This is a genomic window from Marisediminitalea oceani (genome assembly GCF_003731635.1).
GTDB classification, from domain to species: domain Bacteria; phylum Pseudomonadota; class Gammaproteobacteria; order Enterobacterales; family Alteromonadaceae; genus Alteromonas; species Alteromonas oceani.
In genome coordinates this window covers 1-57,671 of record NZ_RCUA01000005.1, presented here as the reverse complement: position 1 = coordinate 57,671, position 57,671 = coordinate 1, and the positions used below count along the sequence as shown (strand labels likewise).

The following is a 57,671-nucleotide window of genomic DNA, read 5'->3' as shown; positions in this document are numbered from 1 at the left end:
TCTTTGGTTTCACTGGGCCTGGTTGCCGCTCTTAGCGGTTGTCAGCCAGCCAGCGAACCACCACAGGAAACCACCGAAACAACGCCGATGTATACTGCCGAAGATGCGGCAATGTTTGTTGAATCAGCCCAGCGTGAAATGGAAAAGATGCAGGTACCGGCAGCCAAGGCCGCGTGGTTATATGCAACCAATATCAATGAAGATACGGCCACGGTGAACGCCTATATTTCTGAACTCTATGCAAACCGTGCATCTGAGCTGGCCAAGCAGGCAGCAGAGTTTAATGATGTGGAAGTAGATGCAGATCTGCGCCGTAAACTGGATCTCATGCGCACTTCCCTGACTATGCCACCTCCGGCAAGCCCGATGAAATCTGAGCGTCTGGCGCAAATAAGCTCTGAGCTCGATGGCATGTACGGTAAAGGCAAGTACTGCCGTTCAGAGGGAGACTGTATCGGCCTGGTCGATATGAGTGCAGAAATGGCGACTTCCCGCGAAGCCGATCTGCTGCTGGAATACTGGCAAGGCTGGCGCGAAGTGTCTGTCCCTATGAAAGACTTGTATGCCGAACAGGTGGTTATCGCTAATGAAGGTGCGGCAGAACTGGGCTTTGCTAATGTCAGCGAGTTATGGCGCAGCAAATATGATATGCCTGCCGATGACTTCCCGGTTGAACTGGACCGCTTATGGGGTCAGGTGAAGCCCTTGTATGATGCCCTGCACTGCCATGTCCGTGCTGAGCTCGGCGATTACTACGGTGAAGATATTGTGCCGCAGGATAAGCCTATTCCGGCTCATTTGCTGGGCAATATGTGGGCGCAGAGCTGGGGCAATATTTACGATTTAGTAAAACCCGATGAGCCGATGGAAGTGCCTGACGTTACCGGTGCATTGCGCGATCAGGGCTACGATGAAATTAAAATGGTTAAACAGGCTGAATCGTTCTTCTCCTCACTGGGCTTTGAACAATTACCAGAAACATTCTGGGAACGCTCTCAGTTCAGCAAACCTGCCGATCGCGATGTGCAATGCCATGCTTCGGCCTGGAATGTTGACGATAAAGACGATTTACGCATTAAGATGTGTATCCAGATTACCGGCGAAGAGTTTAACGTAATTCACCACGAACTGGGCCACAACTATTACCAGCGCGCCTACAACCAGGAACCACTGCTGTATCGCGGTTCAGCAAACGATGGTTTCCATGAAGCCATTGGCGATACCATTGCCCTGTCCATTACGCCAAAGTACTTAAAAGAAATTGGTCTGATTGATGAAATCCCCGATCCTTCCAATGACGTCGGCATGCTGTTACAAACAGCGCTGGATAAAATAGCCTTTATTCCGTTTGGTTTAATGGTTGATCAATGGCGCTGGAAAGTCATGGCCGGCGAAGTCGGTCCGGATGATTACAACGAACTATGGTGGAATTTACGCGAGAAATATCAGGGTGTAATGGCGCCGGTAGCTCGTGATACTAACGCCTTTGATCCTGGCGCTAAATATCATGTTCCGGCCAATGTGCCGTACACCCGTTATTTCCTTGCCCACATACTGCAATTCCAGTTCCATAAGGCGTTGTGTGATGTGGCAGGCGATGAAGGTCCGTTAAACCGCTGCTCTATTTATGGCAGTGAGGAAGCGGGTGAAGCCCTTAATGCCATGCTGGAAATGGGACAGAGTAAACCCTGGCAGGAAGCACTACAAACGCTAACCGGCACGGATAAAATGGACGCAAGCACCATTGTTAATTACTTCCAGCCACTTAAAACCTGGCTCGATGAGCAAAATAAAGACCGTCAGTGTGGCTGGTAAGCCCTTAGCCTGATAAAGGCTGACAAATATTCACTGACTTAAAAAAGCCACCTTCCAAAGAAGGTGGTTTTGCATTCTTCTTGAACAAGGCTTTAATTAATTTAAATCGGAGAAAGAAAGGTTGTGTGCCCTTCTTCAGTGTTGTCATTGTCACTGACAGACATAACAAACCAGAAGAATCATCATGGATGAGGATTCAGTCAATGCGGCACATGGATGTGCCGTCATTGATGGTCTGGTTTGTTCTGTCAGGGACGATGACGTTTTTCACTGATAAGGGCTGCGGGGAGTCCAGAGGGTGTCGCACAACACCCTCTGGTCGCTGTCGGCGACTCCGACAACAATCTATAAACATCTTACATTGCCAGGCATGACACCAATGCAGGCAAGAGCCTTCCAAGACGTGTAATCATGTTTTCATGCATTTAGTTTCATTTATTTGCACGCAAAATTACGCCGTACAGGATGACTTTCGGCGCCACTTCCCGATTACCAACCGAACCGGAAAATTACTGATCAGCGTACCGGCAAGGATTAGCAATAACGCAATGGTTAGCCCTGGCGTCCATTGCTCGTTAAATAACGGCACAGCCAGAACACTGGCAAAAACCGGTACTAACGCCATCAGGCCGCCCATTCGGGTCGCGCCAATTAAGTGTACCGCCCGACCATACAGGACCATCTGAATAGTAGTTGCCATTACGCCCTGATAAAAAGCCTGTAACCCCAGCATTTGCCAGGAAGCTTCGCTGAGATTATGTGGTAGCCACAATACATAAACGGGCGTAAACAACAGCGTCGTTACCGTGATGATCCCCAGCGTGGCGTGCCATGGGGCAAACTGCCAGCGCCGCAATAAAACGGTAAACACGCCCCAGCACATACAGGCAACAATAAAGCTCATATCACCAAACCAAAAGCGATTATCAACCAGCAGCGTCTCGATTAACAATGCAGCTATACCCAGACTGCTTACCGCGATCCCCAGCCAGGACGATAATTTATGCCGCTCGCCAGCAACAAAATAAGCAAATACCGCAATCATAATGGGCATCAGGCCTGGTAGTAACAGCGCCGCATGGGTAGCCGGTGCATGAGCGAAACCGGTAAACACCGATAAGGCGTACGCGAGCCCGCCAATACTACCCAACACCGCCATACGCCATTGGCAGATCACGTTACGATGTCGCCAGATAAACGGAGAAAACAATACAAACGCGGTACCAAAGCGCACCATAATCAAATCCGGGGTGGCCAGAGCTGCTAAGGCCCCGGCCTTGGACACCAAAATAAATCCGGTCCAAATCATCACTGCACACAGCGCATACGCCAGTCCGGCCATAGGCATTGCTGTTATCGGTTGTGATGGCGAATGTGCACCAGTGTCACTCATGTGTTGTGATCCCCGTTGATTTTATGAGTGATGAGTATAAGCTACCCAAACATTCATTTATAATGAATATTGAAGAACAACTCTTTCATTATTTATGAAAGAGTCATCGCCTTAACCTGGAAGTACTGATGGATATTGCCGACCTTACCGTTTTTAAAGCCGTCATTGAGCATGACAGTGTTAGCCGTGCGGCCGAGTCACTGCATCGCGTGCCTTCAAACGTGACAGCACGGATCAAAAAACTCGAACAGGAACTCAATGTGGAGCTGTTCCTGCGCACCAATAATCGCCTCACCGTTACCTCTGCAGGACTTCGGCTACTCGACTACGCCAATCAGATATTGCAGTTACACAAAAGTGCCATAGCGGAGTTAACCCAGAAAGAGCCTTCGGGTTTACTGCGCCTGGGCTCTATGGAAAGCAGTGCCGCATCGCGCTTACCCGACATACTATCGGCTTTTCACCAGCATTATCATGCTGTGCAGGTAGAATTGATTACCCGGGCATCCATGCCACTGATTGAAAAAGTGATAGATGGCGAGCTGGATGTGGTCATGGCTGCCGATCCACCCGATGATCCCCGTTTGCATTGCGTGGCCTGTTTTGATGAAGAATTAGTGCTTATTATGCCGGCTGACTGGCCGGACATAGATGAGCTACCGACCTCGCTGACCATGGTTGGCTATCAGAAAGGCTGCTCCTATCGCCACCGCCTGGAAACCTGGTTTAAAAAGCACGGGCATACTTGCGAAAAGGTCATAGAGATCCCCAGCCACTTTACCATGATTGGCTGTGTCATCGCCGGAATGGGAATTGGCATGGTGCCCCGTTCATTGTTGACGCTGCATCAGACCAGCGGGCTTAAAATAGCTCCAGTAGATAGCGACATTGCAAATGCCCCTACCTATCTGGTATCCCGTAAAGATAATCCATCCAGCGCCATTCAAGCGTTTATCAGCTGCAGCATGGAAGTTGCCGCAACTGTATGACGGTTATTTTTTTGCTATGCTTGACTCTGGAGCTAACTCCAGGGTTTAAACTACCAGTATGAAGACTAAACATTACAAAATTGGCCAATTGGCATCACTCACCGGGCTGACTGTCGACACCGTACGCTTTTATGAAAACAAAGGGTTGGTACAGGCATCACAGCGTTCGGATGCCGGTTACCGGTTATTTTCTGCTGACGATTTAGCCCGCCTGCAATTTATTAAGCGGGCCAAGGCCGTTGGCTTTACCCTTGATGAAATCAGCGAGCTTCTGGAACTGCGTCTGCATCCCGACGATCACACCTGTGAAGAGGTAAAGCAGGTCACGGCACGCAAAGTGAGGGAGTTAGATGAAAAGATTGCTGAGCTGGAGAAAATTCGTATGTCATTAAAAACACTGCATACTGCCTGTTGCGGCGGTCCTGAGAGTGCTGAGCACTGCTCTATCCTGCAGGCACTGGATTCCATGGAGGCATCATGAGCGATATTGCCCTGTTAGCACAAAACTTTTTATTACTGTTTATGGAGTCAGCGCCGTGGTTATTGCTCGGGCTACTGGTTGCCGGCCTGATGCATGAACTGGTCCCCATCAGCATGTTACAAAAACACATGGGCAGTGCCAGTACCGGCGCAGTTGGTAAAGCGGCAGTCATTGGCGCTCCCCTGCCTCTTTGTTCATGTGGGGTTATTCCTGCAGCGGTGGGCTTACGCCGCAGCGGCGCCTCCAAACCCGCGACTGTCTCATTTTTGGTCTCCACGCCGGAAACCGGGGTAGACTCAGTGTCTGTTTCCTACGCGTTGCTTGGCCCGCTGTTCGCTATAGTGCGTCCATTTTGCGCCATTGTCAGCGCTATCTACGCCGGAATGATGGTGAAATGGTTCGATAAAGAAGCACCAGCGACCACCCATGAGGCCCCTGCCACACCGGCCGAAGCCCCCCAAAACTGCTGTAGCAGTAAAGCAAAAGTAGCAGAAACAACGACATCCTGTTGCAGCAGCAAGCCTGCTGAGCCGGTAAGCACTGCATCCTGCTGCAGCACTGATAAAGCAAAGGCAACACCAGCAAGTACATCTTCTTGCTGCGACAGCGAAGACAGCTCAGCCTCACCTGCAAATAAACCTGGCTTTACAGACAAAGTCGCCGCTATCTGGCAATTTTCCAGTGGCAAACTACTTATTGATATTACCGTCTGGTTGTTGATTGGCCTGGCGCTGGCCGCAGCAATTCAAACCTGGGTACCCACCGACTTTCTTACCAGTTGGGGCGACGGTCTGGTGGCCATGCTGGTTATGGCAGTGATTGGTATTCCTATGTACATCTGTGCCACGGCATCTACGCCTATTGCGGTAGGCTTTTTAAGTGCTGGATTATCTCCTGGTGCCGTATTGGTTTTTTTACTGGCTGGCCCGGCCACGAATATTTCAACCATGGGGATGATTGCCAAGGAGATGGGTAAACGAACTCTCATTCTGTATATCACCAGTGTAATGAGCGCAAGTATAGTGCTGGGCTATGGTTTAAACCTGCTGGTCGATCAGTTTTCCCTGCAGTCGTGGATTGCGCTTGGTCAGTCAACCCACGAACATGGAGAGATCTCACCAATCTATGCACTGTGTGCTGTTCTCCTCGGTGGTTTAATGATTAGAAATGGCTGGCAGGCACTGCAACAAAAAATGACTAAGTCTTCCCAGGCCAGCTGTTGTCACTAATTACTACTAACTGGCAAGGCCCTTGCAACATCCATGGTTTTCTACACAAATAAGGTGAAAACCATGGATATTCTACGCATTTTATTGTCAATTTTACTGCCACCGCTGGGCGTGTTTCTGCAAGTCGGTATTGGCGCGCAATTCTGGATCAATATTTTACTGACGCTGCTGGGCTATATCCCGGGCATTGTGCACGCGGTTTATATTATTGCTAAGCGCTAGCCGCCTTAAGCCGGTTAAAATATTCCCGGTTGGTTGGCAACTGCGCCAACAGCTTATCGCCATTGTGCAAAAACTCCCGGCGCACCCTTTCAATTAGTGGTTTGCGCAGACTGGTAATGCCACCCGGCTGCCAGTCATGGGAGCGAAACCCCATGCCATACAATACGTATTGTTTACTGGCAGAGGAGAAAAGCTCCTGGCGCAGATTGGTTTCTAACAAGCCAGGCGGCTGACTTTGCCATAACTGCAAAGCATCCCGGAGGCTGTCTGTCCAGGAAGCAGGATCGGCATGGGCCTGCCAATAGGGGCTGTCGCGGCGCTCACTTAATACATAATGCAGTTTGATGAAGTCAATGATCTCGCCCCACCGTGCGTCCGTCATTTCATTGTAGCGTTTACGTAGCACTGCCATGGCAGCCCGGCTGCGCGGCAGTTGGTCGGCTATCCACTCCGCCGACTTTTCAATCAGTACCAGTGCCGTGGCTTCCAGCGGTTCAACAAAACCAGCGGATACCCCGATTGCAACGCAGTTATGTTCCCAGAATCGCGCCCGGTGGCCGGGATCAAAGCGGATGGTTCGCGGCATAATCGCTTTCTGGCTCAAAGACTCATCACTGCTGATATAAGCTCTTAATGCGTCCTCAGCCTGAGTCTCGGTAGTTAGCTCGCTGGCAAAAACATGGCCGATACCGCGGCGCGACTGTAACGCGATATCCCACACCCACCCGTGAGGTCTTGCCGTAGCAACCGTACACGAGGCTATTGGCGTTTGGTCACTGGCATGGTTCACCTGGGCTGCCACTGCCGTGTCGTTAAATAAAATGTGCCGTTTAGAAACAAAGGGAACGTTGTAATGCTGGCCGATTAAGCGCGCACTAAATCCACTGCAATCAATAAATAAGTCACCGGCCAACGGCTCGCCTTCTGCCAGTTCGATAGCCGCTATTGCGCCATCGGGATGACTCTGGATCCCGGCAACATGGGCGCTTTTATACTGTACGCCGAGTTGCTCAGTGCAATGACGATGAAGGAGCGCGACAAATTTATCGGCGCTTAAATGGTAGCCGTAATTAAAATTGTAAGCGTATTCGGGTAATTGGGGCATTTTCGGCGCCTGATAGCGCTCACAGGCCATGCCCTGAGCACAGACCCAGGATTCAAAGTCGCCCGGGCAGCCTTCATCGTGCCAGGCCTCAACCAGATTAACCGCACCAAACCCCGCAGGTGCCGTAAAGGGATGGTAATACTTATCCTCACCGCCCTGCTGCCAGCCAACAAACTTTGAAGCCTGCTTAAAACTAGCCTCACATTCACTGAGGAACTGCTTTTCGGCAATGCCCAGCAACCGCAGCGTGTCGCGCATAGTAGGCCAGGTTCCCTCACCCACGCCAAGGTTTTTAACGTCAGGCGATTCCACCAGAATGACTTCAGTGTGACTGTTCTCGCCAACCAGAGGGTTCTTGGCCGCAATAATGCCAGCGGTAAGCCAACCGGCGGTACCACCGCCTACAACCACAACCCGGGTGATATTCTTTTGCATGCCTGGCCCTTACTTAACCTGCTTGCCGGCCGGACAATACCGGGCAATAAAGTCGGCATGAGCGGGTAACTGGCCCAGCGCATTATTAACCGATTGCTTGAAAGCACTGAGTTGCTGTTTTAAACCGTCGGTGGGAAGCATTCGACTGGCCCCGTGATGCTGCGCTGGCATCAGGCCCTGGCCCATCATTACCTGCACCCAGGAATCGACTCTGAACAGCGCCACATCGTCGGGCCACACGTAGCCGTTTTGCGCAAAGATAGCCATTCGGTGGGCTAAGGGTTCCGGAATATCCATAGTGCGGTAATGATCCCAGAAATCACTGTCGGTACGTTTCGTCAGGTTGTAGTGCAAAATAATAAAATCGCGGATGGTCTCCATCTCTTTTTGCGTTTCTCGATTATATTGCTCAGCCAGCAGTTCGTGGTCATTGCTAAACGGAAATAGCTTCATCAGGCGGATAAGCGCGGTGGTAACCAGGTGAATACTGGTAGATTCCAGCGGCTCTAAAAAGCCACTGGCCAATCCAACCGCGATACAGTTCTTATGCCAGGCTTTCTCCCGTCGGCCGGTCTTAAATTTAAGGTAACGGGGTTCGGTTAGCATTTCACCGTCGAGGTTTTGCTTAAGGGTTGCCAGTGCATCCTCGTCACTTAAATAGCGACTGCTGTAAACAATACCATTACCGACCCGCGACTGTAGCGGAATACGCCACTGCCAACCGGCTTTATGGGCCGTGGCGATAGTGTATGGTTTGGGCGCTTCGGTAGACTGGGTTTGAATGGCAATCGCCCGATCGGCAGCCAGCCAGTGGCTCCAGTCTTCATATCCGACACCAAGATGTTCGCCTATTAATAGCCCCCTAAAACCGGTGCAATCAATAAACACATCCCCTTCGATCGCAATACCCGTATCCAGCGTCAGGCGGGTTAGGTTACCACTTTGAGGATCGGTATCTACCGACTGAATTTTACCCTCACAACGGGTAACACCGGCAGCTTCTGATTTCTTTCTAAGGTAAGCAGCATAAGCCGTAGCGTCGAGGTGGTAGGCAAAGTTAAGCGGCCGATTACCAATCTTAGTGGCAAACTTATTGGCTTTGGCAGCTTTTAATTCCAGGCAATAGTCTTCCAGACTATCCTGCTGACCATTAGCCACGGCTTCCATCCAGAATTCATGAAATTCGGCCATCCATGAACGCTGACCTATTTCGCCGAAAGAGTGAATATAACTGTCACCGTCGTTTGCCCAGTTATCAAACTGAATCCCCAGCTTAAAGGTGGCGTTTGTCGCAGCCATAAACTCTTGTTCGTTGATGCCCATCAGCTGATGAAAATTGCACATGGTAGGAATGGTTGCTTCCCCTACTCCCACGGTGCCAATCTGATCAGACTCAACTAACGTGATATCCAGCACGTTACCTAAACGGGTCACTAAACTAAACGCGGTTAACCATCCGGCAGTGCCGCCGCCGGCTACAACAACACGGGTTTTCTTTTGCGCCATTAATTTAAGCCTATTTATCGATTAAGGTTATTCAGTAACATTGCGCGTAAACGGCGCGCCGATAATTCATCCATCTGTGCCAGCGGACCATGACATTCTACCGGCAAATGCTCGATGACTTTTTCGCCCTCTCCAAACACATAATAGTCAAACAATGCACGCCAGGCGGCTTTTTCCTCGGCCGGTTTATCGCGCAGGGTGAGCATGCCATGCATGAGCAGGTCCATGGGGTTGCCCAGATAAGGTTTGGCTGTCATCCACCAGAAATTAACCATAACGTTAAAGCGGTCAAACGCCCTGACCTCATGCCACCACATACTGGGGTAATACAGTCCGTCACCGGGTTCCAGATCAGCGATCCAGGCATTTTCCAGCGCGGTTTTCAGGCGTGGGAATTTTTCAAAGTCGGGCTCATCAAGATTAGCGGTGGTAACCACCTGCCCGCCAGGCGTTGGCGACAGCGGACCGGGGTATAAATTGTCTACCTGCTCTGGCGAAAACAGCGTAAAGCGGCGTTTACCTAATACACAACAGGCAACATTTTTGGGTTGATCAAAATGCGCCGCCGCCACCGATTCCGTACCGATCCAGATTTTAGGTACCGGCTGGTTATTGATGAATTCCGGATGCGAAAAATTGAGCGTATTGGCTTTACTTAATTCAGGCAGGCCCTGATCAAATCGCAAGGAGTTGATATACAGGTATTCGTGTTCATCGTCACTGAAACCGGCTTTGATTTGTGCCAGCACGTCAGAGAGACGCGTTTTTTCGCTGCTATAGTTAAAGCCCGTGCAGGTGTCGTTGTAACCAAAACGCGATTTAATGTGTGCTGGCGCTCGATAGGCCAGCAACGGCCGACCGGTATCGTTTTCAGTAAGCTGCGCCATGACCTGTTCAACAGACTGTTTGCCAGCTTGTACCAGCGGCCAGTTGTTCACCAGCCCTTTAAGTATCACCGGTTTATTTAACGCAAAAAGATCGTCAAAAGGAATGTTGTCGGGTGAAATGCCCTCTAACACAAGTACCTGATTGGCCGTCATGGTAATGCGTCCTTAAATAATTACAGTACTGCCGACTTAGCGTTCTTTAGCTCGATAAGACGCTGAAAATTGCCCATTGAAGACAGAATAAAAAATAATGAGCTAAGGATACCGTACTGATTGAGCTTAGCGAGTTGATCCCCCTCAAGGGCGCTGAGCTTTTGCTGATTAATGGTGTAATAGTTGTTCAGATTAACCTGTTCAACATTACTTAATTTAATCTGAATTGACACCGGCTCCAATAAATCCAGCTCATTAATTAAGGTAAATAAGGTGTGGTTGTACTGTGCGCCGGTTTCAATGGTTTGCAGCGCCTTTTTGACATACTGCAGGTACTGGGACTCGCCCCCCATTGGCATAAACACGGCTTCGCCTTCGTTACTGTTTACCCGGGCATCGTCCATATCGAGGCAGATTTTAGGATCCGTGGGTTCGCCATTGTCGTTTTTGCTGTAGCCAATGCTAAACGGACCACGAGCCAGTAATGCCGGCACATAACGGGTTGTCCATCCGCTCGCGGATAAAAACAGGTTTTCATTTTTTTCCAGCCCCAGAATAGCATGCAACTGCAAGGACTCAGTCTCTTCGCCGCGATAAATGAGGATGGGGAATTCTTTTTGTAACTCAGTGATTTCAGATGCATAGATCTGGCAACGGTTGACGTTATCACTGGTGCTGTTGGTGTCACTAACACTGATCTTGATATCAGCGTGATCAACGTTGTTTAAAACGGCAATGTTAGACATAGGAAAATTCGCTAAATAGCTAAGAAGAAACGGTTAGTCTGCATCCTACCCTTAGCTGTGATGACAGGCAAATGCTGACTTGAATACAACAGGGAAATGCCTGACCGGCACGGGTGCGCCGGTCAGGTTTTTACATCACTTAGAACGTGTAACGCGCGTTCAGAACGTAGCGTCTGTCCAGTTCCTGGATAAAGAAGGTGTTGTTATAGCTGCGTCCATACTGGCGCTGGCCTTCTTCAGTCAGGTTGATGATATCCATGCTTACTGTCAGATCTTCGCTGAACTCGTAGCTAACGTTAACATCCACTTGCTCGTACTCGTCGATAAACAGCGGGTTACGAACAGAAGATACGCCGCGGTTAACTTCGCTCAGGAACGAGTCACGCCAGTTGTAAGCAACACGTGCTGACAAGCCGTCTTTCTCGTAGATCAGAACGATGTTAGCACTGTCAGACAGGCCTTCCAGAGCGAACTGGTCAACTGCCGGATCGGCGCCTACGTCGTAACCGATATCACCGTCTACGATGGTGAAGTTAGCCTGATAACCAAAGCCTGACTCACCGAAGAAGTGCTGCCATGCTAACTCGTAACCAGAGATACGAGCGCTTTGGTTGTTCACTGGCTGAGTTACCTCAAACAGCATGTTTGGATCGCCCGCTACCGGACCAACACTGTAGTTTGCAAATACGTCATCTGCGAACGCCTGACCTTCCTCGAAGTCATCTGCACCACCCGGGAATGCATCCGGGTTAGACAGCAGTGCTGTCATGGTGAAGTAGTTACGCTCGGTAACTTCGATACCACGCGCTTCAAGTTCTGCAATCGCATCACCAGAAACGGTACCAGCCTGACCTGAAGTTGGGTCAAGTAAGCCAAACAGGTTTTGTGATACCTGCTGAGTACCTACGAAGTTATCTACGTCTTTGCGGTAGTAACCCACAGACACCATGCTCGACTCACCGTAGTAGTATTCCAGTGACAGGTCGAAGTTGTTTGACTCCAGCGGATCCAGCGCTGCGTTACCGCGGCTACCAGAACCCTGACCACCCAGGTAAGTTGGGCGGCTAGGCGCGCCAATGCTGGTCGCAGTGTACATCTGGTTGTAAGCAGGACGAGCCAGGGTCATGCTGTAAGAGAAACGGGCTTTCAAATCATCGGTCAGGTTAACTGACAAATCGATGTTCGGCAGCAGTGCCTCATAAGAGTGCTTCTCTGACAGTGCATCGGTACCGCTACCCAGCTGGATACGGAAATCGTTATCTGATAACCAGATGATTTGCTCAGGTACTGATTGCAGAGAGATAGACTCAACGTCTGTCTTCTCGTAACGCAGACCGACTACCAGGTTAGCTTCGAAGCCACCGATTTCGCCGTCCATTGTTGCCATACCGTAAAGTGACATGATGTCTTCTTTAACAGTATTGTTGTCAGACGCTACAGCTGGCAGGTCGCCTGGAGTGAAACCGTATGCAGGAGCAACAGCTTCTAACAGGTGTACTGCGTTACCAACGAACGATACGCTACCCAGAGGGATAGTAGTCGCGCCAGCTGGAACAGCCATACCATCAGCACCGGCAACACCGCTCATGTCATGATCTTCAAACGCACAGGCAGTACAACCGATTTCCAGCAGACCTTCAGGGATATTACCTACATCAGATACACCCCAGCCACCCAGCTGTGCTTCAGTTTCGTAACGAACCTGGTTCATTTCAGTGCTCATGTAGCCCACACCGAAATCAAGTTTGATATCTGAACCCTGATCCCAGGTACCGTCTAAACGGAACTGAGCAACGTCAGAAGTTTGGTCAGAAGAAATCGCACGGGTAACCTGAGGACCAACGTCCGGCAGATCGAAGATACCGTTGTCGTTACCTTTCTGAGAATCGTCAACCACGATGCTCGCCTGAGGCATGCGCTGACCGAAGTCAACTGTTTGCCAGCCAGCCGTCGCGCCCGCTACGTTGAAACGAATTACGTTTTTACCGTATGGACCAGCACCGCCACTCTTAGCTTCGGCAACTGACGCATCAAAACGCATGTTCAGTGAATCGTTTGCCCACCAGTCAACGTTGAAGCCGAATGATGACAACTCATCCTTCGCACCCATTACCAGGTTCTGGAAGAAGAAGTCTTTACCGCCATCGATGTCTTCAGTAAAGCGGATTGGGGTAGCAACAACAGGGTTACCGTCAAATTCCATATCGGTAAACTGACGTGCGAACCAGATACCGTCAACAACTGAAGTTGACTGAATTTCGTTGCTCGCGTAAGTCGCATCTGCAGTGATAGTCATATCATCGCTTGGTGCGTACTGAACAGTCAGCATACCGTTGATACGTTCACGGTTGTCGTGGTTAACACCTAAACCCAGGTTAGAAGGCATTGCAACCAGTTGGCCCTGTGTAGGAGCATTGGTAACGTTAGCCCCCTGAACCAGACCAAAAGTACCTGGTGAGTTAACATCCCAGTTATATAACTGATAGTTTTCAACACTCATGTGACGGCTACCAGAGTCACGCTCCTGGTAAGAACCGAATACTGACACACCAAAGTTAGCGTCTTCGTTAACCCAGTTAGCCACACCACTCATTTCAGGTGTTACGCCGTCACCACTTTCGTCTTTAACGGCTTTAACACCAACAGAAGCGCGGTTATCACCCTGTGCCAGTGGCTTTAAAGTATTGATATTGATTGTTGCACCGATACCACCTGAAGGTACCGCTGCGCGACCTGTTTTATAAACTTCAATGCCGCTAACACCTTCAGATGCCAGGTTAGAGAAGTCGAATGAACGAGTTGTACCAGAAGCGCCCTGGTCAAGCGGGTTACCTGTAATTGAGGCAACGTTAGCGGCTGGCATCTGACGACCGTTCAGAGTAATCAGGTTGAAGTTACCACCAAAACCACGAACGGTTACTTCAGAACCTTCACCGTTTACACGGTTGATGGATACACCAGTGATACGCTGTAGCGATTCAGCCAGGTTAGTATCCGGGAATTTACCCATGTCTTCAGCAGAGATGGCGTCAACAACACCAGTAGACTGACGCTTTACGTTCATTGATTGTGACAGACTGCCACGAACGCCGCGTACTTCGATCTTTTCAACTGTTTCCGCTTGTTGTGCCTGAACGCCTGTGGCGACCATCACATATAGTGCCCCGGATACAGCAGTTGCTAGCTTGCTTTTATAAAACATAATTTGGTTTCCAATGAGATTAACACTTTTTTATTTATATGCGCCGTTGGCCTTAACCATCTGTCATCTGATACCCAACCGATTAACCGATAATTAAGTGCAGGCTGACCTGCTGTTGCCTTGACGCAGTGCTAAATTCAATACAGTTCTCTCAATCCGTATTGAACCGTTACAACGGGAAATCAGGTTAACCGTTTGTAACGCCCCATATGTATAGTTACATTTTCGTAACAATGCAAGCTTTTTGTAAAGCGACTTAACTAATTGATAAGATTTTAACACTTTTACTCTGTTTGGTGCGATCTTTGCCTTACATTAAGGCAGCAAAAAACTCATGAAACAATCTCATTCTAATCGATTTTATAAACAAACCATATGAATAATCAGCATTAATTTGCTGTATATTAAACGGGTGTTTTACTGTTAAATGCGGATACAGAAGCTGTTAAAGTAAGCCAGAAATATATTTTTTTATTTTATTTCAGCAATTTAACTTTATTTTATATGGTTTAGCCATGGCGATTATTTGTGTAATGCTGGATTTTGTGTCTCACTTATTATCAATTAGTGCAAAGCAACAGCAAAATACCGGAAAAGCCTTTTAAGAATTTAAAAAGCAGGTATATTAACAAAACATTTTGCAACGGTGATTTAACATATCGATAACGGAAGCATTTGTTGCCTAATACAATAATAATCAAACTGAGCGAATCAGTAGAGAAATGTGTTAATAAAAATGAAACAAACAGACCCCCTACAAAACGGCACACCTCTCGCTCTGATGACCGACAGGCAATTTTTTCACTGTCTGAAAGAACATGGTCCGATGACGCGAGCCGCCATAGCCAAGAAAACCGGTATTTCCCGGCCGACGATTTCCGAATCGGCGCAGCGACTGGAAAAAAGCGGCCTGGTGGTGGAAACCAGCCGAAAAACCAAAAATAAACAGGGCCGCGCTGGTGTTATTTACGAAATAAACGCCGCTAAAGGGCTGACCCTGGCTATTGCTATTGATGTAAAACAGATCCAGCTTCGCCTTACCGACCTGTCTTTGAAAGTGATTCGTGATCAGTGCTTTTATATCGACCCTGCCTGGCAGCAGGCAGAACTGGCAGAGGCGATTTTGCGCTTTATCCGCCTGGCCGTGCAGGACCAGTCTTCGCCGTTGCTCGCCATCGGCGTTTCCGTAGCGGTACCGGTTAATTCACAAACCGGTGAAATCCTGGCATTGCCCTACTCCAAGTTCAGTATCATTCATGGCATTAATTTCAAAGCACTGCTTGAGGAGCATTTTGCCTGTCCAGTTACCCTCGACAACGACGTTAACTGGGCAACGCTGGCCGAAAAAAGCCTCGGCATAGCTAAAAACGTCTCTGATTTTGTCTTCATTTACTTTGGTGAAGGGATTGGGGCCGGTATTTATCTGGATAACCATCTGATCAGAGGCTCAACCGGCATCTCCGGCGAAATTGGGCACATCATGGTGAATAATAAAGAGAACCTGCAGGACTTTGTGTCTAACCACCATCTTCAGCAGGCCCTGGAAGAAGGCGTGGATTTAAGCGGCCATCCGGCCATTTCACAAATTGGCAGTACGCTGGCAACCATTGCGGCGGTCATCAACCCTAAAATGTTTGTTCTGGGTGGGCCAATGACAAAATACCCGCAGTTTATTCCGGCTATCATCAAGCAAATCCAGCCACAGCTGTTTAATAAGGTCAGCTTTATACCCAGTAACGCGCCTAACTACGCGCCATTAAATGGCGTTCAGGCAGGCACTTATGAACTGGCTTTAAGTTCCTTTGGCCTGCCCTCACCGCCAGAGGCGGAATAGCCCCCTAAAATACGGCGCTCAGCAGGAGCGCCAGTATAAAGGCTATTGTGCCTAATAGCGTTTCCATCACGGTCCAGGTTTTTAAGGTGGTTTTCTCATCCATTTGCAATAACCGTGATACCAGCCAAAAGCCCGAATCGTTAAAGTGTGACAGTACCGTAGCGCCACCGGCAATAGCAATAACGATACAGCATAAATCCACCGCACTGAGGCCCGGAACCTGTGTTACTACCGGCGCAATCAACGCCGCGGTGGTTGTTAAGGCGACCGTGGCCGAACCCTGTGCTACCCGCAAACATACAGATATCACAAACGCCGCAACGATTACTGGCAGGCCATTATCTACCAGTAGTTGCGCAAACGCATCGCCTATCCCCGCAGCACGCAACACGCCACCGAACATACCGCCCGCCCCGGTGACCAGAATAACGGCGCTTAAAGGTCCAAGCGCGTCGTTGCATAGGCCTTCATATTGCTTGCGGGTGAATTGTTTACGGAATAACCCAAACGCCATGAGCAGAGTTAATAACAGTGCTACCGGCGTTTTGCCAAGCAAACGCAGACCACTTAAGAAAGACGACTCTTGCGGTAACATACCTGCCACCTGCAAAGTATTCACCACCGTATCAAGGCAAATAAGACCAAACGGCAACAAGAGCACCGCGATAACCCGGGTAAAAGAGGGTTGCCACTGACGGCTTTTATTGGATTCGCTATCGGTAAACCATGCGGGCAGGTCTATATTAAATCGTTTACCAGCATACATTGCATAAAGGTAACTGCCTGCAAACCAGGTTGGAATAGCAATCACCGTTCCTACTATGAGTAACAGCCCGATATTCGCCCCCAGTAAATCAGCCGCTGCTACAGGCCCCGGATGGGGTGGCACAAAAGCATGCATCACCGCAAACGCCCCGGCGGCAGGTAGTACGGTTAACAGGGTTGATTGCTGTAAGCGCCTGGCCACACTCAGCAGAATGGGCATCATCACAATAAGCCCGGCATCAAAGAAGATCGGAAAACCAAACAGCAACGACGTAATGCCTAAGGCCAGCGGTGCTCGCTCGAGGCCAAACAGACTAATCATACGCTGGGCCAGCACATCTGCCCCGCCGCTGCTTTCAAGTAACTTACCAATCATGCCGCCAAGACCAACCAGCAGAGCCACCGCAGCCAGCGTATTGCCGAAACCCTGCATCATAACAGGCAGCACATCAGCAGCGCCGATACCGGTAATCAAAGCGGTGATCAGACTCACTATAATTAACGCAATAAGCGCATGCACCCGGGCTACAATAATCAGTCCCATCAGCAACAGAACCATGGTCAGTCCGGTTAACAGTAAAACAATATTGTCAGTTTGATTGCTCGCAATATCCATGAAATCTCGTTGTATTCTCTATTTAACTATTCACACAGCCGCCAAGCCGAGCTAAAATGTTACGCATAACATTTAGCAGAACATTTTTTTAACAAGAACGCAAGCAGACTCTATGACAGCCATCGATAAAAATCCCGCTCCCTGTTGCATTATAGTTATGGGCGTCAGCGGCAGTGGTAAAAGTACGGTTGGTGAACGTCTCGCTGAGGCTGCCAGCGCCGCCTTTATTGACGGTGACGACCTGCATCCGCCGGCAAATATAGCTAAAATGTCGCGGGGTGAAGCACTCAATGATGAAGACCGCGCGCCCTGGCTAAAACAGATTGCCGCGACTGCCGAGCAGCATGTTACAGCAGGAAAAACGGTAGTGATTGTTTGTTCTGCACTGAAAAAGCAGTACCGGGATATATTTCGTAAGCATATCAGCCGCGTAAACTTTGTCTTTCTGGATGGCCAGTTTGAGCTTATTAAACGCCGGATGGAAGCGCGTCAGGCACATTTTATGAAAGCCGAAATGCTGGTAAGTCAGTTTAATACTCTGGAACGGCCCGCTGCTGACGAACAGGATGTATACACCGTGGATATTGAGTTACCTATTGAAGAGTTGGTTGCTGACATTCAGCATCACCTGTCGCTCATTTCACCGGATTAACTCAACGATTCTCCCTCGGTATAAGAAAAGCCCAGATCAAAAAGCTTATCAGAGGGTACTTTGCCGTTGATCACATCAATAAGCAGGCGTGCGCTTTTAATCCCTATGGCCTGACGGGGGGTCACCACACTGGTGAGTTTAGGTTGCATGGTAAGGCCGATATCCAGTCCGTTATAGCCCATCACAGCAAGATCATCCGGTACCCGAATACCTTCATTTTTACAATACTGCATAGCCCCTACGGCCAAATCGTCATTTGTACAAAATATGCCATCCACCCTGTCAAAGGTATCCAGCGCCTGCTGTAGCAGTTTCATGCCCTGCGAAAAACTCGACTGAAACGGTGTGGCCACGGTTTGCGGGGTAAGTCCGGCTTCCCACATAGCCTGCTCGTAACCTTGCTGACGAAGCATGGTTCGCCGGTCCAGGCGGGCTGCCAGATAAACAATGTGCTGTTTATTGCGGGCAATCATCCGGGTTACCGCATTAAAAGCGGCCGCTTTGTGGTCGAGCCCTACTACCATATCAATTGGGGCTTCCGGCAATTCCATGCACTCCACTACCGGAATGCCGGCCTGCTTTAACATCGTACGCGTACGGTCGGTATGTTCGGTTTCGCACAGGATCAGGCCATCCACCTGATAAGACAGCAACATTTCAATCTTGCGTTCTTCTACCTTGGGATCGTAGCCTGAGTGAGCCAGTAGTATGTCGAAAGATTCTGCATTGGTAATGGTCTCAATGCCATCCACCAGAGCAGAAAACACCTGATTAGATAATGATGGGATCACCACACCAATGGTGCGGCTCAGCGCTCTGGACATCAACGCCGGCGCGCGATTATGGATATAGCCGGAATGTTTCACCGCCTGAGCAATTTTTTCGCGCGTGGCAGGCGCCACTTTTTCTGGTGAACGAAAATAACGGGAAACCGTCATTTTAGTAATGCCCAGTTGATCGGCAATATCTTGTAGGGAGGCGCGATTGGTCATAAATGTTAACAGGCGTAATTGATCATCAAACACCTATGTTACACGTAACATTTTGTTGAGGGAATACGAATCTGTGACTTAAGGGATTAAGAGCAGTGCGTTAAAACTGTGCACAACCCGATTCAGCCAGGTGCAAGCCGGTAAGCTAATCACTACACCGGCTTTATTATGGCGACCAGAAGTCCGTAATCAGTCAGCTTCGCTAATTTGCTGTAGTCGTGTTGCGCTATTATTACACCAAAAGCAATTGTCTGCAGGCTTACGTTCAATCGCCTGGGTAAAGGCCTGCTTCGCCTGAACATACTGCCCGCTAACAAAATACGCTTCACCCAGACTGTCCCATAAATTACCGTCGTCGCTGTAAAGTTCGACATTCAGCAGCAACAGGGCTATTGCGTCTTTATACCGTTTGTTATCCATTAACCGCAAACCGGCACGATTCAGAATGCGCTTGTTATCAATCTTGCTGGCAAAAGTTTTCTGTAACACTGCCTTTTTGTGCTCAGGGTTACCGGTTGTGCTTAGTGATAATCCTACAATTTGACTGGTGATGCCGGTCTCAAACGCTGGTAACGGTTCCTTTTCAAAAAGGTACTGCTCGATGTAATAAGGCAAGGCCATAGTACTTTCCACCAATGCATTAGAGGCAAACAGGATTAGTATCTGTTCGTCAGGCAACCAGCGAAAATCAAAGTAGTAAGTACCATTTGAACCATTGTGACCAATAAAAGTAGTTTCCCGTGGGGTTGGCATGAATGCCCAGCCATAACCATAGTGGCTGGTGCCCTCCTCGTTTTCTGCCACATGGGGTTCAAAGAGCTGATCGCGGTATTTTGCAGCCAACACCGATTCACTCTGCAGCGCCTGTGCCCACAGATACATATCATTCATGGTGGACAGCATGCCGCCATTCCCTTTCAGTGGCCAGGCGATAGCCTCGTCCTCAAAGTACTTATCCCGGGTACTGCCCGTCTCTACTTCGCCAAACAAATAGCCTGCTGCCGCAGGGAGTTGTGCCAGTACCGGATTCAGATAACCGGTATGGTGCATACCGGCTGGCTCAAACAAAGCCTTCTGAAGGTACTCTTCGTAAGACATCCCGCTAACCAGCTCAATGATCCGCGCCAGAATACTGTAACCGGCATTTGAATAGGCATAGCCTTCACCCGGCGCAAAATAAAGCGGTAAAGCAAATAACCGGCTAAAGAACTCGTCGGTAGGAACGTGAGTGAAATCCCTCGCTCCAATACCATTGGCAATACCGGCTGAATGGGTAAGAAGCTGATGCAGGGTGATAACTTGTTTATCTTCGGGCAGGCTGTTAAAAAACCGGCTAATTGGCATTGTAGTGCTCAGCTTGCCCTGTTGAACAAGATGCATGACTGCCGCGGCGGTAAATTGCTTGGTTACCGAGCCGGTATCAAACAGGGTATCGGCGGTTATAGGTGTACTCCCCTGCCGCTCTGTTTTTCCGTAACCTTTATTTAAACGGAGCTTACCGTCTTCAGCAATTAATACGGCGCCGCTGAAACCGTTGGCCTCAGCAGACGTTAAATACTTATCAAGCTTATTAAAGTCGGCTGCTTCGGTGGCCAACACCATGGGGCTGGTAACTATCGCCAGGGCAAGCAGGACTATTTTGTGTAAACGCATCACCAACTCCGTTTCAGGTGCTTTTAAATATAGTCGCAGACGCAGCCCAAAAAGTTTTATTGTTGCTGCTGTTGTTTAATCGTCTGCCACTGAGATACAAAACAGTCGTATAGTGTCTGGTCAAAGAGGTAAAAATCAATCTTAAGTGCGGATGCAAATTGTAAACAAGCGTTAATAGCCACACTTGCCGCTTCCTTATGAGGGTAGCCATAAACACCACAGGATATAGCCGGGAAAGCCACCGATTGGCAGCCGTTGTGAACGGCCAGCCGGCAACTTTGCTGATAGGCACTAGCCAGGGTTTGGGCGGGATGTGGATCCTGATGGTAGATAGGCCCTACCGTATGAATAACAAATTTAGCCGCCAGTTTACCCGCTGGAGTTATTCGCGCTTCTCCCGGTGGACAGCGCACGCCATCTTTTACCGCTACCGCCTGGCAGGCTTTTAACAGCTCAGGTCCTGCAGCCCGGTGAATGGCACCATCAACGCCTCCGCCGCCCAGCATGGCCGGGTTAGCCGCATTAACGATAGCATCGGTGGTTGCACTGGTGATATCACCCAACACAAAGCGAATGGCCATTAGCGTTTACCGTTCAGGGAATAAGCTCTTTACTATACCACTGCCCCTGGTGTTTTTCAAAACACTGCCGTTGCTGCGGGTTACCGCGCAGATTAAGGTAGTCCACACTTTCTACCAGTAGGGTTAGCACGCAGAAATGATCGGGCAAGACATCCGTGTTGGCACTGTGATCAATCAGAGACTTTTTCGGGGCTGTGCGCTCGCTGCCGGGTTCGCCCCATAAAAACTGTTGCCGGGCCGCCACTGACAAACGCTCCCAATGTTGCTGGCATAACGCTCTGTCACCGTTCGGCGTATCCACCCTGCAGTTTACCGTCATTCGGTATTGTTCACGGGTTTTGGCGAAATACCAACAAACCGCCGCGTGAGGGTTGCCCTTAAGCTCAGCAACTTTCTTGTTGCGGGTGTCGGTAACCACCCACATCAGGGACTGGTTCTCATCTACCCCGCGACACACCACAGTGCGATTGTGCGGCAGGCCGCTGCTATCAACCGTCGCCAGCTGAAAATAGCGGCTTTCCGGCATATCCCGGGTTTTGTCGAGACTTTTTAACAGTAACGCGCTCCAGTCAGACATGGCGTTTAACTATTCGGCTTAATGCCAGAAAACAGGCGATAAAAATTCGCTGTAGTGGCTTTTGCCAGTTCATCCACACTGATGCCGCGAAGTTCAGCAATAAATTCAGCAACTTCTACCACATAGCCGGGCTGATTGGGTTTACCGCGGTGGGGTACCGGTGCCAGCCAGGGAGAATCGGTTTCAATCAGTAACCGTTCAAGCGGAATAGCCTTGGTTACTGCCTGTAATTCTTCCGCAGACTTAAAGGTAACAATGCCGGAAATGGAGATATAAAAGCCCATTTCCATGGCCGCCTCGGCCATGGGTAAATCTTCGGTAAAGCAATGCAGCACACCAACAGTGTGTTCGGCTTTGTACTGCTTTAACAGCGCGATGGTATCCTCGCGGGCATCGCGGGTATGAATAATCAGCGGCTTGTTGGTTTCATTAGCCACTTTGATATGGTCGATAAACGACTGGATCTGCACCTCACGGGTATCTTCGCTGTAATAGTAATCCAGTCCTGTTTCGCCAATCGCAATCACCTTATCGCTACTGGCAGCTGCCAGTAAGGTGTCGTAATCGCAGGCATCTTCCTGATGCAAGGGATGCACGCCACAGGACACCGAGACATCATCAAAATGACTGACCGTACTGAGCATCTGCGGGTAATCTTTTACCGATACCGATACACAGAGGAAATGCTCTACCCCGCGCTGGCGGGCAAAAGCCAGCGTTTGCGCCAACTCTTCGGTATTTTGTTTCAGGCGGTCGAGATGACAATGAGAATCTACAAACAAAAAAAGCTCCTTAGGCTTGTTTTAGTAATGAAAAAATCTGACTCAACAGCAGCACTTTATTAACGCCGGGATGACGCACCCGGACAGCATAAGCGATACAGTGCTGATAACGTTGCAAGTCTTCTTTACGCTGTGTTTTGCAGTATTGATCATGATAATACTGCTGGCACCAGTAAATCACCTGTTCTGCGTGGTCCTGCCACTTCGACGCCACTTCTGTCACGTCCTGGTTATTACCCAGCAATCCTTCCAAACCGGTCAGAAAATCACGGTAACTTAGCGCGCTCTCGTCGGTTAACGCCCGGGCAACACGAAGTGGCGCATTTCCGTAAGCGTTGAGTAGTGCCTGATCAACCTCATCATGGCCCTGACCTGCCAGCCAGCTAAGACTTTGCTCCGCGGATGGTGTGGCAATGACGTGCTTTTCACAGCGGCTTAAAATAGTCGGTAATAATCCGGCTACCCGGTGCGTTAATAACAACAGGTAAGTGTTGTCGGTGGGCTCTTCCAGCGTTTTAAGTAAAGCATTAGAGGCCGCTTCGGTCATCCGCTCGGCTGCCGGAATGATCAACACTTTGTGACGGCCAATCTGCGCCGTGGTATTTAACTTACCAATAGCTTCACGGATGGCATCAACGCCTAGCTGTTTATCGCTTTCCAGCACGTAACGGTCGGGATGGGTACCTGCCTCAATCAGTTTGCAACTCTGGCATTCACCGCAGGGGCCGTCACTCCTCGGGTGCAAACACAGTATGGCCTGCATCAGGGCATCAGCTAACTCACGCTTGCCCACGCCCTGCGGGCCACTCAGCAAAATGCCATGGTGTAGTGTACTGGTCTGAAAGCGCTGTACCAGCTGCTGATATCGCTCGGCTAACCAGGGTAACGCTAGCATGAAAGATACTGCTCCAGCGTGCGTTGAACATCCCGATGCACATCGGCCATAGGCTGCATGGCATCAATGGTGATTATGCTGCTATCTGCCGCAGCCAGTTGCAGATAACGGGCCCGGGTACGCTCAAAAAAGCCCAGGCCGGCTAACTCAATGCGGTCCAGCTCACCACGCCCGCGGGCTCGTTCTAATCCCACAGCCGGCTCAACATCCAGATACAGAGTGAGGTCGGGTTTAAACCCTTTTAACGTAATGTCACTGAGCGCCGACAGCGTGGCTTGTGCAATTTCGCGGCCGCCGCCCTGATAGGCCTGCGAGGATAAATCATGACGATCGCCAATCACCCAGCTGCCTGCATCCATAGCCGGTTTGATCACGTTAGCCAACAGTTGCGCCCGCGCGGCATACATCAGCATCAGCTCGGTTTCCTCAACCACATTTTCCTGCCAGATTTGCTTTACGCAGTTGCGAATGGCCTCGGCCATGGGCGTGCCGCCGGGTTCCCGGGTTGTCACGGTAGTAAAGCCTTTTGACTTAACCGCTTGCTCTACCAGTGCAATCACTGAACTCTTGCCGGCCCCTTCCAGGCCTTCAACGACGATAAACTTACCTGACATCTATGGTTGTCCGTCCTTTCGGTTTAGCTGGAACTCTCGTACCGCTTGATTATGTTGTTCTAATGTATTGGAAAACTGGTGGCTGCCATCACCACGAGCCACAAAATAGAGCTCCGACGTCAGTGCCGGCTGCAGGGCAGCATCAATGGCGACCCGGCCAATCATAGCAATAGGCCCTGGAGGCAACCCTTTATGTACGTAGGTATTATAAGGGGTATCTTCGCGTAAATGCTTGCGGGTCAGATTTCCGTCAAACCGTTCGCCGAGGCCGTAAATGACCGTTGGATCGGTTTGCAACCGCATGTTCTGCTCAAGCCGATTAACAAATACTCCGGCAATACGGGCCCGCTCCGATGCAAGCGCCGTTTCTTTTTCGATAATCGACGCCATGGTTAACACTTCCACCGGCGCCTCATAGGGCAAACCTGGTTCGCGTTTAGCCCAGTTCTCCAGCAGATACTCCTGCATGGCATCAGACGCTCGTTCAAGAATCTCACTGGCTGGTGTCTGATTGGTAAAGTGATAGGTATCCGCCAACAGCAGGCCTTCAAGACTATGTAATGGCTCAGCGCTGTAGGGCTGCCATTGTGCAATAAGGCGCTGTACAAGCGCTTCCTCATTATCAGTGAGGTCAGCTTTAAGGCGCGGATGTGCCTTAAGCGTTGTCAGCCATTGCTGGTAGGTTTGCCCTTCAATCAGGCTGATATCAAACTGTACTTCCTCGCCATGGGAAAGTAGTTCAAAGGCACCCGCCAGTGTTAATGGCGGCTCAAAGGCATAGGTACCGGCCAGAATAGGCTGGCCACCATATACCAGCTTAAGCCACAGCCGGGCTGCCAGAGTAGGCATGGGCAGCCACCCTTGCTGCTCAAAACGCAGCAGCGTTTCAATGGCGCCCTGGCCTGGCGGCAGGGTAAATAACTGGCGTTGCTCAATATTCAGCGGCTTAGCAAATTGCTGATGCAACCAGCCCATGGTTGCCATAGCTGCGCCTACTACAATGATTAATCCTAAGGCCAGTTTACGCAGCACCGTATTCTCCCGCATAAGCCGGTGCCAGTGACTTGTGGAGCGACAGGACCGGCGCAATGGCAAGTTCACGTTTAGACTCACCTAAGGTGAGGGTTTTCACCGGAACGATTTGCATCAGCGCATTGGATAAAAACATGGCATCAACGTGGGCTATCTCTGTTAACTGCTGTTCGATAATGTGGATATCCGGGCAATTATCGAGAATAAATTGCCGCATAACGCCATTAACGCCAGCCAGGGCCAGTGATGAAGTAAACCACTGCCCACCAACCAGCCAGAATAGGTTTGCAGCACTGGCTTCAATAATATTTTGTTCGGTGTCGGTTACAATCGCATCGTCGAAATCTGTATGAGCCAACGCCTGTTTAATGAAAACCTGCTCTAAACGATTGGCATGCTTTAATCCGGCCAGTAAAGGCTGTCTGGCTAAAGAGACCGGCACAGTCCCTACGTGAATGCCCTGTTGTTGCCAGCTTTGATAAACAGCAGGCACATCATGCCAGCTTACAGCAACGTTTATGTTTGGCTCTGCCAGACGCGCATAACCGCGACCGCCCTGCCCGGCACCAATTAACACCTTTAGCACACCCTCATTTCGCTCTGGTAAGGCGGCCGCAATCACCTGTCGAATGACTTCGGCTTCAACCGTTAAACCAAGGGCCTGGCTGTCATTTATCAGGCGATTAATGTGGCGATTCAGCAGGGCAACCTTGCCATCCAACACGCGCATAGTGGTAAACGTACCGTCACCATAATTGGCCAGCCGGTCATTGAGGGCAAATTGTTTGAGTGGAGCCAGTCCATTGGGATCAGTCATACAGCGCGTTCGGCAGTCACCGGGTTAGTCAGTTTCAGACGGGTATTGTATCAGCAATTCTGTTAATACCAAGTCGCGGAGAATGATGATAACGACCGCAAAGAAAAAGGGAGCACCAGGCTCCCTTTTGTGTATATCAATATCGGCTTATGGGCGCTTGAAAATCAAGCTGCCATTGGTGCCACCAAAACCGAAGGAGTTACACAGTGCGTACTCTTCCTCAAAGGCTTTGGCTTTATGCGGGACAAAGTCCAGATCGCACCCTTCACCCGGTTCGTCCAGGTTAATAGTGGGCGGAGCCAGTTTGTCGCGCAGAGCCAGAATTGTGAAAATCGCCTCAACCGAACCGGCAGCACCCAATAAGTGACCGGTCATGGACTTCGTTGAGCTAACCAGCACTTTGTGCGCATGCTCCCCAAAGACGCTCTTCACCGCAGACACTTCGGCAATATCACCGGCCGGCGTTGACGTGCCGTGCGCGTTGATATAACCAATCAGGGACGGGTCAATTTTGGCATCGTTGATGGCATTTACCATCGACGCTGCAGCGCCTTCGCCATTCTCTGGCGGCGAGGTCATATGGTACGCATCACCGCTCATGCCAAAGCCTACCAGCTCCGCATAAATGGTCGCGCCGCGTGCTTTGGCCGCTTCGTATTCCTCGAGCATTACCACACCGGCGCCTTCGCCCATAACGAAACCGTCACGGTCCTTGTCCCACGGGCGACTTGCCTGTTGCGGTGAATCGTTGCGGGAAGACAGTGCACGAGCAGAGGCAAAACCAGCCATACCCAATGGCGTAATAGACGCTTCGGCGCCACCGGCAAGCATTGCATCCGCATCGCCATAAGCGATAGTCCGGGCCGCTACACCAATGTTGTGTACACCTGTGGTACAGGCAGTCACAATATTCAGGTTAGGCCCTTTCAGCCCTGCCATAATCGACAGAAATCCGGAAATCATATTGGTAATGGTGGAAGGTACAAAGAACGGCGATACCCGACGAGGGCCGCTGTTAACCAGCTTGGAGTGGTTTTCTTCGATAAGCTCCAGACCGCCAATACCTGAACCAATAGCAATGCCCACGCGAGACGCGTTTTCAGGCGTTACCTCAAGACCCGAGTCCTGAAATGCCTGCTTGCCCGCGGCAATACCCAACTGGATAAAGCGGTCCATTTTCTTGGTTTCTTTTTTATCGATATAGTCTTGCGGATCAAAATCATTGATTTGACCGGCAAACCGGGTGGAATAGTTACTGCAATCAAAATGGGTAATGTCGCCAATCCCGCTTTCGCCAGCCAGAATTCGGCGCCAGGTTTTGTCGGTAGACAAACCTAAAGGGGACAGCGTACCCAAGCCAGTAACCACTACGCGACGTTTTGTCACAGAATGTCCTCGCATTGGAACTAATCAGAAAAACCCAACAGTAAACACTACAAAGTGCACGTTGAGCTATAACAATACATACAAAAACGGCTCTGTTACAGAGCCGTTTTTCACTATCTAAAAAAGAAGCTTACGCGTCTTTGTTAGCGTTGATGTAGTCAATTGCAGACTGAACAGTAGTGATTTTCTCTGCTTCTTCGTCTGGAATTTCAGTGTCGAATTCTTCTTCCAACGCCATTACTAACTCAACAGTGTCAAGTGAATCAGCGCCCAGATCATCAACAAAAGATGCTTCGGATTTTACTTCTTCTTCTTTAACACCAAGCTGCTCAACGATGATTTTTTTTACGCGCTCTTCAATGTTACTCATAATTCTAGGTTTCCCTTAACGTCACTAGATACAAAAATTGTCGCTAGTTTATTTTGCAATATTATCGCTTGCAAGCGACCAGCTAAAACAATCTATCTGGTCAAACCAGCAACCAACTAAGTTTAATCAACAAGATTTTAACATTCAAGGCTTTCTCTGTCTGTGTGTCAATGCAAAACTGCAAAAAATTACACAAATCGAGTTAGCCCATGTACATCCCACCATTTACATGGATTGTCTCACCAGAGATATACGCCGCACCGTCGCTCACCAGGAACGCAACCGTTGCAGCAACTTCTTCTGGCTGACCCAAACGATTCGCCGGAATATCTTTGAAAATGGCTTCACGCTGTTCGTCACTTAAGGCTTTGGTCATATCGGTATCGATAAAGCCTGGTGCAACAACGTTTACCGTAATGCCTCGAGAGGCCACTTCGCGAGCCAGTGATTTAGAAAAACCAATGACACCGGCTTTCGCCGCCGCGTAGTTTGCTTGTCCGGCATTACCCGAACTACCCACTACAGAACCCACATTCACAATGCGGCCGCAGCGTTTCTTCATCATTCCACGCAAAACAGCTTTTGACAATGAAAAGATAGCGGTCAGGTTAGTATCGATAATCGCCTGCCACTCTTCATCTTTCATTCTCATTAGCAGATTATCACGTGTGATACCTGCATTATTGATCAAGATCTCAACCGCGCCAAATTCCTCGTTGATGGCTTTAATCAGCGCATCCACGGCTCCTTCTTCGGTGACATTCAGCTTCATACCCTTGCCGCCGGAAGCCGCCAGGTATTCGGTGATAGCATCGGCTCCGCCTTCGCTGGTAGCTGTACCAATAACGGTAGCGCCCTGCGCGGCTAATTGTGTTGCTATCGCTTTACCAATACCACGACTGGCACCGGTAACCAGGGCAATTTTACCTTGTAAATCGCTCATTTGAAAAAGATTCCTATTATTCTGCCTGCCAACTTGCCACCGTCTCCGGGGTGTTAACAGCAATATAACTTACAGATTTGACAATTCGTTTACCGAGTCCGGTAAGCACTTTACCCGGACCAACTTCGATAATGGTATCAATCCCTTCTGCGGCCAGAAACTCCACGGTTTTGGTCCACTGCACCGGGCAGTACAACTGACGAACGAGTGCGCTGCGAATGCCTGCAGGATCTGACTCAACCGCCACATCAACGTTATTAACTACTTTCACTGTAGGTTCGGCAATTGCGATGGTTTCCAGCTTATCGTCAAGATGATCGGCTGCCGGACGCATTAATTCACAGTGAGAAGGCACACTTACTGCCAGTGGTAATGCACGCTTGGCACCTGCCTCTTTACAGGCGTTAGCGGCCTGTTCTGCGGCGTTCTTTTCACCAGCAATCACTACCTGACCCGGCGAATTATAGTTAACCGGTGATACTACGTCGCCGGTGGCCACTGCGGTGTCATGACAAATTTCAGCAATGCTGTCGTCATCCAGGCCAATAATGGCGTACATGGCGCCCGCACCTGCCGGAACTGCCTGTTGCATAAACTCACCACGAGCTTCAACCAACTTAACGGCTTCAGCGAAATCCAATGCACCGGCGCATACCAGCGCAGAATATTCACCCAGGCTGTGACCGGCCATATATTCCGGTGCAATGCCCTGCTCTGCCAGCAAGCGATATATCGCCACACTGGCGGTTAACAACGCCGGTTGCGTTACCTGGGTTTCGTTTAATTTACTGTCGGGGTCGTTTTGTACCACGTCCCACAAATCATAACCCAGCGCTTCAGAGGCTTGCGCAAAGGTGTCGAGAATAGACGGATGAACGTCGGCCAGCTCTTTGAGCATGCCAACCGCTTGAGAGCCCTGTCCAGGGAACACACAGGCGATACGAGTCATAAAGCATCCTTATAATTGTTCTAATTCAGGTGAGCCGGGCTAACCTGCTCACCATGGCATTTGTTAATACCTAACTAAAGCAGAAGCCCAGGCAAAACCACCGCCGAATGCTTCCAGCAATAAATGTTGACCACGCTTGATTCGGCCATCACGAATGGCTTCGTCGAGCGCTGTTGGCACGGTTGCCGCTGACGTATTACCGTATTTTTCCAGTGTCAGCACAACCTGATCCAGCGACATATCCAGCTTTTTGGCTGTCGCTTTAATAATTCTGAAGTTGGCCTGGTGTGGTACCAGCCAATCTAAATCACTCTTCTGCATATTATTGGCAGACAGTGTTTGCTCAACAATTTCCGACAGCTTGGTCACTGCGACCTTGAAGACTTCATTGCCTTTCATTGAGCCCCAGTTTTCATGAATGGAATCCGGGTTTGATTTATCCGGGTTACCAATTTTCAGCAGATCACTGTAAGAGCCGGCCGCATTAATATGCGTAGACAAAATGCCCGGCTCGTCGCTGGCTTCAATAATGGTAGCGCCAGCAGCATCACCAAATAAAATAACCATGGTGCGATCAGCTGGATCAATATGCCGGCTAAGGCAATCGGTACCCACTACTAATACCCGCTTTGCCATACCGCTTTTCACATATTGGTCGGCAACGCTCAGCGCATAGCAATAACCGGCACAAGCCGCTGCTACGTCAAAAGCCGGGATATTATCGATGTTGAGGATATTTTGAATTTCGCAGGCAGTGCTGGGTAAGGCGTGACGACCTGAGGTGGTCGCACAAACAATCATGTCGATAGAAGTCACATCAATACCGGCCGCTTCAATGGCTTTCTTGCTGGCTTCTGCGCCCATGGTTGCAGCGGTCTCATCCGGACCTATAATTCTGCGTTCTTTAATGCCGGTTCGGTCCGTGATCCATTCGTCACTGGTGTCCACCATCAACTCTAAATCGGCATTGGTACGTACGTCGCTAGGATAATAGCTACCCGTACCTATTATACGAGAGTATTTGCTCAAAGTTGCTCCAATAAAACGGTTTCTATTTTACTTTTTATTTTTTCAGGCACTTTCATCTCAGCTTCTTGCTTGGCCTGCAATATGGCGTAATAAAACGCTTCTGCCGAGGCATTGCCGTGACTCTTGATGACAATGCCGCGCAATCCTAACAGACTGGCACCATTATACTGGTCGGGGTTCACACGATTGTAAACTGTTTTTAGTAAGGGTAAGGCAATTCGCGCCATCATGCGGCTGAAAAAGTTTGCCTGGGATTGCCGTTTTACTTCATTAATAACGAGTTTTGCCAGGCCCTCGCAGGATTTTAGTGCGATATTCCCGGTAAAACCGTCGGTAACTACCACATCGGCGTAGTCGGTGAAAATATCATCACCCTCTACATAACCAATATAGTTAATACCTTTGGCATTTTTGAACAACTGATCGGCGTATTTAACCTGGGCATTGCCCTTGATATCTTCCTCGCCCACATTCAGTAATGCCACCCGAGGTGACTCAATGCCACTGATTTGCTCGGCCAGTACTGATGCCATAACACCGTATTGGAACAGTATTTCAGAGGTGCAATTTACATTCGCGCCCAAATCGAGCAGAAAAACTCGATGATGGCTGGCGGTGGGCATATCTGAAACCAGCGCGGGGCGGTCGATGCCAGGTAACGTTTTAAGTAAATAAAACGCCATGGTCAGCAGCGCGCCGGTATTACCCGCACTTACGCATGCATCCGCTTCACCGGATTCAACCAGTTGCAGTGCTTTCCACATGGAAGATTGCTTTTTATTGCGTAATGCCGAGGTCGGTGGCTCACCCATTTCAACCACTTGCTCGCAATGATGAATTACAGTGCGTTGGCGTTGTTGTTCGGTGAGGGATTCCAGAGCGGGAAGTATAATGTTCTCATCACCACACAAAATAAACTGTGCATCGGTAATGGACTGAATAGCTTTTTGGACGGCGGAAAGAATAACAGGGGGACCATGATCGCCCCCCATGATATCTAACGCAATGGTTAGTTTAGACAAAATGTCGGCACCAGTAACTTAGTTACCGATGACTTTTTTGCCTTTGTAGTAACCATCAGCGGTCACGTGGTGACGGCGGTGTGTTTCACCCGACGTTGCATCGACAGACAAAGTCTCGCCTGTCAACGCATCGTGTGAACGACGCATGCCGCGCTTACTACGCGTTTTACGATTTTGTTGTACTGCCATAACTTACTCCTGGTCTCGCTTAAGTTCTTTCAAAACCGCGAAAGGGTTTGGTTGCTTCTGTTCCGGTTCAATCTCACCAAACTGCATATCGTCACTGGTGATTGCACAATCTTCCTCTGCATGAAAGGGCACAATCGGTAACGACAAAATCAGCTCGTCTTCAAATAATTGAAGAAGATTGACTTCTCCATGGTCGCCGACCTCTACCGGATCATAGGCTTCGGGTAATGCTTCTGCGTCTTGTTGTCCCTGCACCGGACTATAACAAAAATCAGCATGAAGCGGACAATCAAATGCCTCGTTACACCGTTGACAGAGTAAAACTACTGCGGTGTCCAGGGTGCCATGAAAAACAGTAAGACCCTGCGCGTCTTTTTCGAACTGCACTTTCACTTCAACCCATTCGTCACTGCTGACGACGGAACCCATTAATCTCGCCATGTCTTTGGTCGCGATAACACCCTCATAATCTGAGCGTTTTAGCGCGCTTTTGACCGGTTCGACCTGGTGCGGTAATTTCACTTTCTGCATAGGGCGCGCATAATATAGCGTCAGCCCTTTACTGTCAAAGGATTAATCGTTTTTTTACCATTGTGGCAAAATCCGCTAAACTCTTTGCCGATTCCCTTACTATAAAGGGGTAAGCAACGTGACGACAGAAATATAATAACTATGACATCACCAAGAATTATTCTGGCCTCTTCTTCCGCCTACCGCCGGGCGCAACTTGCCAATATCGGCTTTCAGGTTCCCGGCATTAGTCCTAATATCGACGAAACTGCCACCCCAGGTGAAGCACCGGATGCTCTGGCCTGCCGGCTCGCGGCTGAAAAAGCCCGGGCGGTAGCCGCCAATTACCCTGACGCAGTCATTATTGGTGGCGACCAGGTTGCCACTGTTACCGATAAAGCCGGCCATGCCCACATACTCGGTAAACCCGGCACGCTGGACAAAGCCATCGAACAGCTCGAGCTGTGTTCAGGCAATAAAGTACGCTTTATTACGGCGCTTAGCCTGGTTCATCAGGCACAACAGCGCGAACAAACCCGGTTTGAGGATGTGTACGTCACCTTTTCTGAATTATCCGATTCGGTTATTGAGCGCTATCTGTTAAAAGAGCAACCCTACGACTGTGCCGGTAGCTTTAAAGCCGAGGGTGCCGGGGTATTGTTGTTCGACCGCATCGAGTCCCGGGATCCTAACACTCTGATTGGCCTGCCGGTTATGCTACTGCGCGACATGCTGGCCGACTGGCAGATTAATTTACTCGATTTAACTCTGCGTCATTAGCAGGTCGTGCAACTCAGCAATGGAATGCACAATGGCTTTGGGGTGATGTTTAGCCAGGTTCACCGGTGCGTGTACCCCGTAGCTTACCCCCACTCTGTCCATGCCTATTGCCTGTGCCATTTGCATATCATAAGTGGTATCACCAATCATCAGCGCCTGCCCGGCCGACAGACAGCGCTCTTCAAGCAACTGTAACAGCATGTCCGGGGAAGGTTTTGAGTCTGCCTCATCGGCGCAGCGGGAAGTGGTAAAGAAATGACCGGTACTGGTTTGTTCCCAGGCCCGGTTGAGTCCGCGCCTTGCTTTACCAGTAGCTACCGCCAGAACATTGCCTGCATCCTTAAGATCAGTCAGCATATCGATTACCCCATCAAATAGCGGACAAGGCGTGGTATCTGCACCAAGGTACACTTCTTTATAAGCCAGGGTTAAACGCTCGGCCAGCTCGTCATCATCAATATTGAATAACTGCTTAATGGCAGGCTTTAAACTGATGCCGATAATATGGCTGACAGCCTCAGCTGTTGGGATCGCTACCTCACAACGTGCGGCTGCCTTTTGCATACAGCTAACAATTTTCGCCGCTGAGTCCATCAGCGTGCCATCCCAGTCAAAGATGATCAGTTCGTACTGCTTGGTCATAATTTCCTGCATTCTTATACTTTTTTAAGCGTATTAACGGCCTGGGTTAATTGCTCATCATAGGGTGCATTAAAGGTCACGCTCTCTTCGGTTTTCGGATGCATCAGCCGTAAGCTGGATGCATGCAGAAACAGACGATTGAGTCCAATGCGTTTCATTTGTTTGTCAAATTCCGCATCACCGTATTTATCATCACAGGCAATGGGGTGGCCGGCGTGTAAACAATGTACGCGGATCTGGTGGGTCCGGCCGGTAATTGGCGAAGCCTCAACCAACGTGGCGTTATCGAACGACTGTAAAATACGGTAGCGGGTTTCAGAAGGCTTGCCCTGCTCCGACACGCTTACCAGTCGCTCACCGGATTGCAAAATGTTCTTTTGTAGTGGCGCTTTTACTTTAAAGCGATTCTGCGGCCATTGGCCAGCAACCAGAGCGTGGTAGCGCTTGTCCATCTGGCTGTTACGCAGTTGCTCGTGCATATGGCGTAACGCCGAGCGCTTTTTGGCAACCAGAATACAACCCGACGTATCCCGGTCGAGCCGATGAACCAACTCCATAAATTTCGCTTCCGGGCGCAATGCTCTGAGTCCTTCAATCAAACCAAAACTCAAACCACTGCCACCATGCACCGCTAACCCGGAAGGTTTGTTAAATACAATGATATGTGAATCTTCAAACAGGATGTGCTGTTCAAGACTGGCAATCTTTTCCAGTTTTGGCGATGGCAATTCAGGGGTTTCACTCACCCTGACCGGTGGCACCCGAATCAAATCCCCTGCTACCAGTTTATATTCAGGCTTTACCCGTTTCTTATTAACCCGCACTTCGCCTTTGCGCAAAATGCGGTAAATAAGGCTCTTAGGAACGCCTTTTAGAAAGGTACGCAGAAAATTATCGATGCGCTGCCCGTCTAAGTCTGGTTCGACTTCAACAAATTGAACCTGGGATGTGGGGGAATTCTTGTCTGGTGATGTCACTGGCAATGCGTCGGCTGATTTCATAGGCGGCGATTCTAACGTATTTCACCAGTACATTCACTTAACTCGAACTCCGATTAATCAAAATTTACGCCATGAGCAGCTGTTTAACCCGGTATTTTGTTCAGAAAACGACGTCCGACTGAGTTAATTACTCCCTAATTACGCGTATGGCTTGCCTATTTCAACCCTTTGGTGCGATAATCAAATTGTTTTAACCGAAGCGACGCCGAAAGGTTCTCGCCAGACTCGTTGTTAAAATAACGTTAAACTAAAAAGTTAAACAACCGGTCGCAGAGTCTGTATTACCACCAAACTACCCCATTGCGGAATTATCAATTGAGTAGGTAATGCAACGTGCGTTGATGAACAATCACGTAGCTGAAAACTTGCGACAATGGCAAAAATAATTTGCCGTTTAGTTATACAGAATTGAATTGACATAGTTCACTGACCCGCGAAGTTCAGGTTGGTGAACAGATACAGAAAACTTGTACAGGGCCGTCGTTCCCGACACCCAATAAAGACAGAAACGCTTTTTTGAAGAAGTAAAAAGCGAATAAAATCAAGGGTAATACGACAATACAACAAGATCCCTGCCCAACGTGAGGTTGCGCGGTGAGGTTTTGCACAGTCACTTTAATTGTGTATCTGAACGGCTGTAAGCAATAACAGAGTTAGATACAATGAAAAGAATGCTAATCAATGCAACTCAACAAGAAGAGTTGCGGGTTGCCCTGGTAGACGGGCAACGCTTGTATGATTTGGATATAGAAAGTCCCGGGCACGAGCAAAAGAAAGCGAATATCTACAAAGGTAAGATTACCCGTGTAGAACCCAGCTTAGAAGCTGCCTTTGTTGACTACGGCGCCGAACGCCACGGTTTCCTTCCCCTCAAAGAAATTGCCCGCACTTATTTCCCGAAAAACTACAAGCTCGAAGGTCGTCCGAATATCAAGGACGTCATCAAGGAAGGCCAGGAAGTTATCGTTCAAATCGATAAGGAAGAGCGCGGCCAGAAAGGCGCAGCGTTAACAACTTTCCTATCTTTGGCAGGTAGTTACTTGGTATTAATGCCAAACAATCCTCGTGCAGGGGGTATTTCCCGCCGTATCGAAGGTGATGAGCGTACCGATCTGAAAGCCGCATTGTCGAAACTGGACCTGCCTGATGGCATGGGCCTGATTGTTCGCACCGCGGGTGTAGGTAAATCCTACGAAGAACTGGATTGGGATTTACGCGTGCTGCTGACGCATTGGGAAGCGGTTTCTAAAGTCGCTGAAGAGCGCCCTGCTCCATTCCTGATTCACCAGGAAAGCAACGTTATTGTGCGTGCGATCCGCGACTATTTACGTCGCGATGTGGGTGAAATCCTAATCGACAAACAGCGTGTATATGAACAGGCTTTACAGCACATTGAGCTGGTTCGTCCTGACTTTGCTAACCGCGTTAAATTGTACAAAGGCGATGTGCCGCTATTCAGTCATTACCAGATTGAAAGCCAGATTGAATCAGCCTTCGAACGCGAAGTACGTCTGCCTTCAGGTGGCTCAATTGTTATTGACCCAACCGAAGCACTTACCTCAATCGATATCAACTCTGCCCGTGCAACCAAAGGCGGCGACATTGAGGAAACCGCACTCAATACCAACCTGGAAGCCGCCGACGAAATTGCCCGCCAGTTACGTCTGCGCGACCTGGGTGGTCTGGTGGTTATCGACTTTATTGATATGACCCCGGTGAAGCACCAGCGTGAAGTTGAAAACCGCATGAAAGACGCCGTGCGTCCTGACCGTGCGCGTGTTCAGCTGGGTCGTATTTCCCGATTTGGCCTGCTTGAGATGTCCCGTCAGCGCTTGCGTCCGTCACTGGGTGAGTCAGCGCATAACGTGTGCCCACGTTGTTCTGGTCATGGCACTATCCGTGGCACTGAATCGTTAGCGCTGTCTATCCTGCGTATTCTTGAAGAAGAAAGTATCAAGGATAACACCGGCCAGATTGAAGCCCAGCTGCCGGTACCGGTTGCCACCTATCTGCTGAACGAAAAACGTAAGGCTGTTCAGAACATTGAAAAGCGCCACAACGTTAGCCTGATCCTTATTCCGAATCCTAACCTTGATACTCCGCATTACCAGATCGTTCGTCACCGTACAGACGATGTAGTGTCTGACGCCAGCTACAAAATTAGCCTGGCTGAAGTAGAAACCAAGGAAGCCTCACCGGGCGTTACCGCGCCGGTTAAGCGTGAAGAGCCGGCATTACAAGGCTTAATTGCGCCAACTCAGGCGCCGGTTGTTCCGCCTAAGGCTGAAGAGAAGCCTGTTGAGCAGAAAACCGGCCTGCTGGCAGGACTCGGCAAATGGTTATCCGGCTTATTCTCCAGTGAAGAAGAGCAAGTCGAAGAGAAGCCTAAGCCAAAAGCTAAGCCACGCAATAACAACCAGAATGGTCGTCGTCGCAATAATAACGACAGACGTCGTAATAACCGTTCTGGAAATAAAAACCGTCGCAACGACAACGAAGAGAAATCAACTGATAACACCAGTGATAACTCGTCTGACAACAGCAACAACAAACGTCAGGACAAGCCGAAGCAGACCCGTGGTCGTAACCGTTCGCGCAACAGAACGCAAACGGATAAAGCCGAAAAGGCTAACGAGGAAGTGGCTGATAAGGCACCACAAACCGATAACGAAACGGCTGAAAAGCCGGCTCGTAAGAAGCCAGCCAGAGAGCGTCGTCAGCGTCGCGAGTTGAAAGGCAGTGTGCGTGCAGAAGGCGGTACTGATAAGCATCCGGTGCAAACCAAAGCGACTCAGGAAAAAGCCGAGCAGAAAGCAGCCGAAGCAGCTAAAGCTGAAGCCGACAAGTCAGTAAATGAAACGCCGGCAGAAGCGCCAGCCAACCAGACTGAAACAGCAGCAAAAGAGACAGTCACACAATCTCCGGCCAGCGTAGAAGAAAAAGCCCAGGCTCCTCAGGCGCTGGTACAGAGCGAACAGTCGGAAGCCGAAACGGTGGAAGCGACTCAGCAACCGGCAGAAGGTCAGGATGACGCTAACCAGCAGGACGATGACGATAAAGCACGTGCTGAAAAAGGCTCACGCAGCCGCAGCCGCCGCTCTCCTCGCCACGCCCGTGCAGCCGGCCAGCGTCGTAAGAAAGAAAAGTCGGATGATGAAACTCAGGCTCAGCCAGCTCAGCAGGATGAACTGCAGTTTGATGCACCGGAACCTGCCAAGACTGCCGCTACTGATAATGAGACTGTAGCAGCAACTGAAGCGCCGGAATCGACTGCGACTGAAGAACCAAAGCAGGTCGAAATCAATCTGGAAGCTGAAGCGCAGAGCCCGGCCACCGCTGAAGAAGCCCCGGCAGAGCAAGCGTCTGAAGAGCCAGCGTCTGAAAAACCAGCGCCAGTCGAGCCGCAAGCCCCTGCCGCAACTGAAGAAGTGGAGCAGCAAACTGCGCCTGAAGCTGCTGAACCGGTTGCCACTGAAGCACCTGAAAGCGAGGCCGAAGACACTGCCGCTAAAGAAAAAGCGCCAGAGCCAGAAGCAAAACCGGCGCCGGTAGAAGCCGCAGCAGAACCTGTAGCCGAGACCAAACCGGCAAGCACTGCTCCGGCAGCGCCTGCGAAAGTGGCTATGGCCAGCAGTTTAGGTAAATTTACGGCTTCTCACCCGATGACCAATCCACCTCAGGTGGCAGCGTCAACGGAAGAGATTACCATTATCAGCAGAGCCGACGATCAGCGTCCTGCCCTGTCGGTATCTGGTCGCCTGGCAACGATGGCAAATGCTAATGCCGTAGCATCGGCGCCGACAACCCGTCCAGCCAGCGTATAAAACGGTAACATTATTAAAAAGGCCAGCCATGCTGGCCTTTTTTGTTTATGCGGTAGAATGATTATGAATACACCATCGTCTTTACCCTTATCCTGGTTACAAAGCCTGTTGCAGGACACACAGTTGAGTCAGTTTGAGCTGGTGCAGTCACTGTGGAGTGATTTTGGTCAGCTGCTGCGCTGTTACTCGCCCGCTCGTCAGGCCAGCGTGATCATCAAACTCATTTCTCAGCCAGCCACGTTTCGTCACCCGCGGGGCTGGAGCAGTCAGCATAGTCTCAAGCGTAAATGGCGCTCCTATGAGATAGAGCAGTATTTCTATACCCATTACGCGCCTCTCTTTGCAGGCCACGGCAAACTTGCACAGTTGATAGCTTCAGATGCACATAACAATGAGTCCGGAACCCGCCTGGCACTGGTGCTCAGTGACTTAAATGCTGCCGGTTTTAAATACAGGCATAACCAGCTTAGCGCCGACGCCTGTAAACCCGTACTTGCCTGGCTAGCCGCATTTCATGCCCGCTTTATTCATCAGCCACCAGAGGGTTTATGGCTCCAGGGCAGTTACTGGCATTTAGCTACCCGCCCCGACGAGTTCAGTAAAATGGCTGAAGGCCCGCTTAAGCAGTTTGCCCCTGCCTTTGATAAAACGCTGCAACAGTGCCCCTATCGCACCCTGATCCACGGTGATGCCAAGGTGGCTAACTTTTGTTTCAGTGCTGATGGTCAGGCTGTCGCAGCGGTTGACTTTCAGTATGTGGGAGGCGGTATTGGCGTTCAGGATGTGGCTTATTTTCTGGGCAGCGTGCTGTCTGAGCAAGAGTTGCTTAACCATACCGAAGACTGTCTTGATTATTACTTTGGGGAATTACGCAGCGCTTTAAGCAAGCAGTTGGCGCCAGTGGAATGTGAAGCGGTGTGCAACAACTGGCGGCAACTCTACTGCGTGGCTAATGCCGACTTTCACCGCTTTTTAGCAGGCTGGAGCCCTGAGCATTTTAAAATTAACCGGATGTTACAACAGCAAACTGAACAGGCTGTTGCGCTGGTGTCTGCCGAGCCGACGTAGCAACCGGCAGACTATTTTAAGCCGGATTAAGCCAGCCAAAAGTGCCAGCCTGCTTGTTAAGCACCACAACCGAATCGGTGAGGTCGGCGGCGCGCCCGGCAGCGCCATAACACACATGCAGTGGTATCAGATGTTCTTCCCGCGGGTGACAGAATCGCGCTCCCGGCGCCTGCTGCCAATTCCTTAGCTTTTCCACACGCTCAGTTTCACTTACCGACGTGCTGGATAACACATCTTTCAGCCAGTCTTCAAAACCCTGATTCATGGCGCGGGTCTGCGGCGTATCGGCGGCAAAAAACGTCCGCATATTATGAAACGAAAAGCCTGAGCCCAGGATAAGCAGATCATCATAATCCAGATTAGCCAGTGCTTCACCGATGCGAATATGCGCGGCAGCGTCCAGAGTATTTACCAGTGACAGCTGAACACAAGGGATATCGGCGTCCGGATACATGATTTTAAGCGGCACAAACACCCCGTGATCAAGTCCGCGCTTAGGATCCTCGGCAACGTCAATGCCACTCGCCCGAATCGCCTGAGCTACTTTACCGGCCAACTCAGGCTCACCTGCACAGGGATATTTAATAGCGTAACTTTCCGGCGGGAAACCGTAATAATCATAAATCAGTTCCGGCGCCGGATTAGTGGTCACCGTTGCCACCGATTCCTCCCAGTGCGCACTGATGATAAGGATGGCTTTTGGGCGGCGAATGGTGCCTGCCAGCTGCGCCAGATGCTCGGTTAATGCACGGTGGCCGGGGTCGCCCAGCAACGGCATCGGACCGCCGCCATGGGAAATAAACAATGCTTGTTGTGATGCCTGCATAACACCTCCTTAAAATTGTGGGCCGCGCGGCACGATCCCGCCGGGATTCAACGCTTTGATGGAGTAATAACCGGCTTTAATGTGGTCTATGTTTACCGTATCAGCAATACCGTCAAGGGCCCAGATCCGATGCATATAAGCATTAAGGTAAGGGAACTCCCTGATCAATTGGCGGTTACACTTAAACAAACCGTAGTACGCGGCATCAAAGCGCACCAGGGTGACAAATAACCGGATATCGGTTTCAGTCAGAACATCGCCGAAAACGTAGTCTCGACCGTCGGCCAGTCTGGCTTCGAGCTTATCCAGTGTGCTAAATACGTTATCAAAAGCCTCATCATAAGCGGCCTGACTGGAAGCAAAGCCGGCCTGATAAACCCCGTTATTCAGCTTGTGGTAAATCTCTTCATTCAGCTCATCAATCTCATCAGCCAGGTCTGCCGGGTAAAGATCCGGGCCGGTATTGACCAGTTCATTAAAGGCCGAATTCAGCATTCGCAGGATATCCGCTGACTCATTATTAACAATCGTTTGCTGCTGTTTATCCCACAATACCGGTACCGTTGCCCGGCCGGTAAAATCCGGCGCTACCTGCGTATAAATCTGATGCATGTAAGTTGCCTGGTTGAGTTCATCATCGGTACTACCCGGGTAACCGCCAAACTGCCAGCCCTGGTCGCTTAAACGCGGATTCACCACGCTTACAGTGATTAGATCTGTGAGGCCTTTTAACGCACGCACCGCTAGCGCACGTGATGCCCAGGGGCAAATATAGGCAACATACAGATGATAGCGGCCCGCTTCAGCTTTAAAGCCACCGTCACCGGTGGGACCGGGTGAACCATCTGGCGTTATCCAATGCCTAAAGGACGAAACCTGACGAATAAAACGCCCGTCCTTGTCTTTGTTCTGAACAGGTTGCCAATCAGCATCCCATTTTCCATTCACTAACATTCTGTCTCCTCCTGTACAGCCTGCCAGGACAAGCCTGGCAGCCATTAATGTGGGTTCGGTGTTTACTTAGTTGTCAGAGCGCGGGCTATCACATTATCAACTGCCAGGCGTCCGGCACCTGTGATTGCCAGCGAAACGGTGACTGCAAACAGTACCAGTGCGTATTCATAACCACCGTTAGATAAAAACAAACCGTTTTGGATATGTGCACTAAAGATAGCAATCAGCATAGTGAATGCGCTGACTGCGGCGGCAGGACGGGTCAGTAAACCCAGCGCCAGGGCCAGACCACCAAAGAATTCAGCGCTGCCTGCCAACAAGGCCATCAGGAAGCCCGGCTCCAGTCCCAGGCTCGCCATGTACTGTCCTGTGCCTTCAAGGCCATAGCCGCCAAACCAGGCAAATAGCTTTTGCGCACCGTGTGCTGCCAGCGTAAGGCCAACTGGTACCCGTAGAGCCAGCGCTGCAACACCGGCATTTGAACTTACTAATTTGGTTACTAATGCTTTCATAATAAATCTCTCTCAACAAAATAAGTAAATGTAGAAACAACCCTGTGTTGTTCCGACTCGATGGTGACACTTTACTATCCACATATTGATTTATTAAGAGGGTTAAAATAGAGTAACTATCAACATTTCATTGATAATAGAGATTATGGACAGATTAGATGCAATGCGGGCATTTGTAATGGTGGCTCGCAGCGGTTCATTTAGTGCAGCGGCAGATAAGCTCGAAAAATCGCCCCAGCTGATCAGTAAGTATGTTTCGCAACTCGAAGCGCATCTGTCTACGCGTCTGCTTAACCGCACCACCCGTAAAGTGCATCTAACCGAAGCCGGCCAGCAATATCTGCCCAGAGCCAGTCAGGTACTGGATGAAATAGACGCCATGGAAAATCAGCTCGGCGACTTACAGCATAAAGCTCACGGTTTATTACGAATCAGTGCGCCGGTAGCGTTCTCTACCCGTCATCTGGCGCCGCTTATTAATCAGTTTCAACAACAGTACCCCGATGTGGATGTGGACCTGCACCTTAACGATCGGAAAGTGGATATTGTTGAGGAAGGCTTTGATGTGGCGTTGCGAATTGGCCACCTGAAAAATTCATCGCTGATCGCCAAGCGTCTGACCAATATCAATCTGGTGATGTGCGCCGCACCTGAGTATCTGGCCAGATATGGTGAGCCAAAAACCATGGAAGATCTGATTGAACACAATTATCTGCGCTACAGTTTACTGGATAACGATAACAGCCCGGCCGCTCATCAGTATTTAAATCAGCGTCCTCATCAGAGCCTGGGTACGGTTAGCTGTAATCACGGTGAGTTTTTATGTCAGTCGGCAGCGTTAGGCCAGGGAATTGTGTTGCAGCCCACGTTTATTTGCTTTGATGAAGTGAATGCCGGCCGGCTCAGACTCATTATGCGGGATAACGAGCCTGAACCGCTGCATTTATACGCGGTGTATGCGCACCGGCAGTTGCTGGCCAGTAAGGTCAGAGCCTTTATTAACTTTGCTGCCGACTTTTATGGCGACACACCCTACTGGGATAGCTGTCTGACCACAAGTCAGTAAACCAGGCGCTTATTGCGCCTCTGCCATGGCGTGATACAGCTCACGGATTTTTTTCACCATGGCACCGGGCTTGCCCTCACCGATGGTTCTGCCATCAACATCGACTACTGGCGTTTGTGCGCCAAAAGTGCCGGTAACAAAAGCTTCATCGGCACTGTAAACATCCACCAGGGAGAAGTTCTTTTCAAATACCGGGATACCGTTTGCCTTGCATACGTCGATGGTTTTCTGCCGGGTTATGCCTTTCATGGCGTAATCACCAGTGGAGGTCCACACTTCGCCTTTACGAACAATAAAGAAGTTAGTTGAGTTACAGGTACTAACAAAACCGTGGGGGTCAAGCATCAGAGCTTCATCAGCACCGGCTTTGTACGACTGGATCATCGCTGTAATACAGTTAATTTTACTGTGTGAATTTAACCGCGGATCCTGAACATCAGGATGGCCGCGACGCACGTGAACGGTAAACAGGTTAATGCCCTTCTCCACCGGCACTAAATCCTGCGACTTGTATTCAGCAATGATCACAATGGTTGGCCCCCAAAGGCTCAGACGCGGATCCTGATAAGGGGTTTTCTTTGGTCCCCGGGTAACCATCAGTCTGGCATGCACGCCATCGGTCATACCATTGGCATCTACCGTTTGTTGCAGCGCCGCTTTCAGTTCGTCACGGCTTTTGCCAATGTCCATATCCAGCGCTTTGGCACCGGCAAACAGACGGTCGAGGTGATCGTCAATAAAAGAAAACTTGCCTTTATGTAAACGCAGGCCTTCCCACACGCCGTCACCCAGCATAAAGCCACTGTCATAAACCGACACTTTGGCCTGATCCCGGGGCACCAGCTCACCGTTGATATAAATTAAAATATTCTGATTACGTTCGTCATCGATGGAGGCATGTGCGCCGCCCGCTTTATGTTCCTGCATGGCTTCCTCATTGCTGTTTTAATTGGCACTTTTATTGTGACCGATGAAGTATACTTCAGCCCATACGTTTTAACCTACAAACCCGGTGTTCAACATACGTTCACCAGATTAACGGATTAAAAGCAACTAAATCACGGCGTTACCCTAGCATTTTCCTGCTCGCAAGACAAAATATTATATTGTATAAAATATTAAAAATAGACTTGAAAAAGTACCGCCCGCCCGATTATGCTTGCCGGTATAGTGCATTTACCATCGGTCACTTAGCAGTGGCCGGTAACAGATAACAAAAGGAAGTTACCCATGCGAATAGCCATGTGGTCTGGCCCGCGCAATCTCTCTACCGCCATGATGTATGCGTTTGGCGCCCGCGCCGATTGTGCGGTATGGGATGAGCCATTTTATGCCCCCTACCTCAAACACAGCGACCGGGTGCATCCTATGCAGGATGAGATATTTGCCCGGGAAGAAACCGACCCTGTGGCAGTGGCAAAACGATGTATTGGCCCTACCCCAGGCAACAAACCAGTGTTTTATCAGAAACACATGCCCCATCACATGCTTGAAACGTTTCCGTTAGACTGGTTATCAGACGTGTGTAATGTGTTTTTAATCCGGCATCCTGCCCGGGTGATAACCAGCTACCATAAAAAGAATGGTGCACCCTGCCTGGAAGATATCGGTATCCGCGCCCAGTGTGAGCTATTTAATAAAATAGTCTCGGAGTCGGGTCAGTATCCTATCGTCGTAGACTCCTCTGATATTCGCCAGAATCCACCGGTGATGCTCGAAAAGCTGTGTAATGCCATTGGTATTCCCTGGGATCCGGCCATGCTCAACTGGTCTGAAGGCGGCCATCCCAATGATGGCGCCTGGGCAGAGCACTGGTATCCGGAAGTCTGGAAAAGTACCGGCTTCGCACCCGCCGAGCCACCCATTCCGGAACTGCCTGATGCACTGCAAGGGGTGCTAAAAGAAGCACAGCCTTATTATGAACAGCTGGCGACTCACAAAATAGCGTCTTAATGTACTTTTAGGTTAATCATTCAGCGGAGCTGGTGTCTCCTTGCCAGCTCCATCATCTCAGCATCTTCCCTCCCCCAAACAATCAAATTCAATCACGAAATCACACTTTAATGATTATTTGTGATTATTTTTGTATATAAATGTTTATTAATTGTGTATTCTCTCCCTGCATGTGTATTTTTTGTAAATTGTTCACCTAAAAATTACAAAACAATAAGTAAAGCAGGAGTAAGGAATAATGCAGAATCCATTGCTTGGGGTGTTCTTTCATTGGTTGGGAGGCCTATTTTCTGCCAGCTTCTATGTACCGTATAAACGGATCAAAGGCTGGTCGTGGGAAATATTCTGGCTGACCGGTGGCATTTTCAGCTGGCTGATTTGCCCCTGGCTGTTTGCCTGGGTGCAAACCCAACAACTGTTTGAGGTGTTAAGTACAACGTCATTCAGCGTATTACAACAATGCTTCCTGTGGGGCCTTGGCTGGGGCTTTGGTGGCCTGACGTTCGGTCTGGCGGTCCGGTATATGGGGATCTCATCCGGCATGGCGATTGTACTGGGTTTAACCACCGTTTTAGGCACGCTTGGACCACCGGTTTTCGATGGTACTATCGGTAAGGTACTGGCGACACCAAGTGGCCAGTTTGCCGTATTGGGTACCTTTTTAACCTTACTCGGCGTCATTTTAGTCGCCAGGGCCACTGCCGAGAAAAACCGCAGTCTGGGCACCCAGTCTGAAGACGCCATTGATATGAAGAAAGGTCTGATAATTGCGCTCTTTTCAGGGGTGATGTCGTCGTGTTTTGCATTTGGCATTGCCGCCGGCAAACCCATTCGCGAACTTACGCTGGCCGCCGGCACCGACCACCTGTGGCAAGGCTTGCCGGTGCTCTGTGTAGTACTTGCTGGCGGGTTAACCACCAACGCCCTGTGGTGCGCCTGGCTGATCCACAAAAATCGTTCGGTAGCTGAATTTACCGGCCATACCCAGCAACAAAATCAACGATTAGCTTCTGACCGGGTTCTCAAAAACTACCTGCTGGCAGCGCTCGGTGGATCATTCTGGTACTTTCAGTTTTTCTTCTACACCATGGGCGAAAGCCATATGGGCGATTATGAATTTTCCAGCTGGACCATTCACATGGCCAGTATCATTATTTTCTCCACCCTGTGGGGGCTGGCATTAATGGAATGGAAAGGCGCAAACCGCAAGAGCAGACTGTTGCTGTTACTGGGTATTTCCCTGCTGGTGCTGTCTACCATACTTATCGGTGTAGGCAATTCATTGCAGTAAATACTAGCCATTAAAAAGCCCGCAATTAGCGGGCTTTTTAGTCTTGATGAACAGCTTTTACCAGGTTAAATCATCCGGAATTTCGTAGTCTGCATACCAGTCATCTTCGGCAGATTTTTCTTTATTCTCTTCACGAAGATCGGCGCGGTATATCACCACGTTCGCATCACGTTCGGCAATTTTATCTGCAACCGGCGTTGGTATCAGCGCATAGTCATCGTCCAGTCTGACCACTGCCAGGCGTGCATCCACCACCAACTTGTGCACTGCGTCACTAACATACATCCGCTTTACCACATTGTTATCGGTAAAGTTAAGCACGGTATCGCCATTGCCTTTAGGCTGCTGGTTAACGGTAATTAACTGGCGGATTTGCGCCACCACGGCTTTTTTCTCAAGCTCCGCCTGACGCTGCTGATTAAGCTCGCGATCACGCTGCTTCTTCGCTTCAGCGGCCTGCTGAGCGGCCAGTTTATTTTCGTCCTCACCAACCGCAGTGCCTTTGTTTTTCAGCTTTTGCTTTTTACGCTTATCGGCTCTGGCCTGCTTGGCTTTGGATTTATCTGCCAAACCGGCTTTGAGCAACTGGTCCTGTAATGATGCCATAATCCGTCCGCCTATTTCTTTTTCTTGGTGTCTTTGGCTTGCCACTTACCGTCCTGATACCAGGCAGACCAACCGGTGGCTTTGCCCTTGGCATCTTCGGTCATGACATATTGTTGCTTGGTCTTTCGACTGAAGCGAACAATTGCCGGGTTACCGTCCGGATCGGTTTTAGGGGCATCGGCCAGGTAATAAAACTTGGGCGATATGCGATCCCGGAAGCGAGCCAGCTCTTCCACCTTGGGCGCTCTGGTTTCCCGCGATTTGGGGAAATTATGAGCGGCCAGGAAAATACCGGAGGCGCCGTCTCTGAGCATAAAGTGAGCGTCACTTTTCTCACATTCGAGCTCCGGTAAATCAACCGGGTCTTCCTTCGGTGGCGCAGGCTCACCGTTGCGGAGCAACTTACGGGTGTTTTTACATTCGCTGTTAGTACAGTCGAAGTACTTACCAAAGCGGCCGTTCTTGAGCTCCATGTCGCTGCCGCACTTGTCACACTCAATCAGCGGGCCATCGTAGCCTTTTATTTTAAAGGTACCGGATTCAACATAGGTACCCGGACAAGCTGGTGAATTACCGCAAACGTGCAACTTACGGGTTTCATCAACCAGATAGCTGTCCATGGCCGTACCACATTCTGTGCAGCGGCGTTTAGCGCGTAAATCTTCCGTTTCCTGCTCGTCGTCATTATCGACCTTAACCACTTCCTCACCGGATGTCAGATTCATGGTGTTGGTACAACGCTCTTTCGGCGGCAGGTTGTAGCCTGAACAGCCCAAAAACACGCCGGTACTGGCCGTACGAACGTTCATAGGACGTCCGCACTTATCGCAGTTGATGTCTACCGGTACTGCCTGGTTGGGGCGCATGCCGCCCTGCTCGGCTTCCTGTTCGGCAAGCAGCAACTTGCTGTAAAAGTCGCTGTAGAACTTATCGAGCACGGCTTTCCAGTTTTCATGACCTTCGGCAATTTCATCCAGCCGTTGTTCCATGTTGGCGGTAAAGTCGTAACTCATCAGTCCGTCAAAGTTTTCCATCAGGCGATCGGTAACAATTTCACCCATCTTCTCAGCATAAAAGCGTTTGTTCTCGAGGCGCACGTAGCCTCTGTCCTGAATGGTTGAGATAATGCTGGCGTAGGTAGACGGTCGTCCAATCCCCCGTTTTTCCAGTTCTTTAACCAGCGAGGCTTCGTTAAAACGCGCCACTGGTTTGGTGAAGTGCTGCTTCGGATCCAATTGTTTAAGCGCCAGCTTATCGCCGGGGTTAACGTCCGGCAGCAATTTGTCTTCTTCACCTTTTTTACTTTTCTGAGGCTGGACTTTGGTCCAACCATCAAATTTGAGTACCCGGCCCTTGGCGACCAGCTCAAACTCACCGGCTTTTACCTTTACAGTGGTGGCATCATACTTTGCCGGCGTCATCTGACAGGCCACAAACTGACGCCAAATAAGCTCGTAGAGACGCTGTGCGTCGCGTTCCATGTCTTTTAGTGTTGCGGCCAGGGTATTTACGTTAGACGGCCTGATGGCTTCGTGAGCTTCCTGTGCGCCCTCTTTGCTGCCATAGCGATTTGGAGCGGCCGGCAGGTACTTAGCACCAAAGTTATCGTCGATGTAACCACGGCAGGCATCCAGTGCTTCCTGGCTGAGGTTGGTTGAATCGGTACGCATATAGGTAATATGACCGGCTTCGTACAACCGCTGCGCCATCATCATGGTTTTCTTTACCCCAAAACCGAGACGGGTACTGGCCGCCTGTTGCAGGGTAGAAGTGATAAACGGTGCCGACGGACGGCTTTGGGTAGGCTTGGACTCACGGCTAACCACTTCATAGTCAGCCGGCTTGAGCGCAGCCAGGGCTTCATCGGTTTGTGCTTTATTTACCGGTTTAAACGGCTTGTCGTTCTCTTTTACCACCTGCATGCGCAGCGCATCACTGGCTGCGGTGGTCAGGTCTGCATGCACGTCCCAGAATTCTTCTGGCACGAAGGCCTTAATTTCACGCTCGCGCTCAACGACCAGACGCACAGCTACCGACTGCACCCGTCCGGCGGATAATCCGCGGGCTATCTTTTTCCACAACAACGGCGACACCATAAAGCCCACCACACGGTCGAGGAAACGACGTGCCTGTTGCGCTTCGACTCGGTCCTGATTGACATCCCCAGGATGTTCAAAGGCTTCCTTGATGGCGTTTTTGGTGATCTCATTAAATACTACCCGCTGATAGGTTTTGCCTTTCTGGCCCAGGATCTCCTGCAAATGCCAGGCAATGGCTTCCCCCTCGCGGTCCAAATCCGTTGCGAGATAGATGGTGTCGGCATCCTTGGCGAGCTTTTTCAGCTCGTTAACGACTTTTTCCTTGCCCTCTAACACCTGATAGTGAGCTTTCCAGTCTTGCTGAGGATCGACCCCCATGCGGTCAACCAGCTTTTTATACTCGTATTCACGCAGGTATTTTGTCTTGGCTTCCTCAGACAATGTTTTCAGTTCTTTGGCTGGTTTTTTCGGCTCCACCTTGCCGAGCGCCCTGGTCGGCAGGTCGCGTACGTGGCCCACGGAAGATTTAACAATAAAATTTTTACCAAGATATTTATTTATTGTTTTGGCTTTGGCCGGAGACTCGACTATGACTAGTGATTTTGTCATAAATAAGAATTAAACCTTTGAATAAATTAAATTTTCGATAGCAAACCAGGAAGAAAATAAGGCAATTACACTCACATAGTCTGGCGCTTCTTTTTTTAACATATATCTACAAAGTGAATGGAAAACAAGTTCTTCTTCATACTTATTCGTAAAGTTTATTTTTCACCCACCCAAAATAGTGCGTTTTTTAACCACTGCGATTGGCAGCGTAGTTAAAACACGTATAATGCGCCGGGTTGTCGCAAATAACGGCAGAAATTACAACACTTAAATAAAAAAAAGTTGTACTTATATATAGCGTAATCAAAGGCGCTGTCCGGTTATTCTGCCCTTTTGCTCAACAACATGTGTACCGAATGACTAAAAATTAAGGCAGGTTGTCATGCAATATTGTGAAGCGAATTTTGACGGGCTGGTTGGCCCTACCCATAACTATGCCGGATTGTCTTTTGGCAATGTCGCCTCTTTTTCTAATGCGAATGCTATCAGCAACCCCAAGGAAGCCGCCAAACAGGGCCTGCAGAAGATGAAGGCGCTGTCTGATATGGGTATGGTACAAGGCGTACTGGCGCCGCAGGAACGCCCTGATATCGCTACCCTGCGCCGTCTGGGCTTCGCCGGCAGCGATGCCAAAGTGCTGGAACAGGCTGCCGCTCAGGCCAGAGAAGTGTTTCTGGCCTGTTGCTCGGCCTCCAGTATGTGGACCGCCAATGCCGCCACCGTTTCACCGAGTGCCGATACCGCCGATGGGCGCGTGCACTTTACCCCGGCCAACCTGACCAACAAGTTCCACCGTTCACTGGAGCCACATGTCACCGGCAATATTCTTAAGGCAACCTTTGCCAACAGCAAGTATTTTGCCCACCACGCCCATTTACCCGACAATGACCATTTCGGTGATGAAGGCGCGGCCAACCATACCCGTTTATGCAGTGCCTATGGCCATGCCGGTGTTGAGGTTTTTGTATACGGCCGTCATGCCTTCCGACATGATTTGCCCCAGCCAACCCGCTACCCTGCCCGACAAACCTTTGAGGCCTGTCAGGCGGTTGCCCGGTTACATGGTCTGAGCGACGAAAGTGTGGTGTACATCCAGCAAAATCCCGAGGTCATCGACCAGGGCGTTTTCCATAACGATGTAATTGCCGTAGGTAATCAGAATGTGCTTTTTTATCATGAACTTGCTTTCCATAACAGTGAAGCTGCGCTGGCTGAGCTGCAAGCCAAATTCGGTGACAATCCGCTGCATTTTATCAAGGTGAAAAGTGAGGAAGTTGGCCTGCAGGACGCCATCAAAACCTATCTTTTTAACACCCAACTACTCACCTTACCCGATGGCAATATGACCATTATTGCGCCGTCAGAGTGTGAAGAAAATGCCACCGTTGCCGCTTACCTGGCTGAGCTGGTAAACCGTAATACGCCTATCAAAAGCGTAAATTACTTCGATGTAAAACAAAGCATGCGCAATGGCGGTGGGCCGGCTTGTCTGCGTCTGCGCGTAGCCCTGACCGACGCCGAACTGGCTGCCGTTAATCCTAACACCGTTATGAATGATGCGCTGTTTACGCGCCTTAACAGCTGGGTAGACAAGCATTACCGTGACCGTTTAACTGAGCAGGATCTGTGCGATCCGCAGTTACTGATTGAGTCTCGCACGGCGCTGGATGAACTAACGCAAATCTTAAAGCTGGGTTCGGTTTATCCGTTCCAGCAAGCATAATCATCAGCGCTAAAAAAATGCCGGCAATTGCCGGCATTTTTATTGGTCTCAGTCACTGCTTACAGCGTATCACCACAATTTGCACTTACGCCCCATGGACTAGACGGTGGTGGCGCCCCTTGTGTAGAGCGATCATCGGTAGACACGCTCAGCCAGTAATTCATTGAATCCACCGACTCTGTCCCGGATGACTCACCGCGGGCACTAATTGCCAGCTGCACCCACGCACCATACTGTTTCGGATAATTAAGGTTAATAAGAGCCTGACCGTTTTCGTCGGTGTTGGCATCCGCATCGATAGCGCCAACATTACCCGGAGTCAGCTGACCGTCACCGTTGAAGTCTTCACCCACATCGAGTCTGCCATTGCCGTTCAGATCTTCATTTGCACAGGTTGCAGTGACTACTGAATAGTAAATGGAATCATCTTCATCCCATAGCCAGTAGCCTTTCGCATAGGCTGCATCATTGGTGGTTTCAGCCATCGGCGTAGCACTGAATGTCAGCGCTGCACCGCTTACCGGGTTTGCATCAGCGTCGGTAACAAATACCGAGAACTCTTTGCGGTAAGAAGACTGCTGCGGTGCTTCAATCAGGTTACCGGTACCTAAAGAGATATCAAAAGGACGGTCGCCCACAGTCAGTAAAGCAGAATCTTCAACTGTTGGCTCATCGTTTACGTAGGCACGCACTTCAACACTTTGATAGGTACTGACTGCGTTAGACTCATAAACAGTGGTAGCAATACCACGACGGTCTGTGCGGCTCTGAGCGTCGGTCAGGTTGCCGTTAGACACATCATTGACTTCAAAGTTAACCAGCTTGTTACGCACCCGGTTACCGTCGGCATCCAGAACTACTGCAGAAATGGTACTGGTCTGGCCGTCAGGACCAATCGAGTCTGGCGTGGCATCCACGATTATGGTTTCTGCATCGGTAGCAATAAAGGCAATCTCGATTTGTGTAGAGACCTGCACACCCGCGCCGTCTGTACCGGTGGCAGAGATAGTTGCCAGTCCGGCATTACCGGAACTTACTGTAAGATCTGCGATGCCGCTGCCATCGGTTACCGCATCTGCGCTTACCACAGAACCACGCGAAGTGGCGAAGCTGATTGAACCGCCGGCAAATGGTGCCGCATCACGTAACCAGCTAACCTGCAGGTTGTAATCGGTATTCAGCGGAATATCCTGATCAACATCGTTCACATCCGGTGCGTTAACAAAGACAAACTCGTCCTGCTGCACTTCAATAGCAAAGGTGCTTTCGGTGTTCAGAGCGTTAGCAAATACCGTAAAGGTGCCGGCAGCAGGCGCGGTAAAGGCCACCGTAGCGCGCCCCTCGGCGCTGGTTTGCGGTGCCGCATCATCCAGCGTGGTGGCCGTTACATCAGTACCTGATTCATCTTCCACCCGCAACGTCAGTGTTTCACTGGCAATGCCCACGTTGTCTGAGTCCTGCAGACTAACCGTAAGGTTGACACTATCGCCGATGATTGCCGACGTGGTACCGTTAATCTCGATTTCCGTTCCCACCACATTAATGCTTAAGGTTTCCGTAAGCGTTTGTTCGCCACTCACCGTCGCCGTAACGTTAATGGTGCGGTTTTCCTTATCGCCACCGGTGCGTAACATCACGATAGCAGTGCCGTTTTCATCAGTAACAGGCTGCGTTTCTGCAATAGCCGCGTTGTTGTCGGCAGAGAATGTCACGTTTATACCATCGAGCAGGATATTCTGGGCATTTTTCACCACTGCCCAGACTTCGACTTCATCTGAACCGCTTGAGGACAACTGTGACTGACTGGCAAACAGTTCAAGGGATTCGGGTGTTTCCACAGTAGCCGTGGTGCCGCTGGAACTAAAGCCAATGCGGGTCGTCTCTCCGGTTTCCAGCGCCGCCTCTACCGCGCCTGAGCCAGACAGCTCTCCCACAATAAGGGTAATGGTTGCCACCCCTTCATCGTTGGTGAGTGCTGTGCCCGTATCATTTGAGAAACGAGCCAGGTTGGCAACGGTAAAGCTGAAGGTCACTACCGTGTTGGCAACCGGGCTACCGTCACTGTCGGTAACGGTTGCAGACAGGATGAGTGGTGAGTCACCGGTGAGTGACGTACTGGTATTTCCGTCACTGTCGGCAAGTGCAAGACTCACAGAATAAGTAGGATCGGGCGTACTGCCCCCGGTGGTCTCTTCTCTGGAGACTGAACCACCGCCTCCGCAGGCAACTAGTAATAATAGTGCCCATGTGGCGGCTATTAAGCGTAGAGATTGCATTTTCATCGTCTTCCCGGACCTCTTTACCGTTATTGGGTCATTTTAAGTATTTAAAACTGCTATGAATCTGGCACACTAACTAAGAACTATAAATAAAATAACATTTCAGGGAATTTACATGTCTCAGTCTTCACACAAGTACAGTTTAACTGCACGGATCTTTATCGGCATGGTAGCCGGAATCATTATTGGTGCGCTGCTTCAATTTATATTTGATGATAGCGGAGATTTGCGGTTTTCGATATTCTCAGTGGAAGTTTCCACGTATGGCATTTTGGTTGAAGGTATATTTTCAACGCTCGGGCAAATTTTTATTTCGAGCCTGAAAATGCTTGTTGTGCCATTGGTTTTTGTTTCTTTGATCTGCGGAACCAGCAGTTTATCTGAGCCATCCAAGCTCGGTCGACTCGGCGCTAAATCCATTGGCCTGTATATTCTTACGACCGCGATTGCCGTAACGCTGGCGATTATGGGCGGCTTACTGGTATCGCCGGGCGAAGGGCTTAATCTGCAAAGCGAAACCACTTATGTCGCCAAGGAAGCGCCTTCGTTGTCACAGGTTATCGTGGACATGTTCCCCTCTAACCCTATCAATTCCATGGCCGAAGGTAACATGCTGCAAATCATTGTGTTTGCGGTATTACTGGGTGTAGCCATGGCCATGACTGGCGATGCCGGTAAACGATTAGCCGCGTTTTTCGAAGACGTTAACACCGTTATCATGCGCCTTGTGACCATTATCATGAATCTGGCACCTTATGGTGTGTTTGTGCTGATGGCCAAACTGTTTGCCACTATTGGCCTTGAAACCATTGGCGGATTGCTATGGTATTTCTTCCTGGTACTGGCTGTGCTGGTTATCCATGCGCTGGTGACCTATCCGGTATTACTCAAAGTCTTCAGCGGTATGAACCCGTTAATCCTGCTGCAAAAGATGCGCGATGCGGCCCTCTTTGCATTCAGTACTTCAAGCAGTAGCGCCACACTCCCGGTAACTATGGAAACCGCGCGCAATAAACTGGGTATTGGTAAATCCGTATCCTCATTCACCCTGCCTCTGGGCGCCACTATCAACATGGATGGCACCGCCATTATGCAAGGTGTTGCCACGGTATTTATTGCGCAGGTTTACGGTGTGGACCTGTCTTTAGGTGACTATGTGATGGTGGTATTAACCGCTACGCTGGCATCAGTTGGTACCGCAGGTGTACCCGGCGTAGGCCTTATCATGCTGGCGATGGTGCTTCAACAGGTCAACCTTCCGGTTGAGGGGATTGCACTGATTATTGGTGTAGACCGTTTACTGGATATGACCCGTACCGCGGTTAACATTACCGGCGACTGTACCGTAGCAACCATTATCGCCAAAACCGAAGGCGAACTGAATGAAGCAGTGTTTAACGACCCGGACGCCGGCCATCAACAGGAAGACGTAGACTTCGAACACTTTGATAAGAATAAAGAAAGTGCTTAAGCACTTTCTTTATCCCGGAAACGCCACCGGCGTTATCCGGGACCCCCTTAAAAGTCTTACTCTCTTATTCGCCTGAGCACTTTCTTTGTCCCGGAAGCGCCAACGGCGCTATCCGGCACCCCCTTAAAAGTCTTACTCCCTTATTCGCCTAAGCGCGTTACGAATCCCGGAAAACAGCCTTTAGTAGTTACACGTACATCCCACGGAGCCGTCGGGATTAACCCACTCTGAATAATATCCCTGGCGAGTTGGGTCAGGGTTGGTTCCGCAGTTCATCGCCACCTGTCGACAAAAAGAAGAAGATTTACCAATTTGCGAATTTGTATGTCTTTCAAGCGCTCTTTCTGTTACCTGGGCACAGCCTGATAACAACAATAAAGTCACTGTCGTTGCGATTGTTTTCATATATTCCCTTACTTGCGTATAAACATCCACTACTTCAGATTGTTTATTAAAACCTAATGCAACGCCCGGGCAGGCTGAATTGCAGCGGCCTTTTGTGCCGGGTAAAGCGTAGCCAGTACCGAAAGTACAATGGCAACTAGAACGGTTAGCAGCACATCATTTGCCTGCAATTGTGAGGGCAAAAAGTCGATAAAATAAATATCGCCCGACAGCACTTTGATCCCAAGCAAATCTTCCAGCTTACCCACAATCAGAGACAAATTTGGCGCCGTGATCACCGCCAGCAGCGTGCCCCAGAAGACCCCGATAAAGCCATTTAACAACCCCTGAAAAACAAAGGTATTGCGGATTTGATTATCTGTTGCGCCCATGGTTTTTAAAATAGCGATAGAGGCCTGCTTTTCTTTTACCGCCATCACCAGTGACGAAACGATATTAAAACACGCCACTGCAATAACCAGCGATAAGGCAATGTACACCACCACTCTTACCAGGCGAATGTCGTCGTATAGGTGCCCCTGAGTTCGGGTCCAGTCAGACATATACACCGCCTGAGGAAATCCGTAGCCGACTTCGCGGATAATCGAATAGGCAGCGAAAGGATCGTAAAACTGAAAACGCAGTCCCTGCGCGCCGGATTTAATGCCCGCCTGCTCAGATGCCGTTTTAAGATGCATAATGCCTATCAGGTTATCCAGCTCGCCACCCACCTGAATACTGCCTGCCACTGTGAGATACAGATTTTTGGGTGCTGCAAAGGTTAAATCTTCCGTTACAGAGGGAATAACCACACTGATTTTATCACCGGGGGCGAGCTCCAGTTTATTCAGGATCCCCTTACCCAATAGAACCTGATTAGGACCTTCACGAAGTTGCTGCCAGTCGGCATCGCTGATTTCGTTTTGCCAGCGCGCCGGAATCGCCGCATTAATTTGCACACCGGTTAGCTCAACCGCTTTCAGTTCACTGCCCTGTTGGATCATACCGGTAATCTTAGTGTAAGGTTCTACTTTCTTAATTCGAGGATCTTCGCCCAGCACCTGCTGGTATTCGCGCCAGTCAACAATGCCCTGCTGGTTAATCGAGAAGAGTTCGGCATGAGGAATAATGGCCAGCAAACGTTCACGTAACTCACGCTCAAAGCCATTCATAACACTCAGCAAAATAATTAGTACAAAGCAGCCTAAGCCGATCCCCAGCGTCGACGATAACGATACAAATGAAATATAGCGGTTACTGCTTTTACCGCGGCGAAAGCGACGCGCCAATTCTAAACTGAGGTTCACGACTCACTCCGCTGAGTCACCAGAGAGCCATCGGAAAGTTGCAATACGCGGTCCATCGCATTAGCCAGGGCAATATCATGTGTCACTACAATAAAGCTGGTACCTATTTGCTCACTGAGTTCACATAGCAACTGATATATCTGATCGCCGGTTTTCTTATCGAGGTTACCGGTGGGCTCGTCAGCCAGTACGATGGAGGGGTTATTCACCAAAGCCCTGGCGATGGCCACCCGCTGGCGTTCGCCACCCGAGAGGGCTGCTGGCTGATGAGTTAAGCGGTGACTTAAGCCCACTTTTTCAAGTAACGCCGCTGCCTGTTCTTCTGCCTCGGCTTTGCCAGTGCCGGCAATAAGTAATGGCATCGCAACATTTTCCAGTGCATTAAACTCAGCCAGTAAGTGATGAAACTGATAGATAAAGCCAAGTTCATTATTACGCAATGCGGCCAGCTGATTGGCGTTAAGACCCGCCAGTGAACGGCCGTTAATGGTTACGTCACCGGTAGTAGGCAAGTCGAGCCCGCCAAGAATGTGTAATAAGGTACTTTTCCCCGAACCTGAGCTACCTAAAATGGCAACTTTTTCGCCCCGGGCGAGGGTAAATGAAACATCACTGAGTACCGATACTTTTTCGTTACCGTCATGATAGGTTTTGGTGACGTCCCGGCAAACCAATACCGCTTTTTCTGCCATGCTGTCCTCTTAACTGAATGCAGCGATAATATTTATTATCATGGGTTTGCAAGTGTACTCGATAGGACAGACAAGGTATAGAACCACTCAGGGCACAGCACCGTTAAATTAGCGCATAACATAAGTGATCAACACAGAGAATATCGCACTGACAAGCGCAAACAGCTTTGAGATTTACATCTGGAGAATTAAAATTACAAGTTTCTCGGCTGAGAAATGGCGGAGCGGACGGGACTCGAACCCGCGACCCCCGGCGTGACAGGCCGGTATTCT

The 57,671-nt window shown here is 49.9% G+C and carries 50 protein-coding genes (1 of these 50 running past the window's edge); 15 read left to right on the top strand and 35 right to left on the bottom strand.

The window, feature by feature from the left end; all coding sequences use genetic code 11:
• Window positions 1-1,815: the 3' portion of a M2 family metallopeptidase gene (locus D9T21_RS01135; protein ID WP_123323360.1), read on the top strand. Its footprint begins 18 nt before the window's first position; 1,815 of the gene's 1,833 nt are visible here — the last part of the coding sequence; the start codon falls outside the window, past its left edge; it ends in the stop codon at window positions 1,813-1,815.
• A 451-nt stretch (window positions 1,816-2,266) separates the two neighbouring features.
• On the opposite strand, the gene D9T21_RS01130 is transcribed toward D9T21_RS01135, so the two are convergent.
• Complete coding sequence (locus tag D9T21_RS01130) at window positions 2,267-3,208, bottom strand: DMT family transporter (RefSeq protein WP_123323359.1); 942 nt, start codon at window positions 3,206-3,208, stop codon at window positions 2,267-2,269.
• Window positions 3,209-3,336: 128 nt separating this feature from the next.
• Between D9T21_RS01130 and D9T21_RS01125 the strand changes: the two genes are divergently transcribed.
• The 4 genes from D9T21_RS01125 to D9T21_RS01110 all read left to right on the top strand — a co-directional run bounded on the left by D9T21_RS01125 (window position 3,337) and on the right by D9T21_RS01110 (window position 6,129).
• Window positions 3,337-4,197 (top strand): LysR family transcriptional regulator, encoded by an 861-nt coding sequence (locus D9T21_RS01125; protein WP_123323358.1) that lies wholly within the window; start codon window positions 3,337-3,339, stop codon window positions 4,195-4,197.
• 58 nt (window positions 4,198-4,255) lie between these two features.
• A complete protein-coding gene (gene zntR / locus D9T21_RS01120) occupies window positions 4,256-4,678 on the top strand; it encodes a Zn(2+)-responsive transcriptional regulator (protein ID WP_123323357.1) in 423 nt (140 codons plus the stop codon).
• Entirely contained in the window at window positions 4,675-5,907 is a 1,233-nt protein-coding gene (locus D9T21_RS01115; RefSeq protein ID WP_123323356.1) for an SO_0444 family Cu/Zn efflux transporter, read from the top strand. Before zntR ends, D9T21_RS01115 begins: the two co-directional genes overlap by 4 nt.
• Before the next feature lie 63 nt (window positions 5,908-5,970).
• Window positions 5,971-6,129, top strand: coding sequence for a YqaE/Pmp3 family membrane protein (locus D9T21_RS01110; RefSeq protein WP_105935811.1), 159 nt, complete (start codon window positions 5,971-5,973; stop codon window positions 6,127-6,129).
• On the opposite strand, the gene D9T21_RS01105 is transcribed toward D9T21_RS01110, so the two are convergent.
• The 5 genes from D9T21_RS01105 to D9T21_RS01085 form a co-directional block, all read right to left on the bottom strand.
• The gene (locus D9T21_RS01105; RefSeq protein WP_123323355.1) at window positions 6,119-7,669 is read right to left on the bottom strand and encodes a tryptophan halogenase family protein; all 1,551 of its coding nucleotides are present in this window, start codon (window positions 7,667-7,669) and stop codon (window positions 6,119-6,121) included. The two genes, D9T21_RS01110 and D9T21_RS01105, sit on opposite strands and share 11 nt — an antisense overlap.
• A 9-nt stretch (window positions 7,670-7,678) precedes the next feature.
• A complete protein-coding gene (locus D9T21_RS01100) occupies window positions 7,679-9,175 on the bottom strand; it encodes a tryptophan halogenase family protein (RefSeq protein ID WP_123323354.1) in 1,497 nt (498 codons plus the stop codon).
• A gap of 14 nt (window positions 9,176-9,189) precedes the next feature.
• Window positions 9,190-10,215, bottom strand: coding sequence for a cupin-like domain-containing protein (locus D9T21_RS01095; protein WP_123323353.1), 1,026 nt, complete (start codon window positions 10,213-10,215; stop codon window positions 9,190-9,192).
• A gap of 20 nt (window positions 10,216-10,235) precedes the next feature.
• Window positions 10,236-10,961 carry a SapC family protein gene (locus tag D9T21_RS01090; RefSeq protein ID WP_123323352.1) on the bottom strand — a complete coding sequence of 242 codons (726 nt, stop codon included), beginning with the start codon at window positions 10,959-10,961 and terminating at the stop codon, window positions 10,236-10,238.
• Between the two features lie 139 nt (window positions 10,962-11,100).
• A complete protein-coding gene (locus tag D9T21_RS01085; RefSeq protein WP_241155596.1) occupies window positions 11,101-14,112 on the bottom strand; it encodes a TonB-dependent receptor in 3,012 nt (1,003 codons plus the stop codon).
• Between the two features lie 787 nt (window positions 14,113-14,899).
• On the opposite strand from D9T21_RS01085, the gene D9T21_RS01080 reads away from it, so the two are divergent.
• The gene (locus tag D9T21_RS01080; protein ID WP_123323350.1) at window positions 14,900-15,997 is read left to right on the top strand and encodes an ROK family transcriptional regulator; all 1,098 of its coding nucleotides are present in this window, start codon (window positions 14,900-14,902) and stop codon (window positions 15,995-15,997) included.
• A 4-nt stretch (window positions 15,998-16,001) separates the two neighbouring features.
• Here D9T21_RS01080 and D9T21_RS01075 read toward each other — a convergent pair whose 3' ends face one another.
• Window positions 16,002-17,378, bottom strand: a complete 1,377-nt coding sequence (locus D9T21_RS01075) for a GntP family permease (protein ID WP_123323349.1) — start codon at window positions 17,376-17,378, stop codon at window positions 16,002-16,004.
• Between the two features lie 112 nt (window positions 17,379-17,490).
• Here D9T21_RS01075 and D9T21_RS01070 point away from each other — a divergent pair, with 112 nt between their 5' ends.
• The gene (locus D9T21_RS01070) at window positions 17,491-18,030 is read left to right on the top strand and encodes a gluconokinase (RefSeq protein ID WP_123323348.1); all 540 of its coding nucleotides are present in this window, start codon (window positions 17,491-17,493) and stop codon (window positions 18,028-18,030) included.
• Here the strand turns inward: D9T21_RS01070 and D9T21_RS01065 are convergent.
• The 17 genes from D9T21_RS01065 to yceD all read right to left on the bottom strand — a co-directional run bounded on the left by D9T21_RS01065 (window position 18,027) and on the right by yceD (window position 32,392).
• Window positions 18,027-19,022 (bottom strand): substrate-binding domain-containing protein, encoded by a 996-nt coding sequence (locus tag D9T21_RS01065; protein WP_123323389.1) that lies wholly within the window; start codon window positions 19,020-19,022, stop codon window positions 18,027-18,029. The genes D9T21_RS01070 and D9T21_RS01065 overlap by 4 nt on opposite strands.
• 189 nt (window positions 19,023-19,211) lie before the next feature.
• Window positions 19,212-20,675 (bottom strand): serine hydrolase domain-containing protein, encoded by a 1,464-nt coding sequence (locus D9T21_RS01060; RefSeq protein WP_123323347.1) that lies wholly within the window; start codon window positions 20,673-20,675, stop codon window positions 19,212-19,214.
• Between the two features lie 56 nt (window positions 20,676-20,731).
• A complete protein-coding gene (locus D9T21_RS01055; protein ID WP_123323346.1) occupies window positions 20,732-21,256 on the bottom strand; it encodes a macro domain-containing protein in 525 nt (174 codons plus the stop codon).
• 13 nt (window positions 21,257-21,269) lie between these two features.
• The gene (locus tag D9T21_RS01050; RefSeq protein ID WP_123323345.1) at window positions 21,270-21,833 is read right to left on the bottom strand and encodes a pyridoxamine 5'-phosphate oxidase family protein; all 564 of its coding nucleotides are present in this window, start codon (window positions 21,831-21,833) and stop codon (window positions 21,270-21,272) included.
• 5 nt (window positions 21,834-21,838) lie between these two features.
• Complete coding sequence (locus D9T21_RS01045; protein WP_123323344.1) at window positions 21,839-22,615, bottom strand: TatD family hydrolase; 777 nt, start codon at window positions 22,613-22,615, stop codon at window positions 21,839-21,841.
• Between the two features lie 10 nt (window positions 22,616-22,625).
• Window positions 22,626-23,510, bottom strand: coding sequence for a DNA polymerase III subunit delta' (gene holB, locus D9T21_RS01040; RefSeq protein WP_123323343.1), 885 nt, complete (start codon window positions 23,508-23,510; stop codon window positions 22,626-22,628).
• Entirely contained in the window at window positions 23,504-24,124 is a 621-nt protein-coding gene (tmk, locus tag D9T21_RS01035) for a dTMP kinase (RefSeq protein ID WP_123323342.1), read from the bottom strand. Before tmk ends, holB begins: the two co-directional genes overlap by 7 nt.
• Complete coding sequence (gene mltG, locus D9T21_RS01030; RefSeq protein ID WP_241155595.1) at window positions 24,125-25,156, bottom strand: endolytic transglycosylase MltG; 1,032 nt, start codon at window positions 25,154-25,156, stop codon at window positions 24,125-24,127.
• The gene (gene pabC, locus D9T21_RS01025) at window positions 25,146-25,973 is read right to left on the bottom strand and encodes an aminodeoxychorismate lyase (protein ID WP_123323340.1); all 828 of its coding nucleotides are present in this window, start codon (window positions 25,971-25,973) and stop codon (window positions 25,146-25,148) included. Before pabC ends, mltG begins: the two co-directional genes overlap by 11 nt.
• Window positions 25,974-26,120: 147 nt before the next feature.
• On the bottom strand, window positions 26,121-27,359 hold the full coding sequence (gene fabF / locus D9T21_RS01020) for a beta-ketoacyl-ACP synthase II (protein WP_123323339.1): 1,239 nt from the start codon (window positions 27,357-27,359) through the stop codon (window positions 26,121-26,123).
• A 130-nt stretch (window positions 27,360-27,489) separates the two neighbouring features.
• On the bottom strand, window positions 27,490-27,729 hold the full coding sequence (gene acpP / locus D9T21_RS01015; RefSeq protein ID WP_018981476.1) for an acyl carrier protein: 240 nt from the start codon (window positions 27,727-27,729) through the stop codon (window positions 27,490-27,492).
• A 202-nt stretch (window positions 27,730-27,931) separates the two neighbouring features.
• The gene (gene fabG, locus D9T21_RS01010) at window positions 27,932-28,672 is read right to left on the bottom strand and encodes a 3-oxoacyl-ACP reductase FabG (protein ID WP_105935829.1); all 741 of its coding nucleotides are present in this window, start codon (window positions 28,670-28,672) and stop codon (window positions 27,932-27,934) included.
• Between the two features lie 16 nt (window positions 28,673-28,688).
• On the bottom strand, window positions 28,689-29,621 hold the full coding sequence (gene fabD, locus D9T21_RS01005) for an ACP S-malonyltransferase (RefSeq protein ID WP_123323338.1): 933 nt from the start codon (window positions 29,619-29,621) through the stop codon (window positions 28,689-28,691).
• A 63-nt stretch (window positions 29,622-29,684) separates the two neighbouring features.
• Window positions 29,685-30,650, bottom strand: a complete 966-nt coding sequence (locus D9T21_RS01000) for a beta-ketoacyl-ACP synthase III (protein WP_123323337.1) — start codon at window positions 30,648-30,650, stop codon at window positions 29,685-29,687.
• Window positions 30,647-31,672 carry a phosphate acyltransferase PlsX gene (gene plsX, locus D9T21_RS00995; protein ID WP_123323336.1) on the bottom strand — a complete coding sequence of 342 codons (1,026 nt, stop codon included), beginning with the start codon at window positions 31,670-31,672 and terminating at the stop codon, window positions 30,647-30,649. The genes D9T21_RS01000 and plsX overlap by 4 nt, the downstream gene beginning before the upstream one ends.
• Before the next feature lie 18 nt (window positions 31,673-31,690).
• On the bottom strand, window positions 31,691-31,861 hold the full coding sequence (rpmF, locus tag D9T21_RS00990; RefSeq protein WP_105935833.1) for a 50S ribosomal protein L32: 171 nt from the start codon (window positions 31,859-31,861) through the stop codon (window positions 31,691-31,693).
• 3 nt (window positions 31,862-31,864) lie between these two features.
• Window positions 31,865-32,392 (bottom strand): 23S rRNA accumulation protein YceD, encoded by a 528-nt coding sequence (gene yceD, locus D9T21_RS00985; protein WP_123323335.1) that lies wholly within the window; start codon window positions 32,390-32,392, stop codon window positions 31,865-31,867.
• Window positions 32,393-32,533: 141 nt separating this feature from the next.
• On the opposite strand from yceD, the gene D9T21_RS00980 reads away from it, so the two are divergent.
• Window positions 32,534-33,151 carry a Maf family protein gene (locus tag D9T21_RS00980; protein WP_123323334.1) on the top strand — a complete coding sequence of 206 codons (618 nt, stop codon included), beginning with the start codon at window positions 32,534-32,536 and terminating at the stop codon, window positions 33,149-33,151.
• On the opposite strand, the gene D9T21_RS00975 is transcribed toward D9T21_RS00980, so the two are convergent.
• Window positions 33,134-33,793: an HAD-IA family hydrolase gene (locus tag D9T21_RS00975; protein ID WP_241155594.1), complete on the bottom strand. Its 660-nt coding sequence runs from the start codon at window positions 33,791-33,793 to the stop codon at window positions 33,134-33,136. The genes D9T21_RS00980 and D9T21_RS00975 overlap by 18 nt on opposite strands.
• 14 nt (window positions 33,794-33,807) lie before the next feature.
• Complete coding sequence (gene rluC, locus D9T21_RS00970) at window positions 33,808-34,794, bottom strand: 23S rRNA pseudouridine(955/2504/2580) synthase RluC (RefSeq protein ID WP_123323332.1); 987 nt, start codon at window positions 34,792-34,794, stop codon at window positions 33,808-33,810.
• A 662-nt stretch (window positions 34,795-35,456) separates the two neighbouring features.
• On the opposite strand from rluC, the gene rne reads away from it, so the two are divergent.
• Both rne and D9T21_RS00960 read left to right on the top strand, forming a co-directional pair.
• On the top strand, window positions 35,457-38,618 hold the full coding sequence (rne, locus tag D9T21_RS00965; RefSeq protein ID WP_123323331.1) for a ribonuclease E: 3,162 nt from the start codon (window positions 35,457-35,459) through the stop codon (window positions 38,616-38,618).
• A gap of 63 nt (window positions 38,619-38,681) precedes the next feature.
• Window positions 38,682-39,686: a phosphotransferase gene (locus D9T21_RS00960; RefSeq protein ID WP_164464540.1), complete on the top strand. Its 1,005-nt coding sequence runs from the start codon at window positions 38,682-38,684 to the stop codon at window positions 39,684-39,686.
• A 16-nt stretch (window positions 39,687-39,702) separates the two neighbouring features.
• Here the strand turns inward: D9T21_RS00960 and D9T21_RS00955 are convergent, their stop codons facing one another.
• From D9T21_RS00955 to D9T21_RS00945, 3 genes are all read right to left on the bottom strand, one after another.
• The gene (locus D9T21_RS00955) at window positions 39,703-40,512 is read right to left on the bottom strand and encodes a DODA-type extradiol aromatic ring-opening family dioxygenase (RefSeq protein ID WP_123323329.1); all 810 of its coding nucleotides are present in this window, start codon (window positions 40,510-40,512) and stop codon (window positions 39,703-39,705) included.
• Between the two features lie 9 nt (window positions 40,513-40,521).
• Window positions 40,522-41,466, bottom strand: coding sequence for a glutathione S-transferase family protein (locus D9T21_RS00950; protein ID WP_123323328.1), 945 nt, complete (start codon window positions 41,464-41,466; stop codon window positions 40,522-40,524).
• A gap of 62 nt (window positions 41,467-41,528) precedes the next feature.
• Complete coding sequence (locus tag D9T21_RS00945) at window positions 41,529-41,978, bottom strand: DoxX family protein (RefSeq protein WP_123323327.1); 450 nt, start codon at window positions 41,976-41,978, stop codon at window positions 41,529-41,531.
• Window positions 41,979-42,123: 145 nt separating this feature from the next.
• Between D9T21_RS00945 and D9T21_RS00940 the strand changes: the two genes are divergently transcribed.
• On the top strand, window positions 42,124-43,044 hold the full coding sequence (locus tag D9T21_RS00940) for a LysR family transcriptional regulator (protein WP_123323326.1): 921 nt from the start codon (window positions 42,124-42,126) through the stop codon (window positions 43,042-43,044).
• 9 nt (window positions 43,045-43,053) lie between these two features.
• Here D9T21_RS00940 and D9T21_RS00935 read toward each other — a convergent pair whose 3' ends face one another.
• Window positions 43,054-43,971, bottom strand: coding sequence for an aminotransferase class IV (locus D9T21_RS00935; RefSeq protein WP_123323325.1), 918 nt, complete (start codon window positions 43,969-43,971; stop codon window positions 43,054-43,056).
• 303 nt (window positions 43,972-44,274) lie between these two features.
• On the opposite strand from D9T21_RS00935, the gene D9T21_RS00930 reads away from it, so the two are divergent.
• Window positions 44,275-44,997, top strand: a complete 723-nt coding sequence (locus D9T21_RS00930; RefSeq protein WP_123323324.1) for a sulfotransferase-like domain-containing protein — start codon at window positions 44,275-44,277, stop codon at window positions 44,995-44,997.
• A gap of 238 nt (window positions 44,998-45,235) precedes the next feature.
• Window positions 45,236-46,288: an L-rhamnose/proton symporter RhaT gene (rhaT, locus tag D9T21_RS00925; protein ID WP_206427209.1), complete on the top strand. Its 1,053-nt coding sequence runs from the start codon at window positions 45,236-45,238 to the stop codon at window positions 46,286-46,288.
• A gap of 57 nt (window positions 46,289-46,345) precedes the next feature.
• On the opposite strand, the gene D9T21_RS00920 is transcribed toward rhaT, so the two are convergent.
• Both D9T21_RS00920 and topA read right to left on the bottom strand, forming a co-directional pair.
• Window positions 46,346-46,894, bottom strand: a complete 549-nt coding sequence (locus tag D9T21_RS00920; RefSeq protein WP_123323322.1) for a DUF2058 domain-containing protein — start codon at window positions 46,892-46,894, stop codon at window positions 46,346-46,348.
• 11 nt (window positions 46,895-46,905) lie between these two features.
• Window positions 46,906-49,542 (bottom strand): type I DNA topoisomerase, encoded by a 2,637-nt coding sequence (gene topA / locus D9T21_RS00915; protein ID WP_123323321.1) that lies wholly within the window; start codon window positions 49,540-49,542, stop codon window positions 46,906-46,908.
• A gap of 382 nt (window positions 49,543-49,924) precedes the next feature.
• On the opposite strand from topA, the gene astB reads away from it, so the two are divergent.
• Complete coding sequence (gene astB, locus D9T21_RS00910; protein ID WP_123323320.1) at window positions 49,925-51,265, top strand: N-succinylarginine dihydrolase; 1,341 nt, start codon at window positions 49,925-49,927, stop codon at window positions 51,263-51,265.
• A 59-nt stretch (window positions 51,266-51,324) separates the two neighbouring features.
• Here astB and D9T21_RS00905 read toward each other — a convergent pair whose 3' ends face one another.
• Complete coding sequence (locus D9T21_RS00905; RefSeq protein WP_241155593.1) at window positions 51,325-53,547, bottom strand: Ig-like domain-containing protein; 2,223 nt, start codon at window positions 53,545-53,547, stop codon at window positions 51,325-51,327.
• Window positions 53,548-53,659: 112 nt separating this feature from the next.
• Here D9T21_RS00905 and D9T21_RS00900 point away from each other — a divergent pair, with 112 nt between their 5' ends.
• The gene (locus D9T21_RS00900) at window positions 53,660-55,015 is read left to right on the top strand and encodes a dicarboxylate/amino acid:cation symporter (protein WP_123323319.1); all 1,356 of its coding nucleotides are present in this window, start codon (window positions 53,660-53,662) and stop codon (window positions 55,013-55,015) included.
• Between the two features lie 458 nt (window positions 55,016-55,473).
• Here D9T21_RS00900 and D9T21_RS00895 read toward each other — a convergent pair whose 3' ends face one another.
• Window positions 55,474-56,706: a lipoprotein-releasing ABC transporter permease subunit gene (locus tag D9T21_RS00895; RefSeq protein WP_123323318.1), complete on the bottom strand. Its 1,233-nt coding sequence runs from the start codon at window positions 56,704-56,706 to the stop codon at window positions 55,474-55,476.
• Window positions 56,703-57,398, bottom strand: a complete 696-nt coding sequence (gene lolD / locus D9T21_RS00890) for a lipoprotein-releasing ABC transporter ATP-binding protein LolD (RefSeq protein ID WP_123323317.1) — start codon at window positions 57,396-57,398, stop codon at window positions 56,703-56,705. Before lolD ends, D9T21_RS00895 begins: the two co-directional genes overlap by 4 nt.
• Window positions 57,399-57,671 lie beyond the last annotated feature (273 nt).

Bases quoted from the DNA above. Each gene is read 5' to 3' on its own strand.
- D9T21_RS00975 (WP_241155594.1), bottom strand. From the start codon at position 33,793: ATGACCAAGCAGTACGAACTGATCATCTTTGACTGGGATGGCACGCTG.
- D9T21_RS01060 (WP_123323347.1), bottom strand. From the start codon at position 20,675: ATGCGTTTACACAAAATAGTCCTGCTTGCCCTGGCGATAGTTACCAGC.
- D9T21_RS00945 (WP_123323327.1), bottom strand. From the start codon at position 41,978: ATGAAAGCATTAGTAACCAAATTAGTAAGTTCAAATGCCGGTGTTGCA.
- rluC (WP_123323332.1), bottom strand. From the start codon at position 34,794: ATGAAATCAGCCGACGCATTGCCAGTGACATCACCAGACAAGAATTCC.
- D9T21_RS00955 (WP_123323329.1), bottom strand. From the start codon at position 40,512: ATGCAGGCATCACAACAAGCATTGTTTATTTCCCATGGCGGCGGTCCG.
- D9T21_RS01075 (WP_123323349.1), bottom strand. From the start codon at position 17,378: ATGGATATTGCGAGCAATCAAACTGACAATATTGTTTTACTGTTAACC.
- D9T21_RS01085 (WP_241155596.1), bottom strand. From the start codon at position 14,112: ATGGTCGCCACAGGCGTTCAGGCACAACAAGCGGAAACAGTTGAAAAG.
- D9T21_RS01110 (WP_105935811.1), top strand. From the start codon at position 5,971: ATGGATATTCTACGCATTTTATTGTCAATTTTACTGCCACCGCTGGGC.
- D9T21_RS01070 (WP_123323348.1), top strand. From the start codon at position 17,491: ATGACAGCCATCGATAAAAATCCCGCTCCCTGTTGCATTATAGTTATG.
- holB (WP_123323343.1), bottom strand. From the start codon at position 23,510: ATGCTAGCGTTACCCTGGTTAGCCGAGCGATATCAGCAGCTGGTACAG.
- D9T21_RS01095 (WP_123323353.1), bottom strand. From the start codon at position 10,215: ATGACGGCCAATCAGGTACTTGTGTTAGAGGGCATTTCACCCGACAAC.
- D9T21_RS00930 (WP_123323324.1), top strand. From the start codon at position 44,275: ATGCGAATAGCCATGTGGTCTGGCCCGCGCAATCTCTCTACCGCCATG.
- D9T21_RS01090 (WP_123323352.1), bottom strand. From the start codon at position 10,961: ATGTCTAACATTGCCGTTTTAAACAACGTTGATCACGCTGATATCAAG.
- D9T21_RS01125 (WP_123323358.1), top strand. From the start codon at position 3,337: ATGGATATTGCCGACCTTACCGTTTTTAAAGCCGTCATTGAGCATGAC.
- rpmF (WP_105935833.1), bottom strand. From the start codon at position 31,861: ATGGCAGTACAACAAAATCGTAAAACGCGTAGTAAGCGCGGCATGCGT.
- tmk (WP_123323342.1), bottom strand. From the start codon at position 24,124: ATGTCAGGTAAGTTTATCGTCGTTGAAGGCCTGGAAGGGGCCGGCAAG.
- D9T21_RS00980 (WP_123323334.1), top strand. From the start codon at position 32,534: ATGACATCACCAAGAATTATTCTGGCCTCTTCTTCCGCCTACCGCCGG.
- fabG (WP_105935829.1), bottom strand. From the start codon at position 28,672: ATGAGCGATTTACAAGGTAAAATTGCCCTGGTTACCGGTGCCAGTCGT.
- D9T21_RS01050 (WP_123323345.1), bottom strand. From the start codon at position 21,833: ATGTCTGACTGGAGCGCGTTACTGTTAAAAAGTCTCGACAAAACCCGG.
- D9T21_RS00935 (WP_123323325.1), bottom strand. From the start codon at position 43,971: ATGCAGGAACATAAAGCGGGCGGCGCACATGCCTCCATCGATGACGAA.
- D9T21_RS01065 (WP_123323389.1), bottom strand. From the start codon at position 19,022: ATGACCAATCGCGCCTCCCTACAAGATATTGCCGATCAACTGGGCATT.
- yceD (WP_123323335.1), bottom strand. From the start codon at position 32,392: ATGCAGAAAGTGAAATTACCGCACCAGGTCGAACCGGTCAAAAGCGCG.
- topA (WP_123323321.1), bottom strand. From the start codon at position 49,542: ATGACAAAATCACTAGTCATAGTCGAGTCTCCGGCCAAAGCCAAAACA.
- rne (WP_123323331.1), top strand. From the start codon at position 35,457: ATGAAAAGAATGCTAATCAATGCAACTCAACAAGAAGAGTTGCGGGTT.
- D9T21_RS01130 (WP_123323359.1), bottom strand. From the start codon at position 3,208: ATGAGTGACACTGGTGCACATTCGCCATCACAACCGATAACAGCAATG.
- acpP (WP_018981476.1), bottom strand. From the start codon at position 27,729: ATGAGTAACATTGAAGAGCGCGTAAAAAAAATCATCGTTGAGCAGCTT.
- D9T21_RS00960 (WP_164464540.1), top strand. From the start codon at position 38,682: ATGAATACACCATCGTCTTTACCCTTATCCTGGTTACAAAGCCTGTTG.
- astB (WP_123323320.1), top strand. From the start codon at position 49,925: ATGCAATATTGTGAAGCGAATTTTGACGGGCTGGTTGGCCCTACCCAT.
- D9T21_RS01100 (WP_123323354.1), bottom strand. From the start codon at position 9,175: ATGGCGCAAAAGAAAACCCGTGTTGTTGTAGCCGGCGGCGGCACTGCC.
- pabC (WP_123323340.1), bottom strand. From the start codon at position 25,973: ATGACTGATCCCAATGGACTGGCTCCACTCAAACAATTTGCCCTCAAT.
- D9T21_RS00920 (WP_123323322.1), bottom strand. From the start codon at position 46,894: ATGGCATCATTACAGGACCAGTTGCTCAAAGCCGGTTTGGCAGATAAA.
- D9T21_RS01080 (WP_123323350.1), top strand. From the start codon at position 14,900: ATGAAACAAACAGACCCCCTACAAAACGGCACACCTCTCGCTCTGATG.
- D9T21_RS01115 (WP_123323356.1), top strand. From the start codon at position 4,675: ATGAGCGATATTGCCCTGTTAGCACAAAACTTTTTATTACTGTTTATG.
- D9T21_RS01105 (WP_123323355.1), bottom strand. From the start codon at position 7,669: ATGCAAAAGAATATCACCCGGGTTGTGGTTGTAGGCGGTGGTACCGCC.
- D9T21_RS00950 (WP_123323328.1), bottom strand. From the start codon at position 41,466: ATGTTAGTGAATGGAAAATGGGATGCTGATTGGCAACCTGTTCAGAAC.
- D9T21_RS00905 (WP_241155593.1), bottom strand. From the start codon at position 53,547: ATGAAAATGCAATCTCTACGCTTAATAGCCGCCACATGGGCACTATTA.
- D9T21_RS01055 (WP_123323346.1), bottom strand. From the start codon at position 21,256: ATGGCCATTCGCTTTGTGTTGGGTGATATCACCAGTGCAACCACCGAT.
- lolD (WP_123323317.1), bottom strand. From the start codon at position 57,398: ATGGCAGAAAAAGCGGTATTGGTTTGCCGGGACGTCACCAAAACCTAT.
- D9T21_RS00900 (WP_123323319.1), top strand. From the start codon at position 53,660: ATGTCTCAGTCTTCACACAAGTACAGTTTAACTGCACGGATCTTTATC.
- D9T21_RS00940 (WP_123323326.1), top strand. From the start codon at position 42,124: ATGGACAGATTAGATGCAATGCGGGCATTTGTAATGGTGGCTCGCAGC.
- zntR (WP_123323357.1), top strand. From the start codon at position 4,256: ATGAAGACTAAACATTACAAAATTGGCCAATTGGCATCACTCACCGGG.
- rhaT (WP_206427209.1), top strand. From the start codon at position 45,236: ATGCAGAATCCATTGCTTGGGGTGTTCTTTCATTGGTTGGGAGGCCTA.
- fabD (WP_123323338.1), bottom strand. From the start codon at position 29,621: ATGACTCGTATCGCCTGTGTGTTCCCTGGACAGGGCTCTCAAGCGGTT.